Origin of the sequence: Pseudomonas kielensis (assembly GCF_030505375.1) — a bacterium.
GTDB lineage: Bacteria > Pseudomonadota > Gammaproteobacteria > Pseudomonadales > Pseudomonadaceae > Aquipseudomonas > Aquipseudomonas kielensis.
This window is the reverse complement of sequence record NZ_CP130043.1, coordinates 3,271,118-3,326,751: the sequence shown is the minus strand read 5'-3', so window position 1 is coordinate 3,326,751 and position 55,634 is coordinate 3,271,118. Positions and strand designations below refer to the sequence as shown.

61 protein-coding genes, 1 tRNA gene and 2 pseudogenes (2 of these 64 running past the window's edge) are annotated in these 55,634 nt (G+C 57.7%); 29 read left to right on the top strand and 35 right to left on the bottom strand.

Annotated features, from left to right (window positions below; all coding sequences use genetic code 11):
• From der to trmJ, 19 genes are all read right to left on the bottom strand, one after another.
• Window positions 1–1,243 carry the 5' portion of a ribosome biogenesis GTPase Der gene (der, locus tag Q1W70_RS15620; RefSeq protein WP_166592548.1) on the bottom strand. 221 nt of this gene lie to the left of the window's left edge, so only the first 1,243 of its 1,464 coding nucleotides appear in the window; its start codon is at window positions 1,241–1,243; its stop codon lies off the left edge, out of view.
• A gap of 212 nt (window positions 1,244–1,455) precedes the next feature.
• A complete protein-coding gene (bamB, locus tag Q1W70_RS15615; protein WP_095166036.1) occupies window positions 1,456–2,607 on the bottom strand; it encodes an outer membrane protein assembly factor BamB in 1,152 nt (383 codons plus the stop codon).
• Window positions 2,600–3,241, bottom strand: coding sequence for a tetratricopeptide repeat protein (locus Q1W70_RS15610; RefSeq protein ID WP_182342172.1), 642 nt, complete (start codon window positions 3,239–3,241; stop codon window positions 2,600–2,602). Before Q1W70_RS15610 ends, bamB begins: the two co-directional genes overlap by 8 nt.
• A 40-nt stretch (window positions 3,242–3,281) precedes the next feature.
• Window positions 3,282–4,571 (bottom strand): histidine--tRNA ligase, encoded by a 1,290-nt coding sequence (gene hisS, locus Q1W70_RS15605; RefSeq protein WP_166593063.1) that lies wholly within the window; start codon window positions 4,569–4,571, stop codon window positions 3,282–3,284.
• Between the two features lie 22 nt (window positions 4,572–4,593).
• On the bottom strand, window positions 4,594–5,703 hold the full coding sequence (ispG, locus tag Q1W70_RS15600) for a flavodoxin-dependent (E)-4-hydroxy-3-methylbut-2-enyl-diphosphate synthase (RefSeq protein WP_095166042.1): 1,110 nt from the start codon (window positions 5,701–5,703) through the stop codon (window positions 4,594–4,596).
• A gap of 3 nt (window positions 5,704–5,706) precedes the next feature.
• Window positions 5,707–6,711 carry a RodZ domain-containing protein gene (locus Q1W70_RS15595; protein ID WP_166593062.1) on the bottom strand — a complete coding sequence of 335 codons (1,005 nt, stop codon included), beginning with the start codon at window positions 6,709–6,711 and terminating at the stop codon, window positions 5,707–5,709.
• Window positions 6,711–7,469 (bottom strand): type IV pilus biogenesis/stability protein PilW, encoded by a 759-nt coding sequence (gene pilW / locus Q1W70_RS15590; RefSeq protein ID WP_185818391.1) that lies wholly within the window; start codon window positions 7,467–7,469, stop codon window positions 6,711–6,713. The genes Q1W70_RS15595 and pilW overlap by 1 nt, the downstream gene beginning before the upstream one ends.
• 12 nt (window positions 7,470–7,481) lie before the next feature.
• Window positions 7,482–8,630, bottom strand: coding sequence for a dual-specificity RNA methyltransferase RlmN (gene rlmN / locus Q1W70_RS15585; protein WP_166593060.1), 1,149 nt, complete (start codon window positions 8,628–8,630; stop codon window positions 7,482–7,484).
• 28 nt (window positions 8,631–8,658) lie between these two features.
• A complete protein-coding gene (gene ndk, locus Q1W70_RS15580) occupies window positions 8,659–9,084 on the bottom strand; it encodes a nucleoside-diphosphate kinase (RefSeq protein WP_007916882.1) in 426 nt (141 codons plus the stop codon).
• 88 nt (window positions 9,085–9,172) lie between these two features.
• On the bottom strand, window positions 9,173–9,373 hold the full coding sequence (iscX, locus tag Q1W70_RS15575) for a Fe-S cluster assembly protein IscX (RefSeq protein WP_017123703.1): 201 nt from the start codon (window positions 9,371–9,373) through the stop codon (window positions 9,173–9,175).
• Between the two features lie 14 nt (window positions 9,374–9,387).
• The gene (fdx, locus tag Q1W70_RS15570) at window positions 9,388–9,729 is read right to left on the bottom strand and encodes an ISC system 2Fe-2S type ferredoxin (RefSeq protein WP_166593059.1); all 342 of its coding nucleotides are present in this window, start codon (window positions 9,727–9,729) and stop codon (window positions 9,388–9,390) included.
• On the bottom strand, window positions 9,729–11,594 hold the full coding sequence (gene hscA, locus Q1W70_RS15565) for a Fe-S protein assembly chaperone HscA (RefSeq protein ID WP_166593058.1): 1,866 nt from the start codon (window positions 11,592–11,594) through the stop codon (window positions 9,729–9,731). Before hscA ends, fdx begins: the two co-directional genes overlap by 1 nt.
• Window positions 11,595–11,645: 51 nt before the next feature.
• Window positions 11,646–12,167 carry a co-chaperone HscB gene (gene hscB / locus Q1W70_RS15560; protein ID WP_166593057.1) on the bottom strand — a complete coding sequence of 174 codons (522 nt, stop codon included), beginning with the start codon at window positions 12,165–12,167 and terminating at the stop codon, window positions 11,646–11,648.
• A gap of 8 nt (window positions 12,168–12,175) precedes the next feature.
• Window positions 12,176–12,499, bottom strand: coding sequence for an iron-sulfur cluster assembly protein IscA (gene iscA / locus Q1W70_RS15555; protein ID WP_003227904.1), 324 nt, complete (start codon window positions 12,497–12,499; stop codon window positions 12,176–12,178).
• Window positions 12,500–12,533: 34 nt separating this feature from the next.
• Window positions 12,534–12,920, bottom strand: coding sequence for a Fe-S cluster assembly scaffold IscU (gene iscU, locus Q1W70_RS15550; RefSeq protein WP_003185157.1), 387 nt, complete (start codon window positions 12,918–12,920; stop codon window positions 12,534–12,536).
• An 87-nt stretch (window positions 12,921–13,007) separates the two neighbouring features.
• The gene (locus Q1W70_RS15545) at window positions 13,008–14,222 is read right to left on the bottom strand and encodes an IscS subfamily cysteine desulfurase (protein ID WP_166593056.1); all 1,215 of its coding nucleotides are present in this window, start codon (window positions 14,220–14,222) and stop codon (window positions 13,008–13,010) included.
• Between the two features lie 50 nt (window positions 14,223–14,272).
• Window positions 14,273–14,764 (bottom strand): Fe-S cluster assembly transcriptional regulator IscR, encoded by a 492-nt coding sequence (gene iscR / locus Q1W70_RS15540; protein ID WP_095166055.1) that lies wholly within the window; start codon window positions 14,762–14,764, stop codon window positions 14,273–14,275.
• 266 nt (window positions 14,765–15,030) lie between these two features.
• A complete protein-coding gene (gene cysE / locus Q1W70_RS15535; protein WP_302097538.1) occupies window positions 15,031–15,807 on the bottom strand; it encodes a serine O-acetyltransferase in 777 nt (258 codons plus the stop codon).
• 2 nt (window positions 15,808–15,809) lie between these two features.
• The gene (gene trmJ / locus Q1W70_RS15530; RefSeq protein ID WP_166593054.1) at window positions 15,810–16,580 is read right to left on the bottom strand and encodes a tRNA (cytosine(32)/uridine(32)-2'-O)-methyltransferase TrmJ; all 771 of its coding nucleotides are present in this window, start codon (window positions 16,578–16,580) and stop codon (window positions 15,810–15,812) included.
• Window positions 16,581–16,725: 145 nt separating this feature from the next.
• Here trmJ and suhB point away from each other — a divergent pair, with 145 nt between their 5' ends.
• A complete protein-coding gene (gene suhB, locus Q1W70_RS15525) occupies window positions 16,726–17,544 on the top strand; it encodes a type III secretion system regulator SuhB (RefSeq protein ID WP_003185165.1) in 819 nt (272 codons plus the stop codon).
• Between the two features lie 116 nt (window positions 17,545–17,660).
• The gene (locus Q1W70_RS15520; RefSeq protein WP_265538328.1) at window positions 17,661–18,992 is read left to right on the top strand and encodes an IS4 family transposase; all 1,332 of its coding nucleotides are present in this window, start codon (window positions 17,661–17,663) and stop codon (window positions 18,990–18,992) included.
• A 36-nt stretch (window positions 18,993–19,028) separates the two neighbouring features.
• Here the strand turns inward: Q1W70_RS15520 and Q1W70_RS15515 are convergent, their stop codons facing one another.
• Window positions 19,029–20,180 carry an ISL3 family transposase gene (locus Q1W70_RS15515; RefSeq protein ID WP_302098917.1) on the bottom strand — a complete coding sequence of 384 codons (1,152 nt, stop codon included), beginning with the start codon at window positions 20,178–20,180 and terminating at the stop codon, window positions 19,029–19,031.
• On the opposite strand from Q1W70_RS15515, the gene Q1W70_RS15510 reads away from it, so the two are divergent.
• Window positions 20,103–20,324, top strand: a complete 222-nt coding sequence (locus Q1W70_RS15510; protein ID WP_256669976.1) for a hypothetical protein — start codon at window positions 20,103–20,105, stop codon at window positions 20,322–20,324. The two genes, Q1W70_RS15515 and Q1W70_RS15510, sit on opposite strands and share 78 nt — an antisense overlap.
• Window positions 20,325–20,356: 32 nt before the next feature.
• Here Q1W70_RS15510 and Q1W70_RS15505 read toward each other — a convergent pair whose 3' ends face one another.
• The 6 genes from Q1W70_RS15505 to queA form a co-directional block, all read right to left on the bottom strand.
• Window positions 20,357–20,905 carry a glycine zipper 2TM domain-containing protein gene (locus tag Q1W70_RS15505; protein WP_166592894.1) on the bottom strand — a complete coding sequence of 183 codons (549 nt, stop codon included), beginning with the start codon at window positions 20,903–20,905 and terminating at the stop codon, window positions 20,357–20,359.
• 119 nt (window positions 20,906–21,024) lie between these two features.
• Entirely contained in the window at window positions 21,025–21,939 is a 915-nt protein-coding gene (gene secF / locus Q1W70_RS15500) for a protein translocase subunit SecF (RefSeq protein ID WP_166592895.1), read from the bottom strand.
• 9 nt (window positions 21,940–21,948) lie between these two features.
• Window positions 21,949–23,817, bottom strand: a complete 1,869-nt coding sequence (gene secD, locus Q1W70_RS15495; RefSeq protein WP_182342182.1) for a protein translocase subunit SecD — start codon at window positions 23,815–23,817, stop codon at window positions 21,949–21,951.
• 62 nt (window positions 23,818–23,879) lie between these two features.
• Window positions 23,880–24,215, bottom strand: coding sequence for a preprotein translocase subunit YajC (gene yajC / locus Q1W70_RS15490; RefSeq protein ID WP_095166066.1), 336 nt, complete (start codon window positions 24,213–24,215; stop codon window positions 23,880–23,882).
• A gap of 44 nt (window positions 24,216–24,259) precedes the next feature.
• Window positions 24,260–25,375, bottom strand: coding sequence for a tRNA guanosine(34) transglycosylase Tgt (tgt, locus tag Q1W70_RS15485; protein WP_166592911.1), 1,116 nt, complete (start codon window positions 25,373–25,375; stop codon window positions 24,260–24,262).
• A gap of 14 nt (window positions 25,376–25,389) precedes the next feature.
• Window positions 25,390–26,439: a tRNA preQ1(34) S-adenosylmethionine ribosyltransferase-isomerase QueA gene (gene queA, locus Q1W70_RS15480; RefSeq protein WP_166592897.1), complete on the bottom strand. Its 1,050-nt coding sequence runs from the start codon at window positions 26,437–26,439 to the stop codon at window positions 25,390–25,392.
• A 107-nt stretch (window positions 26,440–26,546) separates the two neighbouring features.
• Between queA and Q1W70_RS15475 the strand changes: the two genes are divergently transcribed.
• Window positions 26,547–26,631, top strand: a tRNA-Leu gene (locus Q1W70_RS15475).
• 164 nt (window positions 26,632–26,795) lie between these two features.
• Window positions 26,796–28,037 carry a tyrosine-type recombinase/integrase gene (locus Q1W70_RS15470; RefSeq protein ID WP_302097537.1) on the top strand — a complete coding sequence of 414 codons (1,242 nt, stop codon included), beginning with the start codon at window positions 26,796–26,798 and terminating at the stop codon, window positions 28,035–28,037.
• 1,199 nt (window positions 28,038–29,236) lie between these two features.
• Here Q1W70_RS15470 and Q1W70_RS15465 read toward each other — a convergent pair.
• A protein-coding gene (locus tag Q1W70_RS15465) for an IS3 family transposase (RefSeq protein WP_436799864.1) occupies window positions 29,237–30,792 on the bottom strand; the annotation gives its coding sequence in 2 pieces (ribosomal slippage) (window positions 29,237–30,336 and window positions 30,336–30,792; 1,557 coding nt in all).
• Between the two features lie 171 nt (window positions 30,793–30,963).
• On the opposite strand from Q1W70_RS15465, the gene Q1W70_RS15460 reads away from it, so the two are divergent.
• The 11 genes from Q1W70_RS15460 (at window position 30,964) to Q1W70_RS15410 (ending at window position 39,404) form a co-directional block, all read left to right on the top strand.
• A complete protein-coding gene (locus Q1W70_RS15460; RefSeq protein WP_302097535.1) occupies window positions 30,964–31,230 on the top strand; it encodes a helix-turn-helix transcriptional regulator in 267 nt (88 codons plus the stop codon).
• Window positions 31,227–31,835 (top strand): hypothetical protein, encoded by a 609-nt coding sequence (locus Q1W70_RS15455; RefSeq protein WP_302097534.1) that lies wholly within the window; start codon window positions 31,227–31,229, stop codon window positions 31,833–31,835. Before Q1W70_RS15460 ends, Q1W70_RS15455 begins: the two co-directional genes overlap by 4 nt.
• A complete protein-coding gene (locus Q1W70_RS15450; protein ID WP_302097533.1) occupies window positions 31,832–32,137 on the top strand; it encodes a hypothetical protein in 306 nt (101 codons plus the stop codon). Before Q1W70_RS15455 ends, Q1W70_RS15450 begins: the two co-directional genes overlap by 4 nt.
• A gap of 377 nt (window positions 32,138–32,514) precedes the next feature.
• Complete coding sequence (locus Q1W70_RS15445) at window positions 32,515–32,673, top strand: hypothetical protein (protein ID WP_302097532.1); 159 nt, start codon at window positions 32,515–32,517, stop codon at window positions 32,671–32,673.
• A complete protein-coding gene (locus Q1W70_RS15440; protein ID WP_302097531.1) occupies window positions 32,670–32,954 on the top strand; it encodes a hypothetical protein in 285 nt (94 codons plus the stop codon). The genes Q1W70_RS15445 and Q1W70_RS15440 overlap by 4 nt, the downstream gene beginning before the upstream one ends.
• Window positions 32,951–33,223, top strand: coding sequence for a DUF3077 domain-containing protein (locus tag Q1W70_RS15435; RefSeq protein WP_302097530.1), 273 nt, complete (start codon window positions 32,951–32,953; stop codon window positions 33,221–33,223). The genes Q1W70_RS15440 and Q1W70_RS15435 overlap by 4 nt, the downstream gene beginning before the upstream one ends.
• Window positions 33,220–36,126 (top strand): DUF927 domain-containing protein, encoded by a 2,907-nt coding sequence (locus Q1W70_RS15430; RefSeq protein ID WP_302097529.1) that lies wholly within the window; start codon window positions 33,220–33,222, stop codon window positions 36,124–36,126. The genes Q1W70_RS15435 and Q1W70_RS15430 overlap by 4 nt, the downstream gene beginning before the upstream one ends.
• A 93-nt stretch (window positions 36,127–36,219) precedes the next feature.
• The gene (locus tag Q1W70_RS15425) at window positions 36,220–37,164 is read left to right on the top strand and encodes a chromosome segregation protein SMC (protein WP_302097528.1); all 945 of its coding nucleotides are present in this window, start codon (window positions 36,220–36,222) and stop codon (window positions 37,162–37,164) included.
• On the top strand, window positions 37,127–37,315 hold the full coding sequence (locus Q1W70_RS15420) for a hypothetical protein (protein WP_169372179.1): 189 nt from the start codon (window positions 37,127–37,129) through the stop codon (window positions 37,313–37,315). The genes Q1W70_RS15425 and Q1W70_RS15420 overlap by 38 nt, the downstream gene beginning before the upstream one ends.
• 69 nt (window positions 37,316–37,384) lie before the next feature.
• Window positions 37,385–37,750, top strand: a complete 366-nt coding sequence (locus Q1W70_RS15415; RefSeq protein WP_302097525.1) for a histone-like nucleoid-structuring protein, MvaT/MvaU family — start codon at window positions 37,385–37,387, stop codon at window positions 37,748–37,750.
• A gap of 223 nt (window positions 37,751–37,973) precedes the next feature.
• Entirely contained in the window at window positions 37,974–39,404 is a 1,431-nt protein-coding gene (locus Q1W70_RS15410) for an IS1182 family transposase (protein WP_302097524.1), read from the top strand.
• 252 nt (window positions 39,405–39,656) lie between these two features.
• On the opposite strand, the gene Q1W70_RS15405 is transcribed toward Q1W70_RS15410, so the two are convergent.
• Window positions 39,657–40,289 (bottom strand): STM2766 family helicase-associated protein, encoded by a 633-nt coding sequence (locus Q1W70_RS15405; RefSeq protein ID WP_495675372.1) that lies wholly within the window; start codon window positions 40,287–40,289, stop codon window positions 39,657–39,659.
• Window positions 40,289–42,313 (bottom strand): STM2767 family DEAD/DEAH box helicase, encoded by a 2,025-nt coding sequence (locus Q1W70_RS15400; protein WP_302097522.1) that lies wholly within the window; start codon window positions 42,311–42,313, stop codon window positions 40,289–40,291. The genes Q1W70_RS15405 and Q1W70_RS15400 overlap by 1 nt, the downstream gene beginning before the upstream one ends.
• A gap of 234 nt (window positions 42,314–42,547) precedes the next feature.
• Here Q1W70_RS15400 and Q1W70_RS15395 point away from each other — a divergent pair, with 234 nt between their 5' ends.
• Window positions 42,548–43,351 (top strand): hypothetical protein, encoded by an 804-nt coding sequence (locus Q1W70_RS15395; protein ID WP_302097521.1) that lies wholly within the window; start codon window positions 42,548–42,550, stop codon window positions 43,349–43,351.
• Window positions 43,352–43,711: 360 nt separating this feature from the next.
• Here Q1W70_RS15395 and Q1W70_RS15390 read toward each other — a convergent pair whose 3' ends face one another.
• The 3 genes from Q1W70_RS15390 to Q1W70_RS15380 form a co-directional block, all read right to left on the bottom strand.
• Window positions 43,712–44,071: a hypothetical protein gene (locus Q1W70_RS15390; RefSeq protein ID WP_302097520.1), complete on the bottom strand. Its 360-nt coding sequence runs from the start codon at window positions 44,069–44,071 to the stop codon at window positions 43,712–43,714.
• Window positions 44,072–44,192: 121 nt separating this feature from the next.
• On the bottom strand, window positions 44,193–44,483 hold the full coding sequence (locus Q1W70_RS15385; protein ID WP_302097518.1) for a type II toxin-antitoxin system RelE/ParE family toxin: 291 nt from the start codon (window positions 44,481–44,483) through the stop codon (window positions 44,193–44,195).
• Window positions 44,446–44,709, bottom strand: a complete 264-nt coding sequence (locus Q1W70_RS15380) for a CopG family ribbon-helix-helix protein (protein WP_302097517.1) — start codon at window positions 44,707–44,709, stop codon at window positions 44,446–44,448. Before Q1W70_RS15380 ends, Q1W70_RS15385 begins: the two co-directional genes overlap by 38 nt.
• Window positions 44,710–45,009: 300 nt before the next feature.
• Between Q1W70_RS15380 and Q1W70_RS15375 the strand changes: the two genes are divergently transcribed.
• The 7 genes and pseudogenes from Q1W70_RS15375 (at window position 45,010) to Q1W70_RS15345 (ending at window position 50,761) form a co-directional block, all read left to right on the top strand.
• Window positions 45,010–45,297 (top strand): hypothetical protein, encoded by a 288-nt coding sequence (locus Q1W70_RS15375; protein WP_302097516.1) that lies wholly within the window; start codon window positions 45,010–45,012, stop codon window positions 45,295–45,297.
• Between the two features lie 10 nt (window positions 45,298–45,307).
• Window positions 45,308–45,559 carry a hypothetical protein gene (locus tag Q1W70_RS15370; RefSeq protein ID WP_302097514.1) on the top strand — a complete coding sequence of 84 codons (252 nt, stop codon included), beginning with the start codon at window positions 45,308–45,310 and terminating at the stop codon, window positions 45,557–45,559.
• Window positions 45,560–45,632: 73 nt separating this feature from the next.
• Window positions 45,633–46,783 (top strand): IS3-like element ISPsy29 family transposase gene (locus tag Q1W70_RS15365; RefSeq protein WP_094991499.1). Its coding sequence is split into 2 segments (ribosomal slippage): window positions 45,633–45,867 and window positions 45,867–46,783, totalling 1,152 coding nucleotides; the frame shifts between segments, so codons are not numbered across the junction.
• A gap of 825 nt (window positions 46,784–47,608) precedes the next feature.
• The gene (locus Q1W70_RS15360) at window positions 47,609–47,863 is read left to right on the top strand and encodes a KTSC domain-containing protein (protein ID WP_367186714.1); all 255 of its coding nucleotides are present in this window, start codon (window positions 47,609–47,611) and stop codon (window positions 47,861–47,863) included.
• 448 nt (window positions 47,864–48,311) lie between these two features.
• Entirely contained in the window at window positions 48,312–49,352 is a 1,041-nt protein-coding gene (locus Q1W70_RS15355) for an EamA family transporter (protein ID WP_302098894.1), read from the top strand.
• A gap of 151 nt (window positions 49,353–49,503) precedes the next feature.
• A complete protein-coding gene (locus Q1W70_RS15350; protein WP_182342188.1) occupies window positions 49,504–50,256 on the top strand; it encodes a carbonic anhydrase in 753 nt (250 codons plus the stop codon).
• Between the two features lie 174 nt (window positions 50,257–50,430).
• Window positions 50,431–50,761 (top strand): annotated as a pseudogene (locus Q1W70_RS15345) (hypothetical protein).
• Between the two features lie 15 nt (window positions 50,762–50,776).
• Here Q1W70_RS15345 and Q1W70_RS15340 read toward each other — a convergent pair.
• Window positions 50,777–51,118, bottom strand: coding sequence for a potassium channel family protein (locus tag Q1W70_RS15340; RefSeq protein ID WP_166593152.1), 342 nt, complete (start codon window positions 51,116–51,118; stop codon window positions 50,777–50,779).
• A 92-nt stretch (window positions 51,119–51,210) separates the two neighbouring features.
• Window positions 51,211–52,095, bottom strand: a complete 885-nt coding sequence (locus Q1W70_RS15335) for an EamA family transporter (RefSeq protein ID WP_302097512.1) — start codon at window positions 52,093–52,095, stop codon at window positions 51,211–51,213.
• 93 nt (window positions 52,096–52,188) lie between these two features.
• On the opposite strand from Q1W70_RS15335, the gene Q1W70_RS15330 reads away from it, so the two are divergent.
• The 5 genes and pseudogenes from Q1W70_RS15330 (at window position 52,189) to Q1W70_RS15315 (ending at window position 55,552) form a co-directional block, all read left to right on the top strand.
• Entirely contained in the window at window positions 52,189–52,974 is a 786-nt protein-coding gene (locus Q1W70_RS15330) for an AraC family transcriptional regulator (RefSeq protein WP_265536765.1), read from the top strand.
• A 54-nt stretch (window positions 52,975–53,028) separates the two neighbouring features.
• Window positions 53,029–53,904, top strand: a complete 876-nt coding sequence (locus Q1W70_RS15325) for a serine hydrolase domain-containing protein (RefSeq protein WP_302098893.1) — start codon at window positions 53,029–53,031, stop codon at window positions 53,902–53,904.
• Window positions 53,905–54,047: 143 nt separating this feature from the next.
• Window positions 54,048–54,224 (top strand): annotated as a pseudogene (locus Q1W70_RS27295) (PAAR domain-containing protein); the annotation flags it as partial.
• Entirely contained in the window at window positions 54,207–54,935 is a 729-nt protein-coding gene (locus tag Q1W70_RS15320; protein WP_436799885.1) for a DUF2515 family protein, read from the top strand. The pseudogene Q1W70_RS27295 and the gene Q1W70_RS15320, both read left to right, overlap by 18 nt.
• Window positions 54,932–55,552 carry a hypothetical protein gene (locus Q1W70_RS15315; RefSeq protein ID WP_302097511.1) on the top strand — a complete coding sequence of 207 codons (621 nt, stop codon included), beginning with the start codon at window positions 54,932–54,934 and terminating at the stop codon, window positions 55,550–55,552. Before Q1W70_RS15320 ends, Q1W70_RS15315 begins: the two co-directional genes overlap by 4 nt.
• A gap of 7 nt (window positions 55,553–55,559) precedes the next feature.
• Here the strand turns inward: Q1W70_RS15315 and Q1W70_RS15310 are convergent, their stop codons facing one another.
• Window positions 55,560–55,634 carry the 3' portion of an ATP-binding protein gene (locus Q1W70_RS15310; RefSeq protein WP_182342194.1) on the bottom strand. It continues 1,269 nt past the right edge of the window, so 75 of the gene's 1,344 nt are visible here — the last part of the coding sequence; its start codon lies off the right edge, out of view — the gene reads right to left on this strand; it ends in the stop codon at window positions 55,560–55,562.

The following is a 55,634-nucleotide window of genomic DNA, read 5'->3' as shown; positions in this document are numbered from 1 at the left end:
TACCGTGGATCACGATCAGCGGCGGGTTGGCACCCCCCAAGTGGGCGTAGCGCAGCTTGATCCGGCGGTTGTTGACCATCGGCGGCGCGTGCTCGCCAACGGCGTCTTCGAGGATCTGGGTCAGGCGGTTGGTCGGCCAGCGAGTGATCGCCGACTTGAACGAGTTCTGTACCGACTGGTACAGGTTGCCCACGCCAGTGCCGTGCAGGGCCGAGATGAAGTGGATGTCGGCGAAGTCGACGAAGAACAACCGACGCTCCAGCTCGATCTTCACGAAGTCACGCTCCGACGACGTCATGCCGTCCCACTTGTTCAGCGCGATGACGATGGCGCGACCGGCCTCCAGGGCAAAGCCCAGCAGGTTCAGGTCGTGGTCGACCACACCTTCACGGGCGTCCATCACAAAGATCACCACGTTGGCGTCTTTGATCGCTTGCAGGGTCTTGACCACCGAGAACTTTTCGACTTCCTCGTTGATCTTGCCGCGCTTGCGCACACCCGCGGTGTCGATCAGCGTGTACTTCTCGTCGTTACGCTCGAACGGGATGTAGATACTGTCGCGGGTCGTGCCCGGCTCGTCGTAGACGATGACCCGGTCTTCGCCGAGCATGCGGTTGACCAGGGTCGACTTGCCGACGTTCGGCCGACCGATGATGGCGATCTTGATGCCATCTTTTTCGCTCGGGCCAGGAATCCGTACCGCTTCTTCGCCTTCGGCGACGTTGGCGTTCAGATCCTCTTCTTCGGTGTCACGCGGGAATTCGGCGAGGGCGGCTTCCAGCAGGGTGTTGACACCGCGACCTTGTGCACCGGCAACGCCAATGGCGTGGCCCATGCCCAGGGGAGCAAATTCAGCACGGGCCATTTCCGGATCGATGTTGTCGATCTTGTTGGCGACCAACAGGGAGCGTTTGTTGCGCTTGCGCAAGTGCTCGGCAATCATCTGGTCAGCGGCGGTGAAACCCGCCTTGGCGTCTACCAGGAACAGAACGACATCGGCTTCTTCGATGGCCAGCAGCGACTGCTCGGCCATCTTTTCGTCCATGCCGTGTTCGTCACCGGAAATACCGCCGGTGTCGACCAGGATATAGGAGCGCCCTTGCCACTTTGCCTCACCGTATTGGCGATCACGGGTCAGACCGGAAAGGTCGCCGACAATAGCGTCGCGGCTTTTGGTCAGGCGGTTGAACATGGTGGATTTGCCGACGTTCGGTCGGCCCACCAGGGCGATTACGGGAACCATGCGGCTCTCCACTTCGTTATTTCAGAAAATACAAAAGCCGCTGCGAGGCAGCGGCTGGTGCTCGGGGGCAGCACTGTGGGAGCGAGCTTGCTCGCGAAAAACGTTACAACACCACGTATCTACAGGCTCTACGCGTCATCGTTGACGTCCATCGCGAGCAAGCTCGCTCCCACAGGTGAAGCCGCCTGGGGGTTCAACCCCAAGCATAGTTCTTACTTGATGGTCAGCGCTTCCAGTTTGCCGCTGTTGCCATACACATAAATCGTGTCACCCACCACCAGCGGACGGGCACGAAGGCCGTCGCTGTCGATGCGTTCACGGCCGACGAAACGGCCATCCACCTGACTCAACAGGTGCAGGTAACCTTCCAGGTCACCGACTGCAACGTAGCTGGAGAACACTTCCGGGGCCGACAGTTGACGACGGGCCAGCGAATCGTTGCTCCACAAGGCTGTGGTGGAACGTTCGTCGACGCCTTCAACGGTACCCGAAGACAGACTCACATAAACGTTGCCGAAACCTTGAGCGACACCGGCGTAGCTGGAGGCATCACGCTGCCACAGCTGACGACCGCTCTCCAGGTCCAGTGCCGCAACGCGACCCTGGTAGCTGGCGACATACAGGGTGCCGCCGGACAACAGCAGGCCACCGTCGATGTCGACTACGCGATCCAACTCGGAACGGCCCTGCGGGATCGCTACACGCGTTTCCCACATCGGCACGCCGTTGTTGATGTTCAGCGCCACCACTTTACCGGTCGACAGACCGGCCAGCGCCAGGCGGTTGGTCACGATCGGCGCACTGGTGCCACGCAGGGTCAGGACCGCCGGGGTGCTGTCGTACAACCAACGCTGGTTGCCGGTGGCGGCGTCCAGGCCGATCAGGCGATCGTCCTGGGTTTGCACCACGACCACATCACCGTTGTTGGCAGGCGGGGCCAGCACTTCGCTGGTGACCCGGGCACGCCATTTTTCTTCACCGTTGATGGCGTCCAGGGCAATCACTTCACCCTTGAGGGTACCGACCATGACCAGCCCGTAACCCACGCCCACGGCGCCGGAAACTGGCAGCTCGAGGTCTTTCTCCCACTTGACGTCACCGTTGCCGCGATCCATCGCCATGACCGTGCCATTCACGTCACCGGCATAGATGGTATCGCCGTCGATGGCCGGCACCAGCATGTTGTAGGTTTCGCCCTGACCGTCACCGATCGAACGACTCCACTGCTTTTGCAGGACCACTTCTTCCTTGAAGTCGACCAGTTCGGCCGGTGGCAGTTCTTTTTTGCTGTTGCTGCTGCAACCCGCGGCCAGGACGGCCAGAGCCAGCAATGCTGCATGTTTCCAACGAATCACGTCACGCATCCCCTTTGGCCAGGTCGTCCAGCTTGATTTGTAGGCCACCGACTGCCGCTTCATCCGACAGCGCCGCCTTGGCTTTCTGGTAGGCCGCATGGGCTTCGTCGGTACGACCCAACTGGACCAGCAGGTCACCCTTGAGTTCCTCGCGAGTGGCCAGGAAGGCCTTGTCCGCATCGCCTTCGAGCAGCTTCAGGGCTTCGTCGGTCTTGTTCTGCGCCGCCAGCACCTGGGCCAGACGCTGACGCGCCACTTCGCCCAGGGTCGGGTTGACTGGCTTGTCGGCCACGGCCTTGAGTTCGTTGGCAGCGTCGTCGAGCTTACCGCTGTCGACCGCAACCTTGGCCACGAACAGGCGACCGTACTGCGCGTAGGCAGTACCACCGAACTCGCTGTTGAGCTTGTTGGCGAGGTCCGCAACACGGGCCGCGTCAGGCTTGCCGTCCGGGGTCAGCGTGGTTTCCAGCAGTTGCTGGTAGAGCATCGAGGCGCCTTGCGACTGGTTGCTCTGATACTTCTGGAACGCCTGCCAGCCGAACACGATGACCAGCGCCAACAGGCCGCCAGTGACCAGGGGTTTACCGTTGCGCGTCCACCAGTCCTTCAAATCCGCCAGCTGTTCATCTTCGGTACTCGACACCCCAATACTCCTTATTCGCTAAATCGGCTGTTTGACAGCTTCAACCCTGCACGACGCAGGTGGCCAGGTGAGCGGCAAGCGCGTCCCAGGCAATGCTTTGTTGTTCGCCCTGGCCACGCAGGGGTTTGAAACCTACCACTTGCTGGGCCATCTCGTCGTCACCGAGGATCAGTGCATACAGCGCACCGCTCTTGTCGGCTTTCTTGAACTGGCTTTTGAAGCTGCCGGCGCCGGCGTTCACTTGCAGGCGCAGGTTGGGCAACTGGTCACGCACCCGCTCGCTCAGGGTCAGGGCGGCCAGTTCGGCAGCCTCGCCGAAGGCGCACAGGTAGACGTCGACCTGCCGGGAAATCTCTTGCGGGATCTGCTCCAGGGTTTCCAGCAGCAACACCAGGCGCTCGATGCCCATGGCGAAACCCACGCCGGTGGTCGGCTTGCCGCCCATCTGCTCGACCAGACCGTCGTAACGGCCGCCCGCGCACACGGTGCCCTGGGCGCCGAGCTTGTCGGTGACCCACTCGAATACGGTCTTGCTGTAGTAGTCCAGCCCGCGTACCAGCTTGGGATTGATCACATAAGGAATGCCGGCGGCGTCCAGGCGGGCCTTGAGGCCTTCGAAGTGCGCGCGCGATTCGTCATCCAGGTAGTCGGCCATCTTCGGTGCGTCGACCAGTACCGCCTGGGTATCGGCGTTCTTGGTGTCGAGCACGCGCAGCGGGTTGGTCTTGAGGCGACGCTGGCTGTCTTCGTCCAGTTGGTCCAGGCGCGCCGAGAGGTACTCGACCAGCGCCTCGCGGTAACGCCCACGGGACTCGCTGGTGCCCAGGCTGTTGAGCTCGAGCTTGACCGCGTCGCGGATCCCCAGCTCGCCCCACAGGCGCCAGGTCAGCACGATCAGCTCGGCGTCGATGTCCGGACCGTCGAGGTTGAACACTTCGACACCAATCTGGTGGAACTGGCGATAGCGGCCTTTCTGTGGACGCTCGTGGCGGAACATCGGGCCGATGTACCAGAGTTTCTGTACCTGGCCACCGCCGGTGATGCCGTGCTCCAGCACAGCCCGCACGCAGGCTGCGGTGCCTTCGGGACGCAAGGTCAGGGAATCGCCGTTGCGGTCCTCGAAGGTGTACATCTCTTTTTCGACGATATCGGTCACTTCACCGATAGAGCGCTTGAACAGCTCGGTGAACTCGACGATCGGCATGCGGATCTGCTTGTAACCGTAGTTATCCAGCAGACGCGAAACGGTGCCTTCGAAATAACGCCACAGTGGGGTCTGTTCGGGCAGGATGTCGTTCATGCCACGGATGGCTTGCAGAGACTTGCTCACAAAAATTCCTTAATTCGGTTGATCAGCCGCGAGCGATCAGCGCTGCGTCGGCTTCGACCTTTTCGGCCGCCTTCTGGCGGATCAGCCGTTCCAGCTCATCCACCAGATTGTCATTCGTCAGTTTCTGCGCCGGCTTGCCGTCGATGTAGATCAGGTTCGGCGTGCCGCCAGTGAGGCCGATGTGGGCCTCCTTGGCTTCGCCAGGACCGTTGACCACGCAGCCGATGACCGCAACATCCAGCGGCACCAGCAGATCTTCGAGGCGCCCTTCCAGCTCGTTCATGGTCTTGACCACATCGAAGTTCTGCCGCGAGCAGCTCGGGCAGGCGATGAAGTTGATGCCACGGGAACGCAGGTGCAGGGACTTGAGGATGTCGTAGCCGACTTTCACTTCCTCGACGGGATCAGCCGCCAGCGAGATGCGGATAGTATCGCCAATCCCTTCGGCGAGCAGCATACCGAGGCCCACCGCGGATTTCACTGTGCCTGAACGCAATCCACCGGCCTCGGTGATGCCCAGGTGCAACGGCTGGACGATTTCCTTGGCCAGCAAGCGGTAGGCTTCGACGGCCATGAACACGTCGGAGGCCTTCACGCTGACCTTGAAGTCCTGGAAATTCAGGCGCTCAAGGTGCTCGACGTGGCGCAAGGCCGACTCCACCAGCGCCGCCGGCGTTGGCTCGCCGTATTTCTTTTGCAGGTCTTTTTCCAGGGAACCGGCGTTGACCCCGATACGGATCGGGATCCCACGGTCGCGGGCGGCATCGACCACCGCACGCACGCGGTCTTCACGACCGATGTTGCCCGGGTTGATCCGCAGGCAGTCGACACCCAGTTCAGCGACCCGCAGGGCGATCTTGTAGTCGAAGTGAATGTCGGCCACCAGCGGCACCTTCACCAACTGCTTGATCCGACCGAAGGCTTCAGCAGCATCCATGTCCGGGACGGAAACCCGCACGATGTCGACGCCAGCGGCTTCCAGACGGTTGATCTGGGCCACGGTGGCGGCAACATCGTTGGTGTCGCTGTTGGTCATGCTCTGCACAGCGATAGGCGCATCACCGCCCACCGGTACCGAACCGACCCAGATCTTGCGGGATTCGCGACGTTTGATTGGAGATTCGCCGTGCATGACTTATTGACCCAACTTCAGGCGAGCAGTCTCGCCACTGGTGAACGGAGCTACATCGACAGCCTGTCCGTTGTAGCTGACTTGCGCGCCGCGGGCAAAGCCCAGGCGGACGGCAAAGGGTGGCTTGCCGCTGACTTCGACGGTTTCGCCCTTGCGTTTCAGACCGCTGAACAGCACTTTGCCATTGCCGTCGGAAACCTGCGTCCAGCAGTCGGACACATACTGGATCCGGACCTGGCCGGAGCCGGCCACCGGCGTGGTTGCCACCGGGGCAGGCGCAACAGGCACTACCGGCGCGCTGACCACGGGTGCCGGTGCCACGGGCGCAACCGGGGCAACTGGCGCTGCCGGGGTGGCTGGCGCGGCAACCGCAGGCGCAGGCGCGGCAGGTGTTGCCACCGGGGCCTGGGAAGTTTCCGCGCTCGGGGCCACGGAGGCACCCTCAGGCAAGGTCAGCGGGGTGGTGCTTTCGGTCTGGGCTTCGACGACGGCCTGGTCTTCCGGCTCGTCCAGCGGGTGGATCTGGGTGGTGCCGTCGGCGCCTTCGACTTCGACGTGCTCCGGGTTCAGGCCGATCAGGTCCTTGGTGCGCAGCGAGGTTTGATCCTGCCACCAGACAAAACCGCCACCCACGACCGCAATCAGCAACAGCAGGCTGACAATGCGCAGGATGGTATGGGAAATACGGCTGGGCTCCTCGATACGTCCCAGGCTATGAACGTTGCTGCCTTGGGCGTCGGTGCCGGTGTGCTGGTCGAACTGCTGGACCAGGATGGCCTGGTCCATGCCGAGCAATTTGGCATAGGCACGGATGTAGCCACGGGCAAAGGTATGCCCTGGCAACTTGTCGAACGCGCCAGCTTCCAGGTTACCCAGGGAAATCACGGTGAGATTGAGCTTTACCGCCACTTCAGCCAACGACCAACCATTGCTTTCGCGGCCCTGACGCAAGGTCTCTCCGGGGTTTACGCGAGTCGCTGCTACAACTTCGGGATGCGCCGCTTTCATCATTGCTCCGACAGGTATTGCTGATATTCCGGCGTACCGGGATAGAGTCGTTTTAATTGCAGGCCCAGACTGGCGGCCTTGTCGCGATCTTCGAACACACTGGCCAGCCGAACGCCGAGCCATAGACTACGTGCATTTTGCTCGGCGAGCAGGCTAAAACGGTCGTAATAGTCACGCGAGGGCACATAATGCCTGTCTTCGAAGGACAACTCAGCCATTTCCAGCAACGCCCGTGGTTGCTGGCGGTTCAGGCGCAGGGCTTTTTCCAGCTGTTGCCGGGCCAGATCACGCTCGCCGAGCATCGCGGCCGTCATGCCCAGGTTCTCGAAGACCCGCGAACGTTCAGGATAAAGGCTATCGGCAGCGGCCTGTTGAAAGCGCTCGTAGGCTTCTTTGTAACGTTTCTCTTCAAAGAGAAAGCTGCCGTAGTTGTTGAGGATCCGCGCATTGCCCGGGCGTGCTGCGAGGGCCTTGCGAAAGTGCTGCTCGGCCAGTTCCGGCTCCATTTCCATCTGGAACACCAAGCCCAGGGCGGCGTTGGCATCGGCGTCATTGCTGTCGAGTTCCAGGGCTTTGCGCAGCGGGACTTTCGCCTGCTCGGTCATGCCCTGGCGCAGGTAGCCCATGCCCAACTGCACATAGGCTACTCGCGCCTCGTCACGGCCCTTGCTGGTCTGCATTGGATTGAAATCACCCGATGAGACGCAGCCAGCCGAGAGGCTGGCCAACAGCAGGAGCAGCGCAACGCGCAGGGACATAGAGATCCTCTCTTAGGTACGATTCGCAGCGTCTTGCGCCAGATCGCTGTCGGCGTTCAATTCCCGCACAGCAATGTAACGTTCGCTACGGCGGGTGCGATCCAGCACCTGCCCGACCAATTGACCACAAGCGGCATCGATGTCTTCGCCGCGGGTGGTGCGCACGGTGACGTTGAAACCAGCGTGATGCAGTTGATCCTGGAAACGCCGGATAGCGTTGTTGCTCGGCCGCTCGTAACCGGAATGCGGGAACGGGTTGAACGGGATCAGGTTGATCTTGCACGGGATGTTCTTGAGCAACTCGATCATTTCCACCGCGTGTTCGACCTTGTCATTGATGTCTTTGAGCAAGGTGTACTCGATGGTCAACACACGTTTTTCGCCCAGGGACGACATGTAGCGCTGGCACGACTCGAGGAGCATCTTAAGCGGATACTTCTTGTTGATCGGTACCAATTGGTTACGCAATGCGTCGTTGGGTGCGTGCAGCGACAACGCCAGGGACACGTCGATGTGCTTGGACAGCTCGTCGATCATCGGCACCACGCCGGAGGTCGACAGGGTCACGCGGCGCTTGGAGATGCCGTAGCCCAGGTCGTCCATCATCAGGTGCATGGCAGCGATGACGTTGTCGAAGTTCAGCAGCGGCTCACCCATGCCCATCATCACCACGTTGGTGATGGCACGGTCGGCGGTCGCCGGGATGCTGCCAAACGATTTATTGGCAATCCACACCTGGCCGATGACTTCGGCGGCGGTGAGGTTGCTATTGAAGCCTTGCTTGCCGGTGGAGCAGAAACTGCAGTCCAGGGCACAGCCTGCCTGGGACGAAACGCACAAGGTGCCGCGTTTGCCCTGGGGAATGTACACGGTCTCGACACAGCTGCCGGACGCCACGCGCACCACCCACTTACGGGTGCCGTCGCTGGAAATGTCCTCGCTGACCACTTCGGGACCGCGAACTTCGGCAATGGCCTTGAGCTTGTCGCGCAGGGCCTTGCTGACGTTCGTCATGGCGTCGAAATCGTCGACGCCAAAGTGGTGAATCCATTTCATTACCTGACCGGCACGGAAACGCTTCTCCCCGATTGAGTCGAAGAATTTTTCCATTTCCAGCTGAGTCAGACCCAGCAGGTTAGTTTTAACAGTCGATGTAGTCATGGATTCACCTTCACTCTTAAGCCAATGCTTAGCGAGTGGTTACTTCAGTAGCTGCGAAGAAGTACGAGATTTCGCGAGCAGCAGCGGCTTCGGAGTCCGAACCGTGTACAGCGTTGGCGTCGATGGAATCAGCGAAGTCAGCGCGGATGGTGCCGGCAGCAGCTTCTTTAGGGTTGGTAGCGCCCATCAGCTCACGGTTCAGAGCGATAGCGTTTTCGCCTTCCAGAACCTGTACAACAACAGGGCCGGAGATCATGAAGGCAACCAGGTCGCCGAAGAAACCACGAGCGCTGTGCTCAGCGTAGAAGCCTTCGGCTTCAGCTTTGGACAGTTGCTTGAGTTTCGAAGCTACAACGCGCAGGCCAGCTTTTTCGAAACGAGTGGTGATCTCGCCGATAACGTTTTTTGCAACAGCGTCAGGCTTGATGATGGAGAAAGTACGTTGAACAGCCATGGTGTAACTCCAGAAACGGTAATTTGCGAAAAATTAAACCCGCGAATTATACGCGGGTTCTTGGGTATTGCCTAACCTGCGGCGAGCTTCAGTCGCGCTCTTCGATCCAGTGGGCCTGAATGGCCTCCAGAATCTTTTCCCCGCAGTGCTCGGGCTTGTCGTCAAACTCGGGCAATTCCATGACCCACTTGCGTAGATCGACGAAATTGACCGACATTGGATCTACATCCGGCTTGCTTTCCGCCAGCTGGATCGCGATTTCCAGTACATCAGTCCACTTCAGACTCATGACAATTCCTTGAATCAGTGCGGCGCTTCGGCAGCGTGGTTGAGCGAATACTTCGGAATCTCGACGGTCAGGTCTTCGGTGCCGACCTTGGCCTGACAGGCCAGGCGGGACACAGGCTCCAGACCCCAGGCCCGATCAAGATAGTCCTCTTCCAGCTCGTCGGCCTCTTCCAGCGAGTCAAAACCCTCACGAATCAGGCAGTGGCACGTGGTGCAGGCGCAGACGCCACCGCAGGCGCTTTCCATCTCGATATGGTGTTCGTGTGCCAGATCGAGAATAGAAGTGCCGGGCTCAGCCTCGACAACCATGCCGTCCGGGCAGAACTTCTCGTGTGGCAGAAAAATGACCTGCGGCATCAGATATCCTCGATTTCATTCAGATTGCGCCCCGACAGAGCGGCCTTCACCGTCTGGTCCATGCGGCGGGCAGCAAAAGCGTCGGTCACTTGCGACAGACGCTTGGTCTGCTGCTCGATGGCGTAACCATCAGTACCTTTCATCAGTTCGATCAGTTCCTGCACCTGCATGTCGATGACCATGCGCTCTTCGGCGTCGAGCAAGCGCTCGCCATCCGCCTCCAGAGCACCCTGCACAGCCTCGACCAGGCGCTGGGCATCAACCTGCTGCTCGCGCAGGACGCGGGCAACCTTGTCATCATTGGCGTGCTGGAACGAATCCTTGAGCATCTTGGCAATTTCGCCGTCGGTCAGACCGTAGGACGGCTTGACCTGGATGCTCGCCTCCACGCCCGAACCCAGCTCGCGTGCCGACACGCTGAGCAGGCCGTCGGCGTCGACCTGGAAGGTCACGCGAATCTTCGCCGCACCGGCCACCATGGCCGGAATACCGCGCAATTCAAAACGCGCCAGGGAGCGGCAATCGCTGATCAGCTCACGCTCGCCCTGCAGGACATGAATCATCATGGCCGACTGGCCGTCTTTGTAGGTGGTGAAGTCCTGAGCACGCGCCACCGGGATCGTGGTGTTGCGCGGAATCACCTTCTCCATCAGGCCGCCCATGGTTTCCAGCCCCAGGGACAACGGGATCACGTCGAGCAGGAGCAGTTCGCCACCGTCACGCTTGTTGCCTGCCAGGGTATCGGCCTGGATCGCAGCACCAATGGCCACCACTTGATCCGGATCGATTTCAGTCAGCGGCTGGCGACCAAAGGCTTCAGCGACGGCCTCGCGCACCCGCGGCACACGAGTGGAACCACCAACCATGACCACCGCATGCACTTCATCCAGCTCGATGCCGGAGTCACGCACAGCACGACGACAGGCCTTGAGGCTGCGCGCGACCATTGGCTCGATCAGCGCATCAAAGGCTTCACGGGTCAGCTCGGCTTTCCAGGTGCCATGAGTCACGTCGACCGACGGGGCATTGGTCAGCGCTTCCTTGGCCGCGCAGGCGGTTTGCAGCAGTTGACGCTGCGCGCCCGGGTCGAGATCGGCGGACAAGCCGGCGCTCTCGATGATCCAGCCAGCAATGGCGTGGTCAAAATCATCGCCACCCAGGGCGCTGTCGCCGCCGGTCGCCAGGACCTCAAACACACCGCCGGTCAGGCGCAGAATCGAAATATCGAAGGTGCCGCCGCCCAGGTCATAGATAGCAACCAGGCCTTCGGCGTGCTGGTCCAGCCCGTAGGCGACCGCCGCAGCCGTTGGCTCATTGAGCAGGCGCAGCACATTCAGGCCGGCCAGTTTGGCCGCATCCTTGGTGGCTTGACGCTGGGCATCGTCGAAGTAGGCCGGAACCGTGATCACGGCCCCCACCAGTTCACCCCCCAACGCCGCTTCAGCGCGCTGACGCAGCACCTTGAGGATATCGGCGGAGACTTCGACCGGGCTTTTCGGCCCTTGAACGGTGTCGATGAACGGCATATGCGACTCGCCACCGACAAAGCGGTACGGCAGTTGCTCGCCCAGTTGCTTGACGTCGGAAAGACCACGACCCATCAAGCGCTTGACCGACAGCACGGTGTTCAACGGGTCGGTAGCGGCAGCCAGCCTGGCGGATTCGCCCACTTCGACGCGATCAACGTGATAGCGCACGGCAGACGGCAGGATGACCTGCCCGTCAGCGTCGGCCAGCGGCTCGGAAAGACCACTGCGCAACGCAGCGACCAGCGAATTGGTAGTGCCCAAGTCGATCCCCACAGCCAGACGACGCTGGTGCGGTTGAGGACTTTGGCCGGGTTCGGCGATCTGCAGTAGGGCCATCGTTATCAGGACTTATCTGTATATCAGGCGTGCGACCGAGGCGGCACTGGGTTAATCGTCGAGGCGCTCTTCTAACTGGCGCACTTCGTAGGTGAGCTTGTCGAGGAACTGCATGCGCCGCATCAGGCGTTCGGCCTGTTCGCGTTGCGCGGCATCGTTCCAGCAAGCTGCGAAGCTTTGGTTCAGCTCTTCCTGGGCGACCTTCAGGCGGCGCTTGAATACCGCAACCCCGGCCAGGTCGGCGCTGTCTTGCAGGTCTTCGAGCTCTTCGCGCCATTGCATCTGCTGCAGAAGAAACTCCGGATCATGCACCGTGACCTCCAGCGGCAGCTCGCCACCACCCATCGCGAGCAGGTAACGCGCGCGCTTGGGGGGACTCTTGAGCGTCTGGTAGGCCTCGTTGAGGCTCGCGGATTGCTCTAGCGCCAGCCGTTGCTCACGCTCGGAAGCATCAGCAAAGCGGTCCGGATGAACGCCGCGCGCCAACTCACGGTAGCGCGTAGCCAGCTGATCGAGGTCCAGGTTGAAGCTCGGTTGCAGCTCAAATAAAGCGAAATGACAAGGAGTTCCCACGACAAGCCTCAGATGTTGAAGCTTTCGCCGCAGCCACATTCACCGCGTACGTTGGGATTGTTGAACTTGAAGCCTTCGTTCAACCCTTCCTTGACGAAATCGAGCTCGGTGCCGTCCAGGTAGGCCAGGCTTTTCGGGTCGATGATCACTTTCTCGCCGTGACTCTCGAACACCTGATCCTCTGCCACCACTTCGTCGACAAACTCCAGCACGTAGGCAAGGCCGGAACAGCCCGTGGTGCGAACACCCAGGCGAATCCCCTCACCTTTGCCGCGCCCGTCGAGGGAGCGTCGCACGTGTCGAGCAGCCGCTTCTGTCATGCTGATAGCCATCGTTGACTCCTTACTCGTCGCCAAAACCTGAAAGTCAGATCAAGCCTTTTTTCTGCTTGTAGTCGCGAACAGCAGCCTTGATGGCGTCTTCAGCGAGTACCGAGCAGTGGATTTTCACTGGCGGCAGGGCCAGTTCTTCAGCCAGCTGAGTGTTCTTGATGGTCTCGGCTTCATCCAGGGTCTTGCCCTTCATCCACTCGGTGGCCAGGGAGCTGGAAGCAATGGCGGAACCGCAGCCGTAGGTCTTGAACTTGGCGTCTTCGATGATGCCTTGCTCGTTGACCTTGATCTGCAGGCGCATCACGTCGCCGCACGCCGGAGCGCCGACCATGCCAGTGCCGACATCAGGATCCTGCGCGTCCATCTTGCCGACGTTGCGCGGGTTTTCGTAGTGGTCGATGACCTTTTCGCTGTAAGCCATGATTCAATCCTCACTCATCAGAGAGTCGCTCTTTGGGCCCTGCAAACCGAAATTTCAAGACAGAGCCCGTGTGCGGCGACTTATATATCAGTGTGCCGCCCACTCGATCTTCGAAATGTCGACGCCGTCTTTGTACATGTCCCACAGCGGCGACAGAGCGCGCAGCTTGGTAACGGCCTCGCAGACTTTCTGCGCGGCGTAATCGATTTCTTCTTCGGTGGTGAAGCGGCCGAAGGTGAAGCGGATCGAGCTGTGTGCCAGTTCGTCGTTGCGGCCCAGGGCACGCAGTACGTACGAAGGCTCGAGCGAAGCCGAGGTGCAGGCCGAACCGGAGGAAACCGCCAGGTCCTTGAGCGCCATGATCAGCGACTCGCCTTCAACGTAGTTGAAGCTCAGGTTCAGGTTGTGCGGAACGCGGGCGGTCATGCTGCCGTTGACGTACAGCTCTTCCAGGTGCTCGACCTGCTTGTAGAAGCGGTCGCTCAGGGCCTTGATGCGTACGTTCTCGGCAGCCATGTCTTCCTTGGCTACGCGGAAGGCTTCGCCCATGCCGACGATCTGGTGAGTGGCCAGGGTGCCGGAGCGCATGCCACGCTCATGACCGCCACCGTGCATGGTCGCTTCGATGCGCACACGCGGCTTGCGGCTCACGTACAGTGCGCCGATGCCTTTAGGGCCGTAGGTCTTGTGAGCGGAGAAGGACATCATGTCGACTTTCAGCTTCTGCAGGTCGATCTCGACCTTGCCAGTGGACTGTGCGGCGTCGACGTGGAACAGGATGCCCTTGGCGCGGAGCAACTCGCCGATGGCGGCGATGTCGTTGATGGTGCCGATTTCGTTGTTCACGTGCATGACCGAAACCAGGATGGTGTCGTCACGCAGTGCAGCTTCGATCATTTCCGGAGTCACCAGGCCATCGGTGCGCGGCTCGAGGTAGGTCACTTCGAAACCTTCACGCTCCAGTTGGCGCATGGTGTCGAGGACAGCCTTGTGCTCAATCTTGGTGGTGATCAGGTGCTTGCCTTTGGTGGCATAGAAATGTGCCGCACCCTTGATTGCCAGGTTGTCTGACTCGGTGGCGCCGGAGGTCCAGACGATTTCACGCGGGTCGGCGTTGACCAGGTCGGCGACCTGGCGGCGAGCGTTCTCGACCGATTCTTCGGCTTTCCAGCCGAACACGTGGGAGCGGGACGCCGGGTTACCGAAGTTTCCGTCGACCAGCAGGCATTCACTCATCTTTTGCGCGACACGCGGATCAACCGGGGTGGTCGCAGAGTAATCAAGGTAAATCGGCAATTTCATGGACTATCTCCTAAATCAGGCTGGCTGGCGTGCCGCTAGCTCTTTGGCTGTCATTCGACGGCGGACGCTTCAATCTTGTCCAGGCGCGGCGACTTGCTGTTGCAACGACGCTGGTCCTGACGCTGGGCTACTTCTTGCACTTCACGGCGAGTGACAAGATCAGCCAAGCTGATACCGCTGAGAAATTCGTGGATTTGCAGGCTCAGATCACACCACAGGTGGTGGGTCAGACAGGTATCGCCACCGTGGCAATCACCCAGACCCTGGCACTTGGTAGCGTCAACCGATTCATTTACCGCGTCGATCACCTGAGCGACCTGAATGCCCTGCATGTCACGCGACAGCTGGTAGCCGCCGCCAGGACCACGAACGCTGGAGACCAGGTTGCTGCGGCGCAACTTGGCGAAAAGCTGTTCGAGGTAGGACAGGGAAATGCCTTGGCGCTCGGAAATGTCAGCCAGGGACACAGGCCCATGCTGCGCGTGCAACGCCAGGTCAAGCATGGCGGTTACAGCGTATCGGCCTTTTGTAGTCAGTCGCATGGACAATTACCGCGGAGTTTCGGGATGGGGAGGAGTATGCAATTCCCGAGTATTTAAGTCAACTATAAGACCTAGTACTTTAGTCAGGTTTACCGGCAAAAGAGCGCGCGTATCATAGCAAAGGCTGGCAGGTTACAGCCAGCAGTACCGCGCCATCCTTCATCGCGGGCAAGCCCGCTCCCACCAGGTCTTCGGTGATACACAGATTGCGTCAGCACCGAAAATTCCTGTGGGAGCGGGCTTGCCCGCGATGGGGAGCGACTCGCCTAGCTGGCCTGGGTCTGATCCTTGCCCTTCACGCAGGCAAAGTCCTCTTCGCGCAACTCAGGCAGGCCCTTGGCACAATAAGGGCTGCCCAGGTCTTTCAGCGCGCCGCACATGCCTTCCAGACGACCATCCACCGCCTGCAGGTGATCGAGCAACTGACCAATGGCCCGCGCCACCGGGTCGGGCATGTCTTCGCCGACACCGTAGGCATCAAAACCGATCTTCTCGGCCATGGCCTTGCGCTTGGCCTCCTGCTCGTCGTCGGACTTGACGATGATCCGCCCAGGAATCCCGACCACTGTCGCACCGGCCGGCACCGCCTTGGTCACCACCGCATTGGAGCCGACCTTAGCGCCCGCCCCCACGGTAAACGGCCCCAGCACCTTGGCGCCAGCGCCCACCACCACACCATCTTCCAGCGTCGGGTGGCGCTTGCCCTTGTTCCAGCTCGTGCCGCCCAGCGTCACGCCCTGATACAGGGTCACGTCATCACCGATCTCGGCGGTTTCACCAATGACAATGCCCATGCCGTGGTCAATAAAGAAGCGTCGACCCACCTTGGCGCCCGGGTGAATCTCGATCCCGGTCAGCCAGCGACCGAAGTTCGATACCAGCCGCGCCAGCCATTTCCAACCCCAACCCCACAGCGCCGCCGACAGGCGATGAATCCAGATCGCGTGCATGCCCGGGTAGCAGGTCAGCACTTCGAATGCATTACGTGCCGCCGGATCCCGATGGAAAACGCTCTGGATATCTTCACGCAAACGCTCGAACATCATTAATCCTTCCGCTTAAGGAGCTCACCACGGGCCGCTTTCTGGGTTTCCGTGAGGATGCCACGCAAAATATTCATCTCCGCCCGGCTGACCGAGCTTCGTCCGTACAGCCGGCGCAGGCGCGCCATCAAGTGTCGCGGTTTTTCCGGGTCGAGAAACTCGATGGCCACCAGGGTCTGCTCCAGGTGTTCATAAAATCGCTCCAGCTCATCCATGGTCGCCAGCTCACCGCTCTTGGTGGACGCCACTTCTTCCTTCTCGACCTTGCTTGGCTGGCCTTGCGCGGCCAGCCAGGACATGCGCACTTCATAGCTCAGCACCTGCACCGCAGCCCCCAGGTTCAGCGAACTGAACTCAGGGTCCGATGGAATGTGCACGTGATAATGACATCGCTGCAGCTCTTCATTGGTCAGGCCGGAATCTTCACGACCGAACACCAGGGCGATCTCGGCGCCGGCCGCCGCTTCCTCGACCACCTTCGTCCCGCACTCGCGTGGATCGAGCAGCGGCCAGGGAATACGACGGTCGCGAGCACTGGTACCGAGCACCAGATTGCAGCCCACCAGCGCGTCTTCCAGGGTGGCGACCACTTGCGCCTTTTCCAGGATGTCGCCGGCACCCGAAGCCCGTGCATCGGCCTCGTGATGGGGAAACAGCCGCGGCTCCACCAGCACCAGGCGCGACAGCCCCATGTTCTTCATGGCACGCGCAGCCCCACCGATGTTTCCCGGATGACTGGTATTGACCAGGACGACACGAATGTTCTGCAGCAAGGGAGGCGCTCTCTGACAGGGAATTTGGTCGCAAATCTTACAGTTCATCCTAAAGTTAAGCTACGAAAGCAAACGTCGTCGTTCATCTGTAGAAACTTTCTGCTAGAATGCCCGGCTTTCTTTAACAACCTTAGGTGACACATCCATGCAGCCCATGCTGAATATCGCGCTGCGCGCCGCCCGCAGCGCCAGTGAATTGATTTTCCGCTCCATCGAGCGCCTGGATACCATCAAGGTCGATGAAAAAGACGCCAAGGACTACGTGTCCGAAGTGGATCGCGCGGCCGAACAGAAAATCGTCGACGCCCTGCGCAAAGCCTACCCGAACCACTCGATCCTCGGCGAAGAGACCGGCATGCACGCCGGCACCGGTATCGAAGGTGAAGAGTACCTGTGGATCATCGACCCACTGGACGGCACCACCAACTTCCTGCGTGGTATCCCCCACTTCGCCGTCAGCATCGCCTGCAAATACCGTGGCCGCCTGGAACACGCCGTGGTCCTGGACCCGGTTCGCCAGGAAGAATTCACCGCCAGCCGTGGCCGTGGCGCCCAACTGAACGGTCGTCGCCTGCGCGTCAGCGGTCGCACCAGCCTGGACGGCGCCCTGCTGGGTACCGGCTTCCCGTTCCGTGATGACCAGATGGACAACCTCGACAACTACCTGGGCATGTTCCGCGCCTTGGTTGGCCAGACCGCCGGCATCCGCCGCGCTGGCGCCGCGAGCCTGGACCTGGCGTACGTCGCCGCCGGCCGTTTCGACGCATTCTGGGAATCGGGCCTGTCCGAGTGGGACATGGCTGCAGGCGCCCTGCTGATTCAGGAAGCAGGCGGTCTGGTGAGCGACTTCACCGGCGGTCACGACTTCCTGGAAAAAGGCCACATCGTTGCCGGCAACACCAAATGCTTCAAGGCAGTCCTGACGGCCATCCAGCCGCACCTGCCAGCCTCGCTGAAACGCTAAGCGCCAGGCCAAAAAAAAGCACCCTACGGGGTAATGCCGATCAGTTAAGCCGTCCCGCTTGACCTTTGGCCGCAAGAAATCAAAATCCGATGCCTGTACTGGCATCGGATTTTTTTATGCGTCTCGCTCGGGCACTGGAACTGACCCACAACATCGCCTCCACCCCCAACGCCATCGAGGGATTGGATTCCTTACTCGACCCCTCTTTGGTCGAGCAGGCACTTGAGCAGGCAGGCGTAGCAACCCTGCGTAAGCGGCGTTTACCGCTGGAAATGATGCTTTGGTGCGTGATCTCCATGGCCTTTTTTCGACGCATGTCGGCCTGGGATGTGGTCAGCCGCATGAACATCATGCTGCCAGGCCAGCGCCCGTTGGTGGCGCCCAGCGCCGTAGTCCAAGCTCGCCAGAGATTGGGCAGCGAAGCTGTACGACAAGTCTTTCATCTGACTCAGAAAAGCTGGCATGAGGCGGCCGGTCATCCGACTTGGGCCGGTTTGCGCTTGCTGGGTGTCGACGGCGTCGTCTGGCGTACGCCCGACACACCGCAAAACCGTGCGCGTTACGACTCCGCCAGCAACCAGCATGGTGATACTGGTTTCCCTCAGGTTCGCATGGTTTGCCAAATGGAATTGACCAGTCACGTACTGATCGGCAGCGCGTTTGACGGCTATCGCAGCAACGAAATGAAACTGGCGGAGCAACTGATCGAAACCACACCGGATCACTCGCTGACGCTGTTTGATCGAGGCTTCTACTCCTTGGGTTTACTGCACCAATGGCAGCAAGCAGGCACCGAGCGTCATTGGCTGATGCCACTGCGCAAAGGTGCGCAGTACGAAGTGATTCAGCGTTTGGGCCGTCAGGATGCAGTGGTCTCGTTAAGCACTTCGCCACAGGCCCGCAAACAATGGCCGGGGCTGCCGGAGCGCCTGACCGCGCGACTGCTGAGCAAAACCGTCAAGGGAAAGGTGTGTCAGATCCTGACCTCAATGGCCGACCCGCTGCGCTTCCCGTCCGACGAAATCGTTGAACTGTACAGCCAGCGATGGGAGATCGAATTAGGCTTTCGGGAAATGAAACAGACGCTGCTCAACAGCAGCTATACGTTGCGCAGTAAAACGCCCGAGATGATCGAGCAGGAATTATGGGGAGTGTTGTTGGGCTACAACTTGTTGCGCTATCAGATGGTGGAAATGAGTCGCCACTGCCCCGGTATTTACCCATGCGAAATGAGCTTTACCGCCTGCACTTGGGCGATTCTCGGATTTATCAACAGTGTCTCGGCTGATCGTTCCGGGAACATCCCCAAATACCTGGCCGAGCTTCATGCTTCAGCTATCCACTACGTCCTGCCTCATCGACGGGAGGAGCGCGTTTATCCTCGGGCGATTCGGCTGAAATCGCCGAAGTACCCGATCAAAAATAAAAATGCCAGTCAGCTTAACTGACTGGCATTACCCTACGGGGTGCTTTTTTTAGGTTCTTCACGGATTACCGGGAAAGACGCTCTTGATCTTCATGAAAAAGAACTCGCTATCCCGGTAACCGTACGCCATTCGCTTGATGACCTTTATTCGATTATTTATTCCTTCCAACTGACCGGTGTGCATCGGCCAGCGAACCCGGCTGACGATGCCCCGCCAGTAAGTCTTTAGCCGTTTGGCGAACTGGATCAGTGCCGGTATTTCGCTTTCATGCGCATGGCGCAGCCATTGCTTCCAGGCCGATCGCCAACCCCAAGCGGTGCTCGGCGTCCAAAGCGTTTTGAGTTCAGTCTTCATCAAATAGACCTTCATCAACGCGTGGTTGGCCGCCAGCAGATCCTCCAAGCGGACCTGTTGCTCCGGTGTTTTCAGGTTCTGCGGGTTGCGCAGGAGCAGCCAACGCGCCTGCTTGATGACCTGTCGGGCCGGCTTGTCATGACGCAGTCGATTGGCTTCGTCGACACGAACCCGATCAATCACCTCTCGGCCATACTTGGCCACCACATGGAAGAGGTCGTAGACCACTCGCGCGTTGGGACAGTGCTGACGAACCTCCAGGTCAAAAGCGGTGTTCATGTCCATTGCCACCGCTTCGATTCGGGCGCATCCCTCTGGCCCCAGCTCTTCGAAAAACGGCCTGACCGCCGCCCGGCTGCGGCCTTCGCCGATCCACAGCACTCGTCGTGTATCCGCATCCAGCACCACACTGGCGTAACGATGGCCCTTGAACAGGGCGAACTCGTCCATCACCAGACGCCGTGGTTGCGCCTTCGGCAGATCGCTCAATGCCGCTTGCAAGGCACGACGCTCCAGCAACCGAACGGTGTCCCAATGCAGCCCAAACATCTGCGCCACGTGCAGCGTGGGAAGGCGCTCACAGGCTTGAATGACCGCCTCTGCCAGACGCCGCGTCATGCGGGCATAGCGATCCAGCCAACTGACGGCCTCCATGCGTTTACCACAGTCGCGGCAACCAACGCGTCGGAGCAAAACGCTCAGGCGCACCGCACGACCGAGAATGGGCAAATCACGAATGACTCGCTCGCAATACTCATGCGTGGTTGAACAGGGTTTTTGGCACCCGCCACAGGAAGGGAATCGGGTGGCGTGGGGTGTCAGATCGATCTGGAGGGCGTCACCATCAGGCTTGATCGTGACGACAGAAAAGCCCTCCCAAAAAGGAAGGAAAGTATTAATATCGCGCATAAGAACGCCGGTTTGTTAGATGTGTTTGCTCGCACGAACATCATCAATCAAATCGGCGTTCTTGTTTCTGTGTTTCCCGGGATTCCGTGAAGAACCTTTTTTTATGCCTGCGTTTCAACCAATCACTGCGCCGGCTCGTTCTGACCCAGGATCAACTGACCTTCCTTGTTGACCGGAATCTGGTTGCCTGGATCGCGATCCATGCGCACCTTGCCTTCCTTGCCATCAAGGGAATAACGCACGTCGTAGCCTACAACCTTGTCACTGATGTCATTGACCGTGTTGCAGCGGGTTTGCGTGGTGGTGTAAGTGTCACGCTCCTGCATGCCCTCCTGCACCTTGTTACCGGCATAACCGCCACCCACCGCACCCGCGACCGTGGCGATCTTCTTGCCGCTGCCGCCGCCGATCTGGTTGCCCAACAGGCCACCGGCCAGCGCACCGACCACGGTACCTGCGATCTGGTGTTGATCCTTGACCGGCGCCTGACGGGTCACGGTCACGTCCTTGCACACTTCACGTGGAGTCTTGATCTGTTTCTTGACCGGCTCAACGGCCAGTACTTGCGCATACTCAGGGCCGCTTTTTACCAGGCTGTAGGTGGCAACAGCACCCCCGGCAGTCACACCGACAGCACCCAATACCGCACCAACCAGCAACGACTTGTTCACATGAACCTCCTGACCATCACATGCGGGACATGCCCGCGCTTCTCCCAGCCTTGGAGCACAAAAAAAGGCGCGAGTTCAATACTCGCGCCTTTTGGGGTACTACCAGGTAGGAAAACGTCTCAAGGACGGTCGTCCACTTCCTTATCGGTGTTGACCACAGGGATCAGGTCTTCACTGCTCAGGTTCAGCCAGATCAGCACCACGTTGGCGATGTAGATCGACGAGTACGTACCCGCCAATACACCCACCAGCAGGGCCAAGGAGAAGCCGTACAGGTTGTCACCCCCGAAGAACAGCAGCGCGGCGATCGCCAACAGGGTCGAAACCGAGGTGGCAATGGTGCGCAGCAGGGTCTGAGTCGTCGAGATGTTGATGTTCTCGATCAGCGTCGCCTTGCGCAGCACGCGGAAGTTCTCACGCACCCGGTCGAACACCACGATGGTGTCGTTGAGCGAGTAACCGATGATCGCCAGCACCGCCGCCAGCACCGTCAGGTCGAAGGTGATCTGGAAGAACGACAGGATACCAATGGTCACGATCACGTCGTGGATCAGCGACACGATGGCCCCGACCGCAAACTTCCATTGAAAGCGGAACGCCAGGTAGATCAGGATGCCGCCCAGCGCCATGAGCATGCCGAGGCCGCCCTGGTCGCGCAGCTCTTCACCCACCTGCGGGCCGACGAACTCGACGCGCTTGACCACAGCCGGGTTGTCGCCGCCGACCTTCTGCAAGGCCTCGGCCACCTGGTGACCCAGTTGCGGGTCTTCGCCTGGCATGCGCACCAGCAGGTCAGTGGTCGCGCCAAAGCTCTGCACCACCGCCTCGTGATAACCCGAGGTAACCAGTTGCTCACGCACCTTGGTCACATCGGCCGGACGCTCATAGGTCAGCTCGATCAGCGTACCGCCGGTGAAGTCCAGGCCGTAGTTCATGCCCTTCGTGGCGACACTGAACAGCGCCAGCACCGTGAGGAACAATGTGACGCCGAACGCAACGTTGCGAACGCCCATGAAGTTGATTGTACGTAACATGGCAGCCCCTTAAATCCACAACTTCTTGAAGTCACGACCGCCGAAGATCAGGTTGACCATCGCACGGGTAACCATGATGGCCGTGAACATCGAGGTCAGAACCCCGAGGGACATGGTCACGGCGAAGCCCTTGACCGGACCTGTACCCATGGCAAACAGAATCCCGCCCACCAGCAAGGTGGTCAGGTTGGCGTCGAGAATCGCGGTGAATGCGCGCCCGAAACCTTCGTTGATTGCCCGTTGCACAGTCATGCCCGCCGCGATTTCCTCACGAATCCGCGAGAAGATCAGCACGTTGGCGTCGACCGCCATACCCATGGTCAGCACGATACCGGCGATACCCGGCAGGGTCAGGGTTGCACCCAGCAGCGACATCAGGGCCAGCAGCAGCACCATGTTCACGCCCAGCGCCACCGTGGCGATCAGGCCGAAGAAGCGGTAGATCGCCATGATGAACAGCGACACGAACAGCATGCCCCACAGCGAGGCATCGACACCCTTGGTGATGTTGTCGGCACCCAGGCTTGGACCAATGGTACGTTCTTCAGCGAAGTACATCGGGGCCGCCAGACCACCGGCGCGCAGCAGCAGCGCCAGCTCCGAGGATTCGCCCTGGCCGTTCAGGCCGGTGATGCGGAACTGAGCACCCAGCGGCGACTGGATGGTCGCCAGGCTGATGATCTTCTTCTCTTCCTTGAACGTCTGCACCGCCACGTCTTTCTCGACGCCGTTGACGACCTGCTTGACGTAGGTGGTCACCGGACGTTGCTCGATGAAGATCACCGCCATGCTGCGACCGACGTTGGAACGGGTCGCACGGTTCATCAGCTCGCCGCCATGACCGTCCAGGCGAATGTTCACCTCTGGGGTGCCGTGCTCGCCGAAACCGGCCTTGGCGTCAGTCACCTGGTCGCCCGTGATGATCAGGCCACGCTCGATCTGCGCAGGAGGACGCTTGCCCTCGCGGAACTCGAACATCTCGGAAGTGGCTTTGGATGCGCCCGGCTCTGCTGCCAGACGGAACTCAAGGTTGGCCGTCTTGCCCAGGATTCGCTTGGCTTCGGCAGTGTCCTGCACGCCTGGCAGTTCAACCACGATGCGGTTGGCACCCTGACGCTGAACGATAGGCTCGGCAACACCCAGCTCGTTGACGCGGTTACGTACCGTGGTCAAGTTCTGCTTGATGGAGTATTCACGGATTTCCGCCAGCTTGGCCGGGGTCATCGCCAGACGCAGCACCGGCTGACCATTGAGGTCGGCGGGAACAATGTCGAAATCGTTGAAGCTCTTGCGGATCAGTGCACGGGCCTGTTCGCGGGCGGCTTCATCAGTGAAGCCCAACTGAATGGCACCGTTGAGTTGCGGCAGGCTGCGATAGCGCAGGCGCTCTTTGCGCAACAGACTCTTGACGTCGCCTTCGTAAACTTTCATGCGGGCGTCGATGGCTTTGTCCATGTCCACTTCCAGGAGGAAGTGCACACCACCGGACAAGTCCAGACCCAACTTCATCGGGTGCGCGCCGAGGTTGCGCAGCCACTGCGGGGTGGTTTGTGCCAGGTTCAGCGCAACGACATAGTCATCACCCAAGGCCTTGCGAACGACGTCCTTGGCCGGAAGCTGGTCTTCCTGCTTGGTCAGACGAATCAGGCCGCCCTTGCCGTTGGCTGCCAGCGTGGCCGCCTTGACGGTGATCCCGGACTCGTTGAGCGCTTTGCTCACACGATCCAGATCCGCCTGATTGACCTGCAGCGCAGTGCTTGCACCGCTGACCTGAATGGCCGGGTCATCAGGGTATAGATTGGGAGCGGAATAAATCAGACCGATCGCCAGCACCGCCAGGATCAGTAGGTATTTCCACAGAGGGTATTTGTTCAGCATCACGCCGCCCGCTTATGACGCGGGGCGCCTTGCGCGCCCCGTCGATTGGTAGAAGATGAAACTCAGATCGCTTTCAGCGTGCCTTTTGGCAGCGTGGCAGCGATGGCGCCTTTCTGGAACTTCAGCTCTACCGAGTCAGAAACTTCGAGAACCACGAAATCATCCGCTACTTTGGTGATCTTGCCGGCGATGCCGCCGGAGGTCACAACTTCATCACCTTTTTGCAAGTTGCTCAGCAGATTCTTCTGCTCTTTGGCGCGTTTGGCCTGTGGACGCCAGATCATCAGGTAGAAGATGACCAGGAAACCGACCAGGAAAATCCACTCAAAGCCAGTGCCAGCAGGGCCGGCAGCAGGTGCAGCGGCGTCTGCCATCGCATTCGAGATAAAAAAGCTCATTTAGCACTCCAGTTGCAGAATTAGTGTCTTAAACGTTTTAAAACTCAGTCCAAAGGCGGAACAGGCAACCCGCGCTTGGCATAGAAGGCATCGACAAAGGCGGCCAATGTACCCTGTTGAATAGCCTCGCGCAAACCAGCCATAAGCACTTGATAATGACGCAAGTTATGGATGGTATTGAGCATGCTCCCCAGCATTTCGCCGCACTTGTCCAGATGATGCAGATAAGCGCGGGAGAAGTTCTGGCAGGTATAGCAATCGCAGGTCGGATCGAGCGGCGAATCATCATGGCGATGGAACGCGTTACGGATCTTCAGCACACCCGTATCAATGAACAGATGCCCATTGCGGGCATTACGGGTTGGCATCACGCAATCGAACATGTCCACCCCGCGGCGCACACCCTCAACCAAGTCTTCCGGCTTGCCAACACCCATAAGGTAACGAGGTTTGTCAGCCGGCATCTGACCCGGGAGGTAGTCCAGCACCTTGATCATCTCGTGCTTGGGCTCGCCCACCGACAGGCCGCCAATGGCCAGGCCGTCAAAACCGATCTTGTCGAGGCCTTCCAGGGAGCGCATGCGCAGGTCCTGGTGCATGCCACCCTGGACGATACCGAACAGCGCCGCGGTGTTCTCGCCATGGGCGTTTTTCGAACGCTGGGCCCAGCGCAGCGACAACTCCATGGAGATCCGCGCCACGTCTTCGTCGGCCGGGTACGGCGTGCATTCGTCAAAAATCATCACGATGTCGGAGCCCAGGTCACGCTGGACCTGCATCGACTCTTCCGGCCCCATGAACACCTTGGCACCGTCCACCGGCGAGGCGAAGGTCACGCCCTCCTCCTTGATCTTGCGCATGGCGCCCAGGCTGAACACCTGGAAACCACCGGAGTCGGTCAGGATCGGGCCTTTCCACTGCATGAAATCGTGCAGGTCGCCGTGCTTCTTGATCACTTCGGTGCCAGGACGCAGCCACAAGTGGAAGGTATTGCCCAGGATGATCTCGGCGCCCGTGGCCTCGATGTCCCGCGGCAACATGCCCTTGACCGTGCCGTAGGTACCCACCGGCATGAACGCCGGGGTCTCGACGGTGCCACGCGGGAACGTCAGGCGCCCGCGACGGGCCTTGCCATCGGTGGCCAAAAGTTCGAAAGACATACGACAGGTGCGACTCATGCTGTTTCCTCTGGGCCGCGCGGTGCGGGATTGCGGGTGATGAACATCGCATCACCGTAGCTGAAAAAGCGGTACCCATGCTCGACAGCTGCCTGGTAGGCGGCCATGGTCTCGGGATACCCGGCAAACGCCGAAACCAGCATCAACAGCGTGGATTCGGGCAAATGGAAGTTGGTGACCAGGGCATCGACCACATGGAACGGCCGGCCCGGGAAAATAAAGATATCGGTGTCGCCGCTGAACGGCTTGAGCACGCCATCGCGCGCCGCACTCTCCAGCGAACGCACGCTGGTGGTCCCCACGGCCACCACACGTCCGCCACGGGCCCGACAGGCCGCCACCGCATCCACCACGTCCTGGCCGACTTCCAGCCACTCGCTGTGCATGTGGTGGTCTTCGAGCTTCTCCACACGCACCGGCTGAAAGGTGCCAGCCCCCACGTGCAGGGTCACGAACGCAGTCTCGACGCCTTTGGCGGCAATCGCCTCCAGCAGCGGCTGATCGAAATGCAGCCCCGCCGTCGGCGCCGCCACGGCGCCCAGGCGCTCGGAGTACACCGTCTGGTAGCGCTCGCGATCGGCGTCTTCATCCGGACGGTCTATATAAGGAGGCAGCGGCATATGCCCGACGCGGTCGAGCAGCGGCAACACTTCTTCGGCAAACCCCAGCTCGAACAGCGCATCGTGGCGCGCCAGCATCTGAGCCTCGCCCCCACCGTCGATGAGGATCTTCGAGCCAGGCTTGGGCGACTTGCTGGAGCGCACATGGGCCAGCACACGGTGACTGTCGAGCACCCGCTCCACCAGAATTTCCAGCTTGCCGCCGGAGGCTTTCTGGCCAAACAGCCGCGCCGGAATCACCCGGGTATTGTTGAACACCATCAAGTCGCCTGGGCGCAAATGCTCAAGCAAATCAGTGAATTGACGGTGCGCCAGGGCGCCGCTAGGCCCATCCAGGGTCAGCAGGCGACTGCCGCGCCGCTCAGCCAACGGGTGGCGAGCGATCAGCGAATCAGGGAGTTCGAAAGTAAAGTCAGCAACGCGCATGATGGGGTTCGTCTAGCAGGGCCGGGAAGTCTAGCGGAAATATCAAAAATTCTCCATGTACCTGATTGACCGACGGTTATCACCTCTCTATACTTCGCCGCCATTGAGCCCTGATGGCGGAATTGGTAGACGCGGCGGATTCAAAATCCGTTTTCGAAAGGAGTGGGAGTTCGAGTCTCCCTCGGGGCACCATATAGCAGTATCTGAAAGTCTCTACCAGTCTTTCAGACCCAGAGAAACCGGCCACTTGGCCGGTTTTTTTGTGTCTGGCTATCTACCTCTGTATCCCCTTATCCGTTGTATCCCTGTATCCCTGCTTGTATCCTGAGAAAAGTACCGAACTTTGGGATACAAGGATGAAGCGCGCAGACATCAAGCGCCGCCCTCTCGCAGACACAACACTTGCAGGGCTGGAGCCGGAATCAAAGGAATACCGGGAGCTGGACGGAAACGGCCTCTACTTCAGGGTCAAACCTGATGGCGGCAAATCCTGGCAACTGCGCTACAAACGTCCGGCGGGCAATTGGGCTTGGATGGGGCTCGGGGGTTACCCGGAAGTTAGTGGTGCATTGGCACGGGACAAAGCTGCCGACCTACGCAAAGTCGTCAGTAGCGGTGCCGACCCTCTCGAACAGAAGCGATCTGCTAAAGCAGCCATTGACGCTGCCAGGACTCGGACCTTCCGAGCTGCTGCTGAAGCTTGGCTCAAGGCCAAAGAAGAAAAGGGCCTCGCCCCCTCCACTCTTAACAAAATCCGCACCTACCTCGACAAGGACATACTCCCGGCATTAGGAGATAAACCCCTCGACGAAATCACCCGTACCGACTGCGCAGAACTCCAGGCATCCCTCGAAGCCCGGGACGCACACAACGTGGCGGAAAAGTGCCGTACCTGGATCAATCAGATCTTCGGCCGAGCCATCGGCTTAGGACTCACCGAAAACGATCCAGGCAGCCGCCTACGCGACATTGCAGCCCAAGCCCCCAAGACTCAGCAACATCCACATTTGCTGGAGCCTGAGCTGGCTGAATTCCTCCAAGCACTCAAAAACACCCCGAGCAGGCTGACGGCCCGCACGGCGGCATGGCTGTGTGTATGGACGGCATCACGACCTGGGATGGTTCGCTTGGCAGAGTGGAAGGAGTTCGACTTTGAGAAAGCCATTTGGACCACACCTGCCGCCAAGATGAAGATGCGTCGGGATTTTGTATGCCCTCTTCCTCACCAAGCTGTTGCAGCCCTGAAGGACCTGCACTGCCTAACCGGACGCAGTCGCTGGCTTTTCCCAGGTGTCGGCGCCAAGAACCCAACCATCAGTGAAAACACGATCAATAAGGTCTTCGCCACCGTCGGCTACAAAGGCCGCCTGGTTGGACACGGTACTCGACACACCGCGAGCACGTTGCTTCGAGAACACGGCTGGCCGAAGGAGCATGTTGAGGCACAGTTGGCTCACAAAGAGGAAGGTATCTCAGGCGTGTACAACAAAGCCCAATATCTTGAGCAACGCGTAAAGATGATGCAGTGGTATGCAGATCACCTTGATGCCCTGGAGGGAGGCAATGTAGTGCAAGCCCAGTTTGGAAAGGCGATATGAGATCACTTACCCAGGCTACCTCTAAAACCGGTGTAACGGGTGTGACGCGTGTAACGAGTCCTTATAACCTATTGAAAATATTATATTTTTTTAACGTTACACCGTATCCACGCTCAACGAACCCCGCGTGTAACGCTGCTGAAGCGTGTAACAGTTATCGAACCACAAGCCCCCTGCTGGCAGCTGCTTTGCCAGATACACTTCGCTGCGGCAGTACGCTCGGTACGGGGCGAGGGGTGTCAAAATGAACAGCAATCTTGGCACCGAGGCTTTAGAGCTTGAGATAGCCGGAGTAGACGTTGGCTGCCTGCTTTGGGATCTTGATGAGGTCGAACTGGCTGTCCGTGAGTTGGCGCTATACAGCCAATTCTCCGAGCACTTCCGTGATGTGTTTACCTGCATCCACAATGCAACATCGTTCTGGCTAGAGGACGGCCAATACGCTGACTGTGCTGAAGCAGTGACAAAGACAATGTTTCGACTTCGCAACCCAATTGAAGAGCATTTCTACTTTTCCGAACCGACCTCACTGCCCAGAGTCGTTCGCCGCTTCCTTGGTATTGATCATCCCGCAAGCGACACACAACTCGTAGCGACTTATGCGCTTATTCAAGCTGTGCAGGCGGTTGAAGTCCTTGCGAAGTGGCTATTCGATCTAGAACTCTCCCTCTACGATGTGGATCTAGATCTAGTGGAGCAGCTCAGACAGACTGACCCCAAACAATACCTCCTCCTCATTCAGAGAGAACGAAAGCGAAAGAGCGACTTCGAAATCGATGCCCGAGAGGAGTTTGCTGATTTCAGTGGCGAGGCCTCCAAGATTTTGATGCTTGCTTCACTTTATCAACAAGCGGACTACGCGGACGTTTCGCACAACGACTTTAGCGCATCAAGTTTTCTGCGGGGAGCGCTGGAAAAGGCTTTTGCCGAAAAAGCCTCGGAAAGAGGCAAAGCGGCCGGGAAGGCTAACGCCAAGCCGGGCACAGTCAAGCAAGAGAACAGCAAGAAGCTTTTTGAGGACATAAGCAAAGCGGCAAAAAGCCAAATATCTGCCGAGCCCAACATAACTGAAACCGAATTAGTCAAAGCGCTAGTCGACCAGGGCAAGGCATCTGCGCCGACCGTTAGAAAATATCTGAGAAAAGGTAAATTTCTCCCTAGCGGCGTTTTTCAAGGTAGTTGTCGCGTCAACCATCCAGCTATGCGGCTTGCTTCGCGTGCTGTTGATCCCGATCAGGGTTCAACAGCACCGTACCAATTGGCTCCCAGTTACGAGTGCGTCCTGACCATCGCTCTGGATTCCTGCTTCGAGCTTGTTCATACAGCTCATGGCGCAGGGCAAGGATTTGCCTATCCTGACCACGATGACGCTCTGCCGGTGTGACGAAGCGGATCCCGCTATGTCGGTGTTCGTGGTTGTACCAGCGGATAAAATCACGCACCCAGCATCTTGCAGCATCCAAGGTCTCGAAACCCTTGGTCGGCCATTGCGGACAGTACTTCAGCGTTCTGAAAAGAGCCTCCGAATACGGATTGTCATTGCTGACACGCGGTCTGCCCCTTGATGGCGTAATGCCTAACTCATACATCTTGCTCAGCAACGTGGTCGACTTCATCGGCGCGCCGTTGTCCGAGTGTAGTACCAGAGGCTCTCTCAGGCATTGTTCGCTGATCACGCTCCTTTGCAGCAACACTGCGGCCTTGGCGCCGTCCTCATCCTCATGCACCTCCCAGCCGACGCTCTTGCGGCTGTAAATATCCTCGATCAGGTACAGGTAGTAGTACTTTCCACGCACCGAAGACGGCAAGTACGTGATGTCCCACGACCACACACGATTTGGTGCATGAGCCGCATGCGTGGTTGGCTCGGCATTACGTCCAGGGCGCTGAGCGCGTCCTCGGTGTTGCCTCTGCCCGGCAGCTCGAAGCACACGATAGAACGTTGACTCCGAGCCTACGTAGATCTGCTTATCGGCCAGCCTCGGCACGATCTGGCTGGGTGGCAAGTGAGCATACTCAGCGCTGTTGCACAGGTTGAGAATCGCTATTCGCTCATGCTCATTCAGCGCATTGGGCGGGGTTGTGCGAACTGTAGTAGTACGCGCATCCGCCACCACCTCTTCCGTTTGAGTCCAACGCTGCAACGTTCTGAGCGTCAATCCAACTTCTTGGCACGCCATCGATTTTCGAGCGCCGGTATTGATCGCCTCTGTCAGCCACGCCACCAGCAGTTGCCGTTCCGGCAGAGCGGTCAATTGTCCTCGTCGTCTACTCCCCAGTAGTCGTTGAGCTTTTTTCGCAGCACCAGTAACGCGGCTGTTTCAGCCAGCGCCTTATCCTTACGGCGCAGTTCGCGCTCAAGCTGTTTAATACGTTTCTGATCCTGACGGGCCTGCTCCCGATCAACCTTGGGCTGCGCTTTTTGAGGGGCCATCCCACTCAGGAAGGCTTGCCGCCAGGCAGCAATCTGCTCGGGATACAAGCCTTTGCGACGGCAGTATTCACCCAGTTCAATCTCGGACAAGCTGGCACATTCGGCGACAGCCGCGAATTTCATTTCTGCCGACCAACTCTCGGTCGGGTGTTTGGGATCGGTCACCACCACACATCCTTCGGCACTGGCTCGTTTGCGCCAGGTATACAGCGACATTTCAGTAACGCCCTCGCGCCTGGCGACTTCGGCCATCGTCAGGTTGAGTGGAGGGCCCAGCATCTTGAGCAGTTCGGCTTTGCGCTCAGAGGAATAGTACGGCACAACGGCTCTCTTTCCGCCCCCGGGGTCTGGTTTCAGGTAAGTCTGGCGAGGCGACAACTATCCTGACACCGGGGGCTAGATAAATTTTCTTTGTGTCGACGAAAAGCAAACCATGTTTGCTTTTTTTTCATCTTTTAGTCTGCGCCTGTCTCTCACCTTACAGGCACGACTATGTCTAACCTCCGCGCGTCAACAATCAACCACATTCCTCATCGCGACCCCACGACAACCTTGATCAGAATCTCCGAAGTCATGGCTATCGTTGGCCTCGCACGCCCCACTATTTACAAGCTAATGCAGTGCCCAAAGAGCGGCTTTCCGCGCCCTGTCAAGCTGAGCACAAGCACTGCACGCGGAGCACCAGTGGCGTGGGTGCTTGCCGAAGTCCAAGCCTGGGCACGCAGCCGCATTGAGGCGCGTGATCAGGTGGCCGCATGAAGCGCCATTACTGCCCTTTCAAGGGCCCGTTTCTCGACTCCTACAGCATCGGATTTCGCCTCTATCAACCTGGTGCAATCAACTGGCGACACCGCACCATTGCAGGCGTGAGCTGGAACGGCGAAGAGCAGGAAGCGTTCTTTTTCAGCCCTGACAGCCTCGTTCTCCCAATCAAAGCCAATCCTTGGGAATTGCCCGAACTGATCCGCAAAAATGCGGTGCGCAGAGAATTTTCGAGCGTCCACGGCACCGGTTATTTCGCCATGAGCGACAGCCGCCTCGCCTCACTGAAAACGCGAGGCATGACCGACTGGGTCACCTACTGGTTGGTGGATCAATCGGCCGGGTACGCGAACGATCCGGCGGTCTGGCAACGCATCACGGATGAAGATCTCGCCGTGGAAAAGACCACTACCGAGAATCTTCATCACAGCATGCGGATGACCTCGGATCTGACCGAGCACGTGGATGAGTGTCTCGCACAGCGTCGCGATGTGATGACCGTCGAATACCGCAGACGTTGCGTCGAAGACAGCAAGATCTTGGCTTGGCTCAAAGGCGAAACACCACCACCGCTGCTTGCTTTTGCGCAGGAGGCAGCATGAGCAAAAAGATCGCGAATAACGCCTTGATGCACCCGTTTTCGGTGCTGCGCCGGATTGGCTTTTCGCCCCGCCTCATGCAGCGCCTCGAGCACTACCGCAGCCAACAGGACAAGCAAGGTCGCGTGGTCAGTGTACTCAGCTGGGCAGACGGCACCTGGTGCGCCCTCTCCCTCCACTGCGAAAAAATCGGAGCCGTGATCGCCGACGAAGGCCAGCAATCGCAAGCCTACGCAGATGCACGATCGATGCTCAGCGGTGGCTTCCTCCCCCTCCTTTCCCTGCGCTGGGAAGCCCATACCTGAAACGAAAACGCCTCCGGGGGGCGATCCGGAGGCGTTGAGGTAAATCTACATGCACAAACAATTTATGCCGCACCTAAAAATTTCGCAAGTCATCAACGCAGTTGCACTTTCAAAAAACGGACGTTACTCTCTTGCCGTCGCTGCAAAATCAGCGAACGGGTTTGGCGACCCGACTTACAATAGGCGCACAGGCGCCCCCATTACGATTGCAGGCGCTTTTTTTGTGCCCGCATCTCCGTTTTATGGTGGCTGTGCGTGGGAGACCTTCGGGTCTGCCGGGTTCCTATTGTCCCGGTTCGCCAACCTGCGCACAGCTGCCACCCTAATTCGTTTGGCGACGAAGTGTGGCAGCTCCTCAACAATAGGAGCTTTGCCAAATGACCAACCTCAGTCCGTCCAAAATTCGCGCCGCTGCACACCGTGCAATGGCTCTCGCCGCTTTACATGCCAACTCCAGCCTCGCTACACGTCTCTTCCGCTACAACAGCCACATGGCCAAAGCCCGCGCACTCGAAACCGCAGGCGGTGCCCAATGAACAACGCCCTGAGTTTTGCCCTACCTGAAGACCTGCTCTGCGTTAATCCGAAAGCAGAAGCCGGTGTACCAATCGACGCTATCACCTGCGCCATTGATCGCGCCGACTCGGTGCTAACGCTGCTGGAGGATCACTTCGAAAGCGAATCCTCGCGCCTCGCCAATCATGTGATCGCCGCCGTCCTCTGGGACGTGCGCGGCACTCTCGGCCTGATCAAAACCCTCACCTTGCACGGTGACAACACCTCCATTCCGGCCGCGCAGAAAGGCGGTGCGCTATGACCACCTCCACTACGCTGGGTCACGCCACATTTACTCGTGTGAACGCCACCGACTTGAAGTTGTTCCGGGTCAATGCCGGAGTACCGGTCGAGGATGCACTGGAGATGGTTTCCCTGCTGCAGCATCACGCCAACCAACTCAACTTCGACGTCGCCATGAGCGACAGCGGCGAGCGTTTCAGTTGGCCTGCTCTGTACCTGGGCGAGATGGCCAAAGCCCTGATCGACGACATCAACGACGCGCTGTTTTTGCCGAGGGCTGACGCATGAGCCAACGCCCGAGCAACTCCGCGAAACGTCCCAGCTTCGCCGACGTGAAAGCCGCTGCACTGAAAGACATTGATCGTGTCCTGACGCACTCGCTGCCCAACGGTAAGCGCGTGGACGGCGGCAAGGAATACACCGCTCCCAATCCGACTCGCAGCGATAAACGCGCCGGTTCGCTCAAGATCAGTTTGAGCAAGGGCACCTGGTCCGACTTCGCCACTGGCGACAAGGGCGGTGACCTGATCGATCTGGTGCGTTATCTGGACGGCGGCACCGACGTCGAGGCCTGTAACAAACTGGCAGACCTGCTCAACGTGTTGCCCGGTGCCGCCCAGGCGAAGCCAGCGCCCGCCAAGACAAAAGCACCTGAGTGGAGTGCCATTCAGCCGATCCCGGCCGAGGCCATGAACAAGTGCCCGGCCAAGCACCGGCAACACGGCGCGCCGTCCAAGGTGTGGATCTATCGTGATGCACAGGGCCAGCCACTCATGGCGCTCTACCGCTTCGACCTCGCGCCGGATGAAGACGGCAAGCCGAAGAAGGTCTTTGCTCCCCTGACGTGGTGTCAGCGTGCCGATAGCCAAACCACACAATGGCGCTGGCAGGGTCTGCCCGATCCGCGTCCACTGTTGCGCCTTGACGAACTGAACCAGCGCACTGATGCACCTGTAGCCCTGTGCGAGGGCGAGAAAGCCGCCGATGCCGCCTCTAAACTGCTGCCGGGCTACGTGGCCACCTGCTGGCCGAACGGTTCCAACTCCTGGCACAAGGCCGGCCTGACGCCGCTCAAGGGTCGTGACGTGCTGTTGTGGCCGGACAACGATGTCAGCGGTAAAGCCTGCATGGAAATCGTCGCCGACAAGCTGCGTGAAATCGGCGCCGCCTCGGTTCGAGTCATTGCGTTGGACGTGTTCAAACGCAAGCCCACGCTGAAGAACGGCCGCGCCGCCTTCGCTAAAGGTGGTCAATGGGACGATGGCGACGACGCCGCTGATGCACTCGCCAAAGGCTGGACAGCGGCCCACTTCGCCGAGCTGGAAAGCAGCGGGGAATTGTTTGGATTGCCTGTGGAGCAGTCGGCAACGGAACCGACTGAAGCCAAGCCAGAAGCGAAAACGAAAGCACCGACCAAGCGTCCCGCCAAATCGAAAAACGACCTGATGCCCGGTGGCTTTCGCCTCACGTCCGAAGGCGTGTTTTATGCGGGCGACGACGGCGAAGCGCGGCCGGTGTGTTCGCCTCTGGAAATCCTGGCTCGCACCCGCGACGACAAAGGGCAGAACTGGGGCCTACTCGTCGAGTTCGACGATCCCGACGGTGCCAAGAAACGCTGGAATATCCCGGCGCGCACCATGACCGGCGACTTCGGCAAGGACGTGCTTGGCCCGTTGGTGGACATGGGCCTGCGTCTCGCCGGTAGTCGCTCCGGACGCAATGCACGCAATGACCTACAAAGTTACCTCGGCGGCTTCGACAGCGCGCAACGGGCACGACTGGTCACCCGCTTGGGCTGGCACGACAGCGCCTTTCTGCTGCCCGAGCAGCAGGTCGGCGCACACAGCGAACACCTGCACTTCTACGAGGCCGGCTCTCAGCTTCCGCCGATCAGCGAAGCCGGCTCGCTTGAGCAGTGGCAGGAGCAAATCGGCGCACTGTGCGTCGGTAATCATCGATTGGCGTTCGTTGTCGGCGTAGCCTTTGCTGGCCCACTGCTGCACATGCTCGGCCATGAGTCGGGCGGCTTCCACTTGTACGGCGACAGTTCAGGCGGCAAGACCACCCACCTACAGGTGGCTGCCTCAATCTACGGCGGGCCGCGTCTGGTGCGCTCGTGGCGCTCCACGGATAACGCGCTCGAATCCATCGCCGCCGCGCATTCCGATGGCCTTCTGGTGCTGGATGAAATCGGCATGTGCGATCCGCGCATCATCGGCGAGACGGTGTACATGCTGGGGAACGGCACCGGCAAGGCACGCGCCAATGATCGAGGCCAAGCAGGCCGACAGGTACAGGAGTGGCGCTTGCTGTTTCTCTCCACCGGCGAGAAGACGCTGGCTCAGCACATGGCCGAAGCCAACAAGGAACTGAAAGCGGGCATGGAAGTACGCATGCTCGCGGTTCCGGCCGATGCGAGCAAAGGCCTCGGCATGTTTGACGCGCTCAACGGTTTTGATGACGCAGCGGCGCTGTCCGACGCGCTCAAGGCACGGGTGGCGAAGTATTACGGCACACCGCTCACCGCCTTCCTCACGGCGTTGTGCGAACCGGGCAAACGTCATGGTTGGTCCGCCATCCTGCGCCGCACACTGGAAGGGTTTATCGCCCAATCACTACCGGCCTCGGCCAGCGGGCAGGCACACCGTGCGGCCGCTCGCTTCGGTCTCGCGGCCGCAGCGGGTGAGCTGGCCACCGCGATGGGGATCACTGGCTGGCCCGACGGGACTGCCACCACCGCCGCTCGCGTGTGCCTCAACGCCTGGATGAACGAGCGTGGCGGCGCCGGGAACTTCGAAGGCGATGCGATCTTGGCGCGGCTGCGCCAGGTCATCGAGCGCTTCGGCGAAAGCCGTTTTACCCGCTGGGAATCGGCGGCCGCAAAGATCGACGAACACGGCCCGCGCACCATCGACCGTCTCGGCTTTCGCAAGACGCTGGAGCACGGCTTGGGCGACGCCCTACACACCACCAACACCTATTACGTGCTGCCCGAGGCATGGCGCTCGGAGATCTTCCGGGGCATGAACATCAACGCCGTGAATAAGGAGCTGCTGCAGCGCGGTGTATTGGAACCGAGCAGCGACGGCAAGGCGTCGAGTCTGGTCCGGCTGCCCGGCCTCGGTCAGCAACGCTGCTACATCGTGAAGACGATTCCGGGAATGGATGAGAGCGAGGCTCGGGCTGCCTGAGGGCATCTCTGCTGATTGAGGTAGCGCCGGCTTATTCCCGGCCTCGCCAGCCACTCAACCAACCCACAATCGAATTGAACAGAGACTAAACAGATGAACGATATTCAAAACTTGAAAGACCGCCGCGACCAACTGCGCAGCGAGGCAGAACAACTACACGCCGAAATGCTGCCGCTTGAGGCCGTGCTGGAAAGTGAAGACCCCATCGAGCCGGATCGAAAACGCGAACTGCGGGATAAGTACAACGACCTGAAAAGGAATTTCGATTCGCGCAATCTCAATGCCGACCTATTAGATAGGAAGATCAGTCGCCGTGAGAACCTCGCCAATTGCGATTCCTTGATGGCGGGTTACATCGAAGCGATGGATAACTGGAAAGCGGATGAACAGGAGCTAAACGAAAAGCGCCAGAGCCTAAGCACCCGTCTGGCACAGATCCAACAACAGGCGGTTGAGGACATGGCCAAAGCCCGTCAGGCCGAAACGGACGCAGCCACTGCGTACGCGCAGGCCGTCGCATGGGGCGACACCGAAGGCGAGCAGACCGCCAACGCCGACGCACAAAAGGCCGCGAAGAATCTGACAGCAGCCGCCGAACATAACCGTCGGCAACACCTGATCATGGCTGCTCTGGAGCAGGAGCTGGTGACCGTAGATAAATACATCGCCGAAGCACAAGAAAAGCAAAAAGGGATAGAACGCACCGCCCTCTGGCTTTCGCAGACAGTACTGGAGGAGCAATGGAACAAGGCCGCAAAAGCGTTGTTAGAGGTGGGTGGCAAGCTGTGGGCCAACTACAACCTGCTGGGACATGACCCGGTAGGGCTTATGAAACTGGCCGTACCCGAGCGAGGCGAAAATCATGGGCAGTGGGGGTGGCACGAGCTAATAGACCGCTCTCGTCAATACAGCGCGCGGGACTTAGTCCAGCTCAACAGTCTGCCGGTACTGCAACAGCTTGAAGATCAGAGCAATCCGGAACAACGCAAGGATGAACGAAATGAACAAGCCACTACAGAACAGCGCGAGCTGGTCTGACACCCTCAAAACTCGGAAGGCCTATCTCAATACCCTGCTAAAGACTATCAACGCGGGAGCGGGTAAAACCAGTCAGATACAAACACTGACCATCAACGCGATTAAAGCGGAAATGGCGCATATTGAAAGCCAACTGAATCGCCGAAAATAGTGCTGAACTTGTAACCAGCATAATCTATCGTAATAACCACGCACGACCACACTGAGCAAAGGAAACACAATGTCCAAACTCGCAGAATTCCGCCAGCTGGAAAAACATCTCGCCGAGCAGCTCCAAGCACTGGAAGCTTTAAAAGGTGATGATGGTCTGAAGAAAGAAATCGAGTTCGAAACCAAGCTGCGCAAGCTGCTCGATCAGTATGGTTTCAGCCTTAAGCACATCATCAATCTGCTGGATCCGCACTCCACGGCCCCTCGCAAATCTGCGGCTTCACCCGCCAGCACACGCAAACCACGCGAATTCAAGGTGTATAAAAACCCGAATACCGGGGAAGTCATCGAAACCAAGGGTGGGAATCACAAAGCGTTGAAGGAGTGGAAAGCAAAACACGGTGCCGACGTCGTCGAGGGATGGTTGAAGAAGTAAAATTGCTTCACCTGAAAAAGGGCCCAGCGGGCCCTTTTTGGTAAGGATGCTCGGCTGCAAAGATAAAAAATCTGGTCGTAAGCGCTAAGCTGAACGGCGAATCTCCTCTATATATCGTTGCATTCCGTAACGGCATCGAAGGCCGCTTTCGGCCCAGAGTGTGTAAAAACGCCTTCGCGAACACTTGCTATGATTTCTGAAGATTTCATCGCAAGGATCGCCCATGAAGCGCTTTATCCAAGGTGAACATCGAGGCCAAGGCACCTTACTTCCCGAGAGCCTCGACGACTACGTCAGCGATACCAATCCGGTGCGCGTAGTCGACGTTTTTGTCGACGAACTCAACCTGGTTTCCTTGGGTTTTGACGGTGCTATTCCGGCTGACACCGGCCGTCCCGCTTACCACCCCGCGATTCTGTTGAAGATATACATCTACGGCTATCTCAACCGCATCCAGTCGAGCCGACGCCTGGAGCGAGAAGCTCAACGCAACGTCGAGCTGATGTGGTTGACCGGGCGTTTGATGCCGGATTTCAAGACCATCGCCAACTTCCGAAAAGACAACAGCAAGGCCATTCGAGGCGTCTGTCGCCAGTTCGTTGTGCTCTGTCAGCAGTTGGGACTGTTCGGAGAAAATCTGGTCGCCATCGATGGCAGTAAATTCAAAGCAGTCAACAACCGCGACCGCAATTTCACCAGCGCCAAACTGAAGCGGCGAATGGAAGAAACTGAATCGAGCATCAACCGTTACCTGACAGCACTCGATGCTGCCGATCGGCAAGAGCCAACAGCCTCCGAGCCCAGCGCCGTGCGGCTGGAGGAGAAAATTGCCAAGCTGAAGACGCAAATGAAAGAGCTTAAAGCGATCGAAATCCAGCTCAACGAATCGCCGGATAAACAGGTCTCACTGACCGATCCAGACGCCCGCTCCATGATGACGCGCGGCACGGGAATTGTCGGCTACAACGTGCAAACAGCGGTCGACACCCAGAACCATTTGATCGTTGCTCATGAGGTCACCAACTTCGGTTCCGACCGAGATCAACTCAGCTCGATGGCGAAGCAGGCTCGCGATGCCATGGCGTCCGAAACGCTGGCGGTGGTAGCTGACCGAGGTTACTTCAAGAGTGAAGAAATCCTTGCCTGTCACGACGCGGACATCACTGCCTACGTGCCAAAGCCGATGACTTCAAGCGCCAAGGCGGATGGTCGATTCAACAAAGATGCGTTCGTTTATGACGCGACGAAAAACGAATACATCTGCCCGGCTGGAGAAGCGCTGCCTTGGCGCTTCTCCAGTATTGAGAAGGGCATGAATATGCACTGTTATTGGAGTTCGAAATGCCAGGGTTGCGCGCTGAAAACGCAGTGCACGCCGAGCAAAAATCGTCGAGTAAGGCGCTGGGAACATGAAACGGTGCTCGAGGAAATGCAGCGTCGGTTGAACGATGCACCGGACATGATGCGAATCCGAAAAAGGACAGTTGAGCATCCCTTCGGGACGCTCAAACAATGGATGGGCTCAACGCATTTCCTGACGCGCAAACTGGTTGGGGTAAGCGCTGAGATGAGTCTGAATGTACTCGCCTACAACATGAAGCGAGTTATGAACATTATCGGTACAGCAAGCTTGCTGAAGGCGATGGCGGTGTAAAGTCTCGGTTTTCTCTGCCCCAGAAGGCGCTCAACCGCTACATAACCGCTTTGGAACGTCAGTAATGCTTATCACGGAAAACGCTTGGGCAATCGCATCGCCCAGGAACGCCTGAATGACGCACTCGATATACGAAAGCGTTTTTACACACTCTGGGCCGGTAGCGGCCCTTCGGTGAATAGGGCACCGTGGCGGTACAGTCCTATCATTTACTGCATTCTATCATTCCCAAGTCATTCTACCTTCAAACCGTTATCGCGCCGCGCCCAAATAATGGCATGCCGTCTTCAAATCCAACGCATCTATCAGGTAATTATGATCACTTTTTTTTGTCAGTCCAATCTTGAATGTGTGACCAGAACTATAAAAAACGTCCAGATGATGAAGAGGGTGCATATCCCCACTAGCATGAACTGGATCATGATCGTAGCGTACGTAACCATCCTCTTGCATTAGAAGTTCTCTGAGCACAGTCCAACCGCCAGAATTGTGAAAAAGAAAGTCCGACACTGGAGTCGCGAAATCGAGGATATCATCAAACTCAAAAATTTCACCGCTTGCCATTACGCTCAATATATCCGAAGTCATCTGACTATCAACATCTACCCCAGAACCAGTTTTGAAATAAACGCGTTCATCTTCTAGAGTTACGCTAAACGGAAACCCAATTGAGTAGTGCTTGTTCTCAGAAAAGAAAAACAAACGACTCATTTGAGATACTACCAACTCAAAATACTGTCCTTCAGGTCGCGCGGTTAACACCGGCCCGACATCCATAAGCTTTGTTACCTTCATTAACAATACAATCACGTCCCTCCTAGTTCTGATCGGCTTAAAAACAAGGTCTGAATTCCATTCGGCGATAGTAAAATAGTATCTCTTCATTATCTACCAGCCATTTTACCGTAGTTGAACTCAACAACTTCCATAACCTCATCCCGATCAAAACTATCTCCGAGAGTAAATCTAACGGTTTCAGTCAAGTCGCTTCGGAATATCGGCAAGACATTAAGCTCATCGAAAATCCCACTCAAGAACTCATAGTAAGAAACCGTTCGACTGGTAAAGTTTATCTTGGTCCGAATTTTCTCTATCTCTTTCGGTGAAGGTGCTACTACCTCAATGCAGTCTGTTTTATTGATTCCACTGAGACCGGCCGTGATCTGATCATATATGATTTGATTAGGGCCCTGAGGAATCAAAAGATACGTTTTTATAAATGACCTAGTTAGCATCATGTATAGAGCATTTCTAAGGCTATGGCTCCTAGTTATTGTTTCCGCGACACATATTACAAATGGAAACTCAAGCCCTTTTACATGATTTCTGTTGCTGACGAATAAGAAATCTTTAATTTTTCGTTTCGACTCGTACGCTTTGTTTACTCGCCAAGTTAACTCACTCGGAATTTTCTGTTCTAAAATATCTGCTAGCCTAAAGCTGCGCTTGTTTGCATTGAGAAAGATAATCCCAATATCTTCAACTGTTGCAGTTGGATTATCACGCTTAATTTTGGCGACTATCTTGACAATAGCACTCGCAGTATCGCTACCGTCCTGAGCCTCATCTGCTCCCGTCAGTACAACTTCGGTGCTATCAAACGCATTGCTATCTACGTCTTCAAATCTTCTAAGTGGCTCTCTTGATAGGCGATACAATGTATCTGTTCTATCTTTCTCCACTATATATCCACAAGACCGCCACTCGTCGTCCGCCAACCACTGCAGCTTCTCAGCTTCGAATAGCCCCATACCTAAGGAATGCGCGAACATTAAAGTTCTAGGGTCAGTTCGGTAACACTTACTTAAAAGAAAATCAGGCTTAATATCACCTACGACGTCAGAAAATATATTTTGAAAAATATCTCCTGCGATATAAACCGTCTCCTTGGTAGCCTTCTGGCAAAGCTCAAAGAATGACTCAGGAAAATCTTGGCTTTCATCGATCAGCATATAGTCCAGCGCGAACTCTATATTATCTCCTTTAGCTTTTAGCTCCTCTAGCGCTTTTTTGCACGCGTTGTCAAATGACATGGATGGGCTATATCGATGGAAAGTCAATCCATAAAAATGACAGAAATAACGATATGCACCTGAATTATAATCCCCGCCTGACCCCCAAGCGTTGTCGCACCAAAGACGCTCAGACCATTCGATCTGCTGCTCCACTTTCATGAAGTTAAAGAAGTCTGGTATTCTCTTTTTTAGACTATCCGCCAATATTTTATTATGGCACGTAAAGAAAATACGGCTATCGTCTGAGGCCGTGTAGATTTCCTTCAGTTTATGCAGAAGAAGTTCAGTCTTTCCGGTTCCTGACAAGCCTTGAATTCTGACCACGGGCTTAGTATTTTTCTGATATACAAACCGTGTCTGCTCCCCATCGAAAAGCAAGATTTTTTGCTTGACCTTGTCTAAAAGATTATCAGGAACCGCTTCTTTAACACGATCGATATCGTTTATGCTTCCCGTGAGCAAAGAGATAAGCAGTTCGCATTTTTTTTGCCGATCTCCTGCAAATATTTTATATTCTTGAAGAATAGATGCCAGATCAAAATTATCGGGATCTATTACTACAGTACCGTATAGATCTCCCCAGGTTCGGGGGCGACCGATTATACTCTTGTATCGATATTTATCCGCGATCGCACTAAGGTCCTCCAAGAAGTCTTCTTGGAACTCCTCAAAGTCGGCCGCAGTACCACCAAGTCGCACAAACAAAATTTTGTGCTTCGGTACTAACAATACAAATCCGTCGTCATAGTCATAAGAGTACTTATTATCACCAAGAGGCTTGCTTACAATATATGCCTGCTCGAGATTTTTGTCAGCGTACGTCCTGACTGCCTCTACGAAATCATGGTTTTTATCGTTTTCTTCGATACTCATGTAGAAAAAACTACTAGCCATTTCCCCTCCCTGAATCAAATCACCGAGCTTTTAGTGGCGTTCTAGCATGCGCGCAAGCTCTAGTCAACTATTAAAGTTATCCTTACTATAAGGCACTGACAACGCTGAGGTTAACTTCCAGACCATTTAGCAGCATTAAACTAATTTCAGTATTTTTAATATGCTAAAAACCCTTCCATACAGCTTGGCTTGTGACACAATGCTTCATCATCGCATAGCATGGAGCAAGGCCAAGTGGACGAAACGTATTTCCCTACAACTGAAGAGTGGTTTTTACAGCTTCCGCTATACACTAAATATCCTTTGACTGATAAGAATATTAAAGCGTTTCAGAGTTTCGCCTCATACTATGGCTCCGTAGATACATACTGCCCAGAGTGCGGAAAGGATAGTATTTTTACGATTGAATCTCATGGGCTTGGTCGCAATGATTTTACCAAGATTCAATGGTGGGATTACTTCACTTACGTTGATATTATTACGCGTTGCTCTAGAAATAATGAGCATGTAGGTCGTTATAGTTTCAAGTTGAGCAAGGCTGATGGGCTCATGAAGGTCGGTCAATACCCTTCATTAGCGGATGCGGATAGTGTAAAAATCAGAAAGTATCGCAAGGTTTTATCTAAAGAGCAGCTTGAGGGATTTACGATAGCAGTGAGGCTTGCATCCGCTGGGGTAGGCGCAGGGGCTGTAGTTTATCTCCGCAGGATCTTCGAGTCACTAATCGAAGAGGCTCATCAAGAGGCGAGCAAAGACGAAAATTGGATCGCAGCGCATACGACCTATAAGACTGCCCGCGTAGCTGATAAAATAAAAGCACTCAAAAGTTATCTGCCTTCATATTTAGTCGAGCATCATGCTATGTACGGTGTTTTGTCCTCCGGTGTTCACGACATGTCAGAACAGCAATGTAATGAGCTATTCCCTGTACTTAAGGTTGGAATTGAGTTCATCCTGAAACAAAAAATCCAAAAGAAGGAGGAGCAGGAGTCAATCGCGGAGTTAAAGAAAATGCTAAGCAGTCAGTCGTTGAAATAGTGTTGATGTAGAGTGACCTAAATAACAGAGGTAGCACCGGGGTATTAATTTTACACTTGGGACGACCTCTGTTTTAGCTAGAATCTTTTTTCCATCAGTTGCATGAAGCGTTTGAGTTGAAAGAAGCTTATTCCGTGAGCAGCGCGAACACTGCGGTTCAAGAAGGCTGGAAATTATTGGCCATTGCACCGGGCGCCAATGGTGTGACCTATGTGTTGGGAAAGACGAAGCCCCCAGGCAGTGCGAAGATTGAGCCACTCAGAATATGAAACTGCCCTGGTACGCATAATAGAGACATTGTTCGCTGCCGTTGGCCGACTCGTACAGCGCTAAAACAAGCCAAAGTCGCGAAGGTTGGTGTTAGCTCTTAAACGCAGACACTTGCAGCGGAGCGAGCTTAATCAGCAAATCACCCGCACGATCAGCCAGCGCCTCAATCTCTTCGAAGTTCTCGTGCACAAGACACTCAAGGCGTTCTATTTCAGCGGCCAGAGGGATCGGAAACAGGTGGCAGGCTTCGTGCGTCAGGTCGCTAAGGCCGTCACTGTAACTGTCGACAATGTTCTGCATGGCCACACGCATCGTTTGGGCTTCCTGGGCCACCAGCAGTAACCGATAGGTCAGCTCAGTGCGCTGATCGCCACTCGCATTGGCCTCCGCAATCTGCTGAGCCAAAAGCTGATCCAGCGCGACCTCTGGCTTTTTCTTCTTCCAAAACATACCAACTCTCCCCGGCAATCGACCCGATAGCCTGGCATATCGCCTAAGACTGCGAGTAACGGCAATTTCGTCGAATCCGAAACCAAAAAACCCGCCAATGGCGGGGATTTTTTATAGTGGCTCACCAATTTTCGCGGCGCTCGGCGTGCTGATGCTCGATTCGATAGATTCTGATCATCTCCCCCTTTAGCGTGTAAGTTGCTCTGAAGGGATACTTCGAAATGATCAGCTCGCGGCAGTCGGGAATATCCGAAGCCTTACCCATTTGAGGGAAGGTCTCCAGCATCTCCAATGCTTCGATAATGTGAAACACCACGCCCTCTGAAGATTTAGCGCCTAACAACGGCGCGTAATGCTCATAGATACCATCGAGATCACTTTCCGCCTTGCTGGTTAATGCGATTTTCGGCACGGGCCACCCACTTAGCCTTCACGGCATCCAAGTCGACTAGGTTGCCTGCCTCTGCATCTGCAATGCCTTCAGCGACTGCTCGAAAATGCCAAGACTCGGACTCAACATAACGTGCTAGGGCACGCTTGAGGTGATATTGGCGATCCCGATCGGTTGCTTCGGCGAGTTGATCGAGCTGATTGATCAACTCGGATTCCACACGAAAGGACAGGACAGGCGAGGCCATGATAAACGCTCCAAAACGGCTTGTATACACTGTATTCAGTTGACACTGACGTCAACACTATAGCCAAATAATAACTATGTCAACAAAGCCGAATACTAATCAGAAGTCGCGCACCGAACCACTGCTCCGAAGACCAGTTCCCATAACGCCGCTTATGTAAAAAAGGCCCCCACATCTGTGCCAGGTGTGAGAGCCTTTTTGCTAGCTACCGTTCGCCGGAACTCCGTGGACTGGCGTACCAGCACCCCCTATGCTGGTTCACATACTTCTAACCCCTCACCGCGACAAGGAGACCCGCTCATGGCTACCCCTGAAGCAAATCCAAAGCCCGCCACATTCTCGTTCGGCCCACCCCGAGTAGAGCTGAACACGCCCTACCGTCAATACGCTTGGGGGGATCTGCTGGATAACCTGCACCGCGCCGAACATGACGGCACCGAGATCGAGGCTGATACCTTAAGGGCAAAGGACTTCATCCTAGACTTGGCAGTCGGTAAGCAGATTACGGATGTGCAGCGCGATCTGATGTACAACCTGCTGTCCGAGGCTCGCGAGGCAGCTGTGCGTCGCACCCGGCGACACGCTTAGGGCCGACGTCATGATCGGTCAGACCATTCAGTCCGATACTTTGAAAGTCCTGGTCAGCCAGCACGTGGTCCGGGAAGTCGTGGTGGGCCGGGTCAATGCTGATAATGCGAGGTGGACCCTATCGGTCCGCCTGGGCAGCCCCTCGGCGCGGCTGGTGCCGGTGCGCTCCCGACGTGAGCCGCTGCGCACCTGGGCCAGCCTGACGGCGGTGGGACGCTTTGCCGAGACCGTGGGCATCACCGGATTCAGTGTGGAGCTGTGACCGGTGACATTTGAATCGCCCCGGGTTTCGTAGACACCTCCATGCCTTAAACTGAGGCCAATCAGGAGGTGCCATGAGCAACCCACGTTATCCCGAAGAATTCAAAATCCAAGCGGTCAATCAAGTGACCGAGAAGAAGTTGCCTGTCGCTGATGTGGCGGCGCGTCTTGGCGTGTCGACGCATAGCCTCTATGCCTGGATAAAGCGCTACAGCAAACCTCAGGCAGAACGGCAGCAAGACGATGATCAGCACGCTGAACTGCGTCGTCTGCGAGCCGAACTCAAGCGGGTCACCGAAGAGCGAGACATCTTAAAAAAGGCCGCCGCGTACTTTGCCAAGGAGTGCGGTTGAAGTACGCCTTTATCAAGCAGCGAGCGGGCGACTATTCGATTCGACGGCTTTGCCTGACGCTGAAAGTCCATCCCAGCGGTTATTACGCCTGGCTGTCTGAGCCGCAATCTGTACGCGCCAAAGACGACCAGCGACTGCTGGGTTTGATCAAGCATTCCTGGCTGGAGAGCGGTGGCGTTTATGGCTATCGCAAAGTCCATGACGATCTGCGCGAAGTCGGTGAGGATTGTGGTCGGCATCGTGTGGCGAGGCTGATGCGTCTTGAAGGTCTGCGCTCTCAGACAGGGTATCGACGCCGTCCTGGCAAATACGGCGGTAAGCCAGCGGTCGCCTCACCCAATTTACTGAAGCGCCAGTTCGATGTCGTAGAACCCAACAAAGTTTGGGTCACCGACATCACTTACATTCGTACGTATGAAGGCTGGCTGTATTTGGCGGTGGTGCTGGATCTGTTTTCTCGTCAGGTCGTTGGCTGGTCAATGAAGTCGCAGATGACCAGTGATTTGGCCATTGATGCGTTATTGATGGCGGTTTGGAGGCGAAAACCGAAACAAGAGGTGATGGTTCACTCCGACCAGGGCAGCCAGTACAGCAGCTCCGATTGGCGCAGTTTTTTGAAGGCAAACAATTTGGTTGCCAGCATGAGCCGCCGAGGCAATTGTCATGACAACGCCGTGGCTGAGAGCTTTTTCCAGCTTCTGAAACGGGAACGAATCAAGCGGAAAATCTACACCTCACGGCAAGATGCTCGTAGTGATGTGTTCGATTACATCGAGATGTTCTACAACCCAAAACGCCGCCATGGTTTCAACAATCAGCTGTCACCGGTAGAGTTTGAAAAACGTTACGCAATGAGCTTGCAAGGTGTCTAGAGAATCCGGGGCGATTCAAGCTTCAAGGCCAGTTGCAACATCTCCACCACACGTAGCCCACCCGCATTTGTCCCCTGAGGTAGTGCTGTCGGATTATGAAGCGCTGATCTTCCTTGTTTTCGCTAGTTTGATGAAAGCGTTACACGATTCGTCGTTGCTACACCGCGCATACGAAATGCTTTCAGCGCGTGTAACGTTTGTTTTTTCCCTTATATTCAAAGACTTATACAACTTTGTTACACCAGTAACACGAATTACACCCCATTTGACAGGTATCTGCCCCACTCCCCGTAAGCAATGAGTTCCACCAGCGAGGAGATTCCAGCGGGAGCCGGGGCCCCTGAGGTGATGAGACACATACGGGGTCGGAAACCCGCGGGACTTTGTTAGCGCACAGGCGCCCAGCTTAGTGAACAGGTGAACCGGGTGAACACACAGTTCACCAGTGCAGTTGCACAGATGATGGGAGGTCGCCGGGGACCCTGAGCGTTTCCGAATGACACGGGGCACAAAACCCGCGCGTTCGTGTTAGCGGCTGGATTTTTGAAGTTGGTTGACAGGTTGACGGAGTTGACTCGGTTGACGAACGCCTTGCGTGCGTTATCAGCAACACAAAGGGCCATCGTTACCGATGCGGTAATGATGCCCTCTTTTCAACCAGATCCTTTCAATTTCAACGACTGAAATTTCAGTAACTTTCAGAACCTCCCACTAACTCAGTCCCGCGGGTTTCCTACCCCGTGTCCGAAGGAAAACCTCAGGGGCCCCGGCAGTTTTTGAACGCCGGGCGCGCAGGTCGAGATCAAATCACACCCGTCGGCTAGGATGACTAGCGAAGCTAACGACCAGTTGGCCCCCAGTGATAGGGAAAGTGATATGGATATGGTTCGTGTGAACTCAACTGCAATCACCGCTGTTGGCTATGACGGTGCCACAGGTCGAATGAAGATCACGTTCAAGCAAGGGCGGACTTACGACTTTTGCCGAGTGCCCTCTCACATCCATAAGGGGTTGATGGACGCAGCATCCAAGGGATCATATTTTGATAGGGTCATCAAAGATCGTTACCAGTGCAAGTAGGCAGGCAACCAGTCGTCAGGCTTGCCCTGGGTAACCCTCAATGTCTCTACCGAAGGATTTGCATGGTGCTGTGGAGACTCCTCATACTAGGCCAGCACACGAGATCATGTATCCCTACATGTATCCCCAGCTAGCAAACCTCTCTGGAGGCCTTGAGTTTACTGGAACACTACAGTCTCCCTCGGGCACCATATAGCAGTATCTGAAAGTCTCTACCAGACTATCAGACCCAGAGAAACCGGCCACTTGAGCCGGTTTTTTTGTGTCTGTCTTTCTACCCCTGCATCCCTCTGCTTGCCCCCCCTGAGAAAAAACCAAACAGCACGCTCTCCGCCCCCACGCTCTTAACCCCCCCAGCTTCTCAGCCCCCACCCACCACGACCCAATGCGCGATCCAGCTACGACGAGTATCGTGTTCCCCATCGATACCCTCGCTGCGGATCGGATGATGACCAGAAGCATTTTCTACGCCTTGGGTGCCGCTGCGCTCTTTGGGGCCAGCACACCGCTTGCCAAGGTTCTGGGGCTGAACATCTCTCCGGTCTTGCTCGCCGGGTTGCTGTACCTGGGGAGCGGCTTGGGCTTGACGGTCAGTCGGTTGATCCGTGATCGCGGCTGGCAGCCTGTCGGCCTGACTGCATCGGAGTGGCCGTGGCTTATTGGCGCGATTGTTTTCGGTGGGGTGCTGGGGCCGGTGTCGTTGATGTTTGGGCTGACCCTGACCTCCGGCACCACCGCTTCGCTGTTGCTGAACCTTGAAGCCGTGTTGACCGCACTACTGGCGTGGATGGTTTTCAAGGAGAACGCTGACAGGCGGATCGTCATGGGAATGATCGCAATAGTGGCGGGCGGCGTAATGCTGGGTTGGCCTCAAACGTCAGCGCAGATCAATGGCTGGGTTGGGCCGAGTGCAGTCGCAATCGCATGCCTTTGCTGGGCCGTTGATAACAACCTGACTCGCAAGGTTTCAGCATCGGATGCGTTGTTCATTGCAGGCATCAAGGGGCTGGTCGCCGGGGTGGTCAATTGCACCCTGGGGATTGCGCTGGGCATGCATCTCCCCGAGTGGCCTCTGCTCGGCCCCACCCTTCTCGTAGGTTTCCTGGGATACGGCGTGAGCCTGGTGCTTTTCGTGCTGGCGTTACGGGGGCTGGGAACAGCGCGGACCGGCGCGTGTTTCTCGACCGCGCCCTTCCTGGGCGCAGCTGTTTCAATTGTGTTTCTGGGCGAAGCCGTGTCATGGGTGTTTTGGGTTGCTGCGGGCCTGATGGGGATTGGAGTCTGGATCCACCTCACCGAGAGTCATTCACACGAGCATCAACACGATCCGCAGACCCATGACCATCCGCACGTTCACGACGAGCACCATCAACATGAACATGCCTTTGAGTGGGAGGCGTCCGAGCCTCATAGCCATGTGCATGAACACGCCCCCCTGCGCCACAGTCACCCGCACTTTCCTGACATCCATCACCGGCATAAACACTGAGGGGCAGCCCTCGGCATAGCGCCGTATCTGAAACCGGCGGCGCCAACCGCAACCCCACAGACCGACTAGACTTCTTCACTCCAGTGCCGCAGGTCCCTGCAGGCACTCCCCGAAGCTGTCATTCCCACCGAATTGAACTGAGTACACAATCATGTGTGAATCATGCGATTCAGGCTCTGTTTCAAAAGTGAACACTCGTCGTGATTTTCTTCGTCTTGCCGGACTGGGTGCCGGCGCGCTGCTGCTGGCCGGTGCATTGCCCGGCAGGCTTGCTCAGGCGGCCGAGGCAACCTCCGCGCCGCCCAAGCCGAAAAACGTCATCAGCCCGGATGACGCCCTCAAACGACTGATGGCCGGCAATGAGCGGTACGTCAGCGGCAACTCCGAAACGCACGATTTCAAGGACGAACGTGAAGCCTTGGTCTCCGGCCAGAATCCCTTCGTGGCAGTCCTGAGTTGTTCCGACTCGCGCATCGCGCCCGAATATGCGTTTGATACCGCGCGCGGCGATCTTTTCGCGATACGTGTGGCAGGCAACTTCGTCACCGATGAGGGCTTGGCGAGTCTTGAATACGGTGTCGCGGTGCTGGGCGCCCCGCTCATCCTGGTATTGGGGCATGAGCGATGCGGCGCCATCGAGGCCGGCATCAAAGCCGTCAAGGATCACACGGTGTTCCCCGGGCACATCCCGAAACTGACGGACGCACTCAAGTCCTCTATCGAGAGCGTGATCAAGCAACCCGGGGAACTGGTGGAAAACGCGACCGTGCAAAACGTCAAAGACTCGGTCGAGCGCCTGAAGAAAGCCACGCCCCTGCTGACCGATGCGCTCGACACAGGCAAGTTGAAAATCGTCGGCGGCATTTATCGCCTGGCGACCGGCAAAGTCGAGCTGATTGCCTGAACCGTGCTGGCTGCAATCCTGTACCCCTGACGATATAATCGGCCCGCAGCCACGGATGACATCGACGCCTCCCACGGCCCGCCAATTAAAAAGAGACCTTGTTTATCAAGGTCTTTTTTCGCCCGCAGAAAAGTGACCCGCACCACCCCACACCACCGCACAAGGACCCCCTCCATGGACCGCGCCCTGGAAACCGTCGCCCTCTTCGCCCTCAAGCTGGTTCACGAGACCGAAGGCCACAGCCCGATCCTGCGTGACGATCCGATCATGGATGACTACCAGCGGGAGGTGTTCCAGTTGCTGGTGCGGCGCGGCGAGGTGGCGGCGATCCAGTTGAAGGTGGCGACCTGCGTTGGCCTGGCGCTGACGGCCCTGGGCGGGGTGGACAAACCCATGGGCCGTGAGCTTGCAGCGCCTGGCCATAGATTTCGGCCAGGCGCAGACGCTGGAGCAGATGCAGGCTCCGCTCCTGGCGCTCAGGGATTACCTGAAAGACATTCAGTGACCGCCCAGGCGTGCCCTACTCGTCCTTGCCCGACGCACGCACGGCGACTTCGATCGCCCGCACGCTGATCGCCGCGAATATCGCGGTCATCAGCACGCCGTTGAACCCCAGCAGAATCGCCAGCACCCGCGAGACGCCCAGCTTGGGCACCAGCTCGCCATACCCGATGGTCAAGCCCGTCACAAAGCCGAAATAGACGCCGTCCAACGGCGGCCAACCCTCCAGGTAGCTGATGATCAGGCCGACCACCACGATCAGCAAAAACAGGATGGAGAAAATCGGCCAGACGACGCGAAAGTAGAATCCGACGGCTTTGTAGAACTCACGACGCACGTGCGCTGAATGCTTGGATGTCATGGTGTGGGGTTCCTGGGGATAGGCCGGGCTGATGGCGCATTGGGACCCCACCAGCTTGGCACAGGCTTCAGATAACCGTGGTCAATTGTTGATTATTTGTGTGCAACGACCGCCGGCGTCTTGGGCCGAGTCTGGATCAACCCTGCCACCAGCGCCGCCAGAATCAACAGGATCGACAGCCCTTCATGGAGCTCCACCCGGTGCCCCAGCATCAGCACCGAACCGGCCACCCCGAACACCGGGATCAGCAACGACAGCGGCGCCACCCTGGACACCGGGTACTCGCGCAGCAACAGGTTCCAGCCCCAGTAACAGAAGTGGGTCGCCGCGTAGACCTGGAACAACAGGGAAAACAGCGCCAGCCACTGGAAGTGCCGGACCAGCCCGGTAAAGGGTGCCGAGCCATGGGCCAGCCAGGTCAGGAACAGCAAGGGAATCGGCGGAAACAGGCTGGCCCACACCACAAAGGCAAACATCTCACGCACGTTCGACTGTTTGATGATGACGTTGCCGACACTCCAACTGAAGGCGCTGACCAGCAACAGTGCATAACCCAGGGTTGTGGCCTGACCGGGGCTGTTGACGATGATGCACAGCAAGCCCACCACCGCCAGTCCCACGCCCACTAATTGACCAAGGCGCAAGCGCTCGCGAAACAGCAGCACGCCCCAGCCCAGGGTGAAAAAGGCACTGAACTGCACCAGCAGTGCCGCCGTCCCGGGCGGTACCCCCAGCTCGATGCCCAGGTTGATCAACGCCCACATCGCCACCCCGAAAATCAGGCCATAAGCCGCCAACCAGCCCAAGGCGATCGGCGGGCGGCGCACAAAAAACACCCAGGGCAATGCAGCCAGGGTGAAACGCAGGGCCGTCAGCAATAGTGGATCAATTGCCGCCAGGCCCAGTTTGGTGACCGGAAAGTTAAGACCCCAGACCGCCGTCACCAACACGGCGAGGATCAGGTGTTTGTTGTGCATGCTGAGCCATTCCACAAAATGAAGCCGACACTCTGGGTCATCCGCACCACGGCCCGCTTGCACTATCAGGTCATAGATCGGTAGATTTGGGCCATGCGCGACATTGATATCGATCCCTACGAACACACGCCCCGCGATGCCGTGGTGACCGCCAACGACTACTGCGACGGCCTGCACTTTGCCCGGCACAGCCATCAGCGCGGGCAATTCGCCTACGCCGCCTGCGGGGTGATCACGGTGTTCACCGACCAGGGCAACTGGGTGGTGCCGCCACAACGGGCCATCTGGGTCCCGGCCCACGTCCCCCACGAAATGCACATGCACGGGCCGGTGACCATGCTCAACAGCTACATCCACCCCATCGCCAGCACACGCCTCGGCCTGCCGGCGCACTGCCAGGTGTTTGGTGTGTCGGCGCTGCTGCGCCAACTGTTGATCAGCGCCATGGACGTGCCGGCGCTGTATGCCGAGGACCAGCGGGACGGCTACCTGATGAACCTGCTCCTGCACGAAATCGCCGCCATGCAGCCGCTGTCGCTCAATGCGCCGCTGCCCAGCGAGCCACGCCTGGCCCAGGCCTGCAGCCAGTTGCTGGAGCAGCCGTCATTGGCGGTCGGGATCGACGACATGTGTCGCCAGGTTGCCATGAGCCGCCGCACCTTCACCCGGCTGTTTCGCGAGCAGACCGGGATCAGCTTTGTCGAATGGCGCCAGCAGGCGTGCCTGTTGATGGCCGTGGTGCGCCTGGGCAATGGCGAGCCCGTGACGCGGGTGGCAACGGATCTGGGCTATAGCAGCCCGAGTGCGTTCACCGGGGTTTTTCGGCGGGTGCTGGGGCAGGCGCCGAGTCGCTATTTCGCGCAAAATAGCCCGGCTTGATTCGCCGCTGGCGCGTCACTCACACAAAGGTCTCCATGGATGAGTACAACCTTGATGATGTCTTGCACGGTAAACAACGGTCAGCCCCTCGCCCCAGCCCCCGAGCCGGTCAGCGTGCCCTGGTGGAGCTTCGGTAAAACCGTGCTGGCGGCCACGGCGCTGACCCTGGTGCGCGATGGCCTGGTCGCTCTGGACGAACCGGTCGCGCAAGGCCCGTTCACCTTGCGCCAACTGCTGCGCCATGAAGCCGGGCTGGCGGACTACGGCGAACTGGCGCAGTACCACGCGGCCGTTGCCCGGCATGAAACCGCGTGGTCGGCCGAGGAGATGCTGCAACGCCTGGACGCGGCGCGGCTGCGTTATGCGCCGGGCAGTGGCTGGGGTTATTCGAATGTCGGTTACCTGTACATCGCCCAGTTGATCGAGCAGGTCACCGGCCTGGGGCTGGAAGAGGCGTTGATCCAACGGGCGCTGGCGCCTTTGGATGTCGTTCAGGTGCGGCTCGCCAAAGTGCCCGGCGACCTGCAAGGCCTGGCCCCGGCCTACGATCCGGCGTGGGTCTATCACGGCCTGTTGCTCGGACCGCTGCAGCAGGCCGTGACCTTCCTTGATCGGCTGCTGAGCGGGCATTTGTTGCCGGATCAGTTGCTGACCGAGATGCAGACCCTGCGTCAGCTCGGTGGACCGATCCCTGGCCGGCCTTGGGTGTCTGCCGGTTATGGCCTGGGGGTCATGAGCGGCGCGGTAGCCGGGGGCTTGCACCTGTGCGGGCATACCGGCGGTGGGCCCGGCAGTGTGGTGGCGGTTTATCGGGCCACGGATGGCGAACATTCGGCGAGCTGTGGGGCGTTTCTGCAGGGGGGTGTGGATGGGGATGTCGAGGCGACGGTGGTCCGTGACTTGAGACTAGCCCTGGGCAGTCTCCAATAACCCAACTGCGCTTTGTAGTAGGCCCCGGCTTGCCCGCGACGCCCTCAGGGGCACCGCATCAATCCAGGCAGCGGGCGTTATCGTTGACGTCCATCGCGAGCAAGCTCGCTCCTACATAAACGGAGTGGGCCAAGACCACTGCCGACGGCACCGTAATGACCGGCTACGAATTCTGGACCATCGATGGCCAGCCCATCGCCCGCGAAGGCGATGAAGTCGCTTGTCCAGCCTGCGACAGCACTGGCGTCATCGTCTGCGACGGTCCGCACCTTGTGGATCTCATGCAAGGACGCCCCACCGCCCTGGACGGTGACCTCTGTCATTGCAAGTGCGCCCCACCACCACGCCTGATCGCCAACCAGACCCTGCAGTGCCAGGAGTTCAAGGACCTCGCACCAGATCCGCGCTTCACGCCGCCGTCCGCTTCGGCCACATCCCAGCTGCCTGCAACTGGGCCGCGCTCCTCCAATTTTCTGGACGTGTATCCGTTGCATGTTTTTTATCAGGAGCGGGGGCTGTCGGCGCTTGAGGCCTGCTTGCCTTCGCGCAAAAACATCTATGGAAATGGTCAGTATCCGGTGCTGTGGCCTGTGGCGCAGGAGAGGCTGGAGTTCGGTACTAACTACGAGGAAATCCTGCAAGCATTTCAGGCCATCGAGGGCGGCCGTATCGCTGTGGGTGTTAAGTTTCTCGCGACGCACGAACAGGTCAATATCTTGCAGCCGACAATGTACAGCGACCTGAAATTAGTCGCCTTGCTGCGTGGCAATCATCTCTCCCACGTTGTTAATTTTCCCTCGGGCGCCGCACAAGCCATCGAGCTGACGCTGGCCAGCCAGTGTCAGCGGGTCGATGACAGACGCACAATCGGATTCGACAGTAATCTCTTTGCCGACCTGTCCGACGTCAAGCAGCGCATGAGCTTTGTGCTCAAGGCCGCCGCGAAATTTGATGAGTTGCTGCAAGGAAATGATCGCCACCTGATTACCCAGTCGATTCGGAATATCGCTTCAGCTCAGGCCTTACGATGACCTGGTTCGCAACGCTGGGTTGGCAATATCAGCGGATTGCACAGGTGTTCGTTATTCTTTTGACGCTGGCGGCGATTCGCCTGTGTGCTCAATCCGGTGAGCCGGAGATTGCGCTGGTAATTGGCGAACCCTATGAGGCCATGCGCCAACGCTCCAGCGCTGCGATTGCTCCGGCCATCCCCAGGGAAGTGTCCTTCAATATTCCCAAGTCGGATGCGCGCTTGCGATTCACAGACCCTCAATATGGATTTGTGACGCCGTCGGCGCGTTTTTTTACGGTGATATACCGAGATGAGTTGATTCACAGTATCCGCATGTCCCCGCAAATCGAACCCCTGTTGCTCGAAGACACCCTCAGGGTAGTGCTCGATTTACAGGAACAATGGCACAAAGCAGGATGGGTGCCGATCCGCGTCGAACAAGACCCTCCGTTCGCCGACACGCCTCAATGGCGTGCCCGGTTGCGAGATGTGAACAAAGGCGGAACCTCTTACTGGCAGGCAGGGAACCAGTATCAGGTGATGCTGGTGGTCAATCGCTTCAAGGACATCAAGCGCCCGACAGAAGAGCGCTACCTGATCAAGCTGGCACTGGCCAGGCCTTGGGTGAAGCCCTGACCTGTCCCTACCCCTCCAACACCGGCAACACCACCCTCGCCTCCAGCCCGCCGATCTTGCGGTTTCTCACGGTCAGCTCGCC

Coding starts and splice junctions, on each gene's coding strand:
- hscA (WP_166593058.1), bottom strand. CDS start 11,594: ATGGCCCTACTGCAGATCGCCGAACCCGGCCAAAGTCCTCAACCGCAC.
- iscR (WP_095166055.1), bottom strand. CDS start 14,764: ATGCGACTGACTACAAAAGGCCGATACGCTGTAACCGCCATGCTTGAC.
- Q1W70_RS15325 (WP_302098893.1), top strand. CDS start 53,029: ATGATGTCTTGCACGGTAAACAACGGTCAGCCCCTCGCCCCAGCCCCC.
- Q1W70_RS15520 (WP_265538328.1), top strand. CDS start 17,661: ATGCGTCTCGCTCGGGCACTGGAACTGACCCACAACATCGCCTCCACC.
- Q1W70_RS15355 (WP_302098894.1), top strand. CDS start 48,312: ATGACCAGAAGCATTTTCTACGCCTTGGGTGCCGCTGCGCTCTTTGGG.
- Q1W70_RS15430 (WP_302097529.1), top strand. CDS start 33,220: ATGAGCCAACGCCCGAGCAACTCCGCGAAACGTCCCAGCTTCGCCGAC.
- iscX (WP_017123703.1), bottom strand. CDS start 9,373: ATGAGTCTGAAGTGGACTGATGTACTGGAAATCGCGATCCAGCTGGCG.
- queA (WP_166592897.1), bottom strand. CDS start 26,439: ATGCGCGTTGCTGACTTTACTTTCGAACTCCCTGATTCGCTGATCGCT.
- Q1W70_RS15390 (WP_302097520.1), bottom strand. CDS start 44,071: ATGTTTTGGAAGAAGAAAAAGCCAGAGGTCGCGCTGGATCAGCTTTTG.
- Q1W70_RS15380 (WP_302097517.1), bottom strand. CDS start 44,709: ATGGCCTCGCCTGTCCTGTCCTTTCGTGTGGAATCCGAGTTGATCAAT.
- Q1W70_RS15415 (WP_302097525.1), top strand. CDS start 37,385: ATGTCCAAACTCGCAGAATTCCGCCAGCTGGAAAAACATCTCGCCGAG.
- Q1W70_RS15445 (WP_302097532.1), top strand. CDS start 32,515: ATGACCAACCTCAGTCCGTCCAAAATTCGCGCCGCTGCACACCGTGCA.
- bamB (WP_095166036.1), bottom strand. CDS start 2,607: ATGCGTGACGTGATTCGTTGGAAACATGCAGCATTGCTGGCTCTGGCC.
- Q1W70_RS15360 (WP_367186714.1), top strand. CDS start 47,609: ATGACTAGCGAAGCTAACGACCAGTTGGCCCCCAGTGATAGGGAAAGT.
- Q1W70_RS15440 (WP_302097531.1), top strand. CDS start 32,670: ATGAACAACGCCCTGAGTTTTGCCCTACCTGAAGACCTGCTCTGCGTT.
- Q1W70_RS15370 (WP_302097514.1), top strand. CDS start 45,308: ATGATCGGTCAGACCATTCAGTCCGATACTTTGAAAGTCCTGGTCAGC.
- Q1W70_RS15400 (WP_302097522.1), bottom strand. CDS start 42,313: ATGGCTAGTAGTTTTTTCTACATGAGTATCGAAGAAAACGATAAAAAC.
- Q1W70_RS15420 (WP_169372179.1), top strand. CDS start 37,127: ATGAACAAGCCACTACAGAACAGCGCGAGCTGGTCTGACACCCTCAAA.
- Q1W70_RS15330 (WP_265536765.1), top strand. CDS start 52,189: ATGCGCGACATTGATATCGATCCCTACGAACACACGCCCCGCGATGCC.
- Q1W70_RS15375 (WP_302097516.1), top strand. CDS start 45,010: ATGGCTACCCCTGAAGCAAATCCAAAGCCCGCCACATTCTCGTTCGGC.
- Q1W70_RS15340 (WP_166593152.1), bottom strand. CDS start 51,118: ATGACATCCAAGCATTCAGCGCACGTGCGTCGTGAGTTCTACAAAGCC.
- Q1W70_RS15455 (WP_302097534.1), top strand. CDS start 31,227: ATGAAGCGCCATTACTGCCCTTTCAAGGGCCCGTTTCTCGACTCCTAC.
- Q1W70_RS15315 (WP_302097511.1), top strand. CDS start 54,932: ATGACCTGGTTCGCAACGCTGGGTTGGCAATATCAGCGGATTGCACAG.
- Q1W70_RS15460 (WP_302097535.1), top strand. CDS start 30,964: ATGTCTAACCTCCGCGCGTCAACAATCAACCACATTCCTCATCGCGAC.
- rlmN (WP_166593060.1), bottom strand. CDS start 8,630: ATGACTACATCGACTGTTAAAACTAACCTGCTGGGTCTGACTCAGCTG.
- iscA (WP_003227904.1), bottom strand. CDS start 12,499: ATGGCTATCAGCATGACAGAAGCGGCTGCTCGACACGTGCGACGCTCC.
- secF (WP_166592895.1), bottom strand. CDS start 21,939: ATGTTACGTACAATCAACTTCATGGGCGTTCGCAACGTTGCGTTCGGC.
- fdx (WP_166593059.1), bottom strand. CDS start 9,729: ATGCCGCAGGTCATTTTTCTGCCACACGAGAAGTTCTGCCCGGACGGC.
- Q1W70_RS15425 (WP_302097528.1), top strand. CDS start 36,220: ATGAACGATATTCAAAACTTGAAAGACCGCCGCGACCAACTGCGCAGC.
- Q1W70_RS15450 (WP_302097533.1), top strand. CDS start 31,832: ATGAGCAAAAAGATCGCGAATAACGCCTTGATGCACCCGTTTTCGGTG.
- ispG (WP_095166042.1), bottom strand. CDS start 5,703: ATGCACGGCGAATCTCCAATCAAACGTCGCGAATCCCGCAAGATCTGG.
- Q1W70_RS15335 (WP_302097512.1), bottom strand. CDS start 52,095: ATGCACAACAAACACCTGATCCTCGCCGTGTTGGTGACGGCGGTCTGG.
- Q1W70_RS15545 (WP_166593056.1), bottom strand. CDS start 14,222: ATGAAATTGCCGATTTACCTTGATTACTCTGCGACCACCCCGGTTGAT.
- Q1W70_RS15405 (WP_495675372.1), bottom strand. CDS start 40,289: ATGAAGAGATACTATTTTACTATCGCCGAATGGAATTCAGACCTTGTT.
- iscU (WP_003185157.1), bottom strand. CDS start 12,920: ATGGCTTACAGCGAAAAGGTCATCGACCACTACGAAAACCCGCGCAAC.
- pilW (WP_185818391.1), bottom strand. CDS start 7,469: ATGTCCCTGCGCGTTGCGCTGCTCCTGCTGTTGGCCAGCCTCTCGGCT.
- Q1W70_RS15595 (WP_166593062.1), bottom strand. CDS start 6,711: ATGAAAGCGGCGCATCCCGAAGTTGTAGCAGCGACTCGCGTAAACCCC.
- tgt (WP_166592911.1), bottom strand. CDS start 25,375: ATGTCTTTCGAACTTTTGGCCACCGATGGCAAGGCCCGTCGCGGGCGC.
- cysE (WP_302097538.1), bottom strand. CDS start 15,807: ATGTTCGAGCGTTTGCGTGAAGATATCCAGAGCGTTTTCCATCGGGAT.
- Q1W70_RS15470 (WP_302097537.1), top strand. CDS start 26,796: ATGAAGCGCGCAGACATCAAGCGCCGCCCTCTCGCAGACACAACACTT.
- Q1W70_RS15350 (WP_182342188.1), top strand. CDS start 49,504: ATGTGTGAATCATGCGATTCAGGCTCTGTTTCAAAAGTGAACACTCGT.
- Q1W70_RS15410 (WP_302097524.1), top strand. CDS start 37,974: ATGAAGCGCTTTATCCAAGGTGAACATCGAGGCCAAGGCACCTTACTT.
- Q1W70_RS15435 (WP_302097530.1), top strand. CDS start 32,951: ATGACCACCTCCACTACGCTGGGTCACGCCACATTTACTCGTGTGAAC.
- suhB (WP_003185165.1), top strand. CDS start 16,726: ATGCAGCCCATGCTGAATATCGCGCTGCGCGCCGCCCGCAGCGCCAGT.
- yajC (WP_095166066.1), bottom strand. CDS start 24,215: ATGAGCTTTTTTATCTCGAATGCGATGGCAGACGCCGCTGCACCTGCT.
- secD (WP_182342182.1), bottom strand. CDS start 23,817: ATGCTGAACAAATACCCTCTGTGGAAATACCTACTGATCCTGGCGGTG.
- ndk (WP_007916882.1), bottom strand. CDS start 9,084: ATGGCTGTTCAACGTACTTTCTCCATCATCAAGCCTGACGCTGTTGCA.